This window comes from Paraburkholderia sp. BL10I2N1 (assembly GCF_004361815.1).
Taxonomy (GTDB): Bacteria; Pseudomonadota; Gammaproteobacteria; order Burkholderiales; family Burkholderiaceae; genus Paraburkholderia.
Genome location: NZ_SNWA01000002.1, coordinates 2292148 through 2349818, shown reverse-complemented (window position 1 = coordinate 2349818; position 57671 = coordinate 2292148). Strand labels below are relative to the sequence as shown.

Genomic DNA, 57671 nt, shown 5'->3' with positions numbered 1-57671 from the left:
GCTTCGGCAGTTTCGCCGAACTGAATGCATGGCTGGCGACCCGGTGCCGGTCGTTGTGGGATCAGGTGAAGCACCCGGACTATCGTGACCTGAGCGTCGCCGACGTGTTCGAGCAGGAGCGCGCCCATCTGATGCCGATGCCGACACCGTTTGACGGTTATGTTGAGCGCGCAGCACGGGTGTCGTCGACCTGCCTGGTGGTGATTGGCCGCAATCGCTACTCGGTGCCATGCGAATTTGCAGGCCAGATGCTCAGCACGCGGCTCTATCCGGGCCGTGTTGTGGTGGTGGGCGATGATGCCGTGGTGGCCGCCCATGAGCGACTGGCCGACGAAGGATTGGTGCGATACGACTGGCAGCACTATATCCCGCTAATCCAGCGCAAGCCCGGGGCGCTGCGTAACGGTGCGCCGTTCCAGGACATGCCCGAGCCGCTGCAACGCCTGCGTCGGGCGTTACTACGCGAGCCAGGTGGTGACCGGGTAATGGCGAAGGTTCTGGCGCTGGTCCCCGAACGCGGTCTGGATGCCATAGTGGTTGCAGTCGAGCTTGCATTGGAGCAGGCGCCGCCCTCCGGGCGCGTGAGCGTCGAGCATGTGGTGAACGTGCTGTCGCGCATGCGCAGCGTGCAGATGCCGCCGAAGATCGAAACTGCGCTACAACTGACGACACCGCCGCTGGCTGACACATCGCGCTACGACGGGCTGCGCCCGGCGCTGCAACAGCCGGAGGCCGGTCATGCGTGATCTGATCGTCGAACTCAAACACTTGCGGCTGCACGGCATGGCTGCCGGCTGGGCCGAACTGCTCGAGCAGGTGAATGTCGACGCGGCGTCTTCGCAATGGCTGCTCGAACGGCTGTTGCAGGCCGAGGTCGCGGATCGGGCCGTGCGTTCGGTCAGCCACCAGATGAACGCGGCGAAGTTCCCGGTGCATCGCGACATCGCCGGCTTTGACTTCGATGGCTCGCCGGTCGATCGGCAGCTCGTCACGCAACTGGCCAGCATGACGTTCACCGAGGGCGCGCACAACCTGGTTCTGGTCGGGGGACCGGGCTCGGGCAAAACGCATCTGGCGACCGCCATCGGCGTGTCCGGCATCATGCACCACGGCAAGCGGGTGCGCTTCTACTCGACCGTGGATCTGGCCAACGCACTGGAGCAGGAGAAGGCGCAGGGACGCGCCGGGAGGATCGCGGCGAGCCTGCTGCGCCTCGACCTGGTCATTCTGGACGAACTCGGATATCTGCCCTTCAGCCAGGCCGGCGGGGCGTTGCTATTCCACCTGCTGAGTCGCCTGTACGAGCATACAAGCGTTGCGGTCACAACGAATCTGCACTTCGCCGAATGGTCCAGTGTGTTCGGCGACGCGAAGATGACCACGGCATTGCTGGACCGGCTGACGCATCACTGCCACATCGTGGAAACCGGCAACGAAAGCTACCGTTTCCGCCATAGCAGCGCCAGTGCAAAGAAGCGTATCCGCTCGCGTGAAGCGGTGCGCAGAGCCGACGGTGCGAGCGCGAACGAATCAGCCTGATCGTCGCTTGCCGCGCAGTGGAAGCCGCTACGGGCTACGCCCTTCGCAGCTTCCACTGCGCAATACATCCTCACACGAAGGAGGACAAGCACTCCGCAAACCCATACACTTATCCACAACCGGTCCTGCTTCGGACCGGTCTCCACCCCGGCTCAAAGCTCGGTCGGCGCGGTGGCTCAAAATTCATTCGGCGCGGACACTCATCCCGATCTTTCACCCCCAGGGGCATTGCATCCCCCCCGGGGAGCACATGCCCCTTCACCCGTTCAAGGAGCATGTCATGTCTGTCTACTACTACGATGTCCCTGCTTCAGCTGCGCCGTCATCGGCGCTTCGCCCGGCGTCCCGCGAACAACGTCTGCGTGACGGCCGTCTGGTGGACCTGTCGCGCATCGCCTGCGAGGCCGGTTTCAGGGCGCCTGTCGCGATGTCGAAAGAGGCGTTGCACCTGTGCCTCGCCGGTCTTGCCGACGTCGCTCACGATGCCATTCACTGCCCATGTTCATCCTGTGTTGCGGCCACGCGTCTGTGGTCGATCCTGTGGGCTGCAGCCGCCGAAGTCATGCATCGACACGAAGACAAGGCGGTCTTTTTCAGTGCGCGCCTCGATCCTGACGATGGAAGTGCAGCACCGGCCTCCGAGGTTCATCTGAAACTGGTCATCGATGCGGGAACCACTGACCGTCCGGTCGCAACGATCCTGCTGCCCGACCAGGACTAGCCACATCTGCCTCGTAAGCGGTCAGACCGCTTGCCTTATCGCTTGCCTTATTTACCCGTCGCGGGGACGCTTCCCCGCCAGGGGCATGCTCCGCGAATTTCTTGCTGGAGAACATCATGCAACCTGACTCTGAAGTCCAGACCTCGAACGGCATCGTCAAGGCCGTGTGCGTCCCTGAATCAAAGCGTATAAACACGCTGCCACGCTATTTCGGGCAGCAGTTGATGACGGGTGAGGCAATGGTCTACCAGTCGCTGCAATCCGTCTGTCATGGCTATTCAGGCGGCTTCTGGGACTTCTTCGAACTGTCCAACGGAGGCTTCTACATGGCCCCTCGCCTCGATGAGCCATTGCGCATCCAGTGCGACGGCAATGGCTTCGATGGTGAGATGTCGTGCGACGCCGCCGGCATCGTCGCCTGCCTGACGGCCTTCAATGCCCTTGCCTGGCAAACCCGAGACGCGCACTTCGGTGAGCTCTTCTACCAGCTGCGCGACTTTGCCTCACAACACGTGGAAGCGACATCGATTTTCGCCGCCATCGACTGAGCCGCCGTGCAGTCGTTACCGTCATCAGTTCTTTTGACGAAGCGCGCCCCTGTAGGGGCGCCTTTCCGCACACACAGCGCGGCGCATGAAAGATGTGGCGTGCCTGAACCAGGCCCGGCAGGCGTGACAAAGGGCGTCTGACAGGGATCTGGAGACGGACGAGTAGAGCATTACGTTGACCGACGGGAAAAGGAGGTGGAGCGATGAAACGCCTGATCGAAACCGACCCGGCCTGCGAACGCGGCATGCATCTGAGCGACTGCGGCGCGAACCGGTACCGGCTCTGGCGCGCATGGGACACGTCACGTCCTACGCTCGCGTTCCTCATGCTGAATCCGTCGACAGCAGACCACCTCGTCGATGACCCGACGATCACACGGTGCTTCGCCCGCGCAGTCGCGAACAACTTTGGCCGGCTCGAAGTCGCCAACCTGTACCCACTTCGTGCCACCAACCCCGACGAACTACTGTTGCATCCAGACCCGCTCGGACCACGTAACCGGGCGAACGGTGCAATCCTGGAGGCAATCGACAGCGCTTCGATGGTCATCTGCGCGTGGGGCTTGCACGAGGCTGCCGCGAGGCGTGCGGCCGGCGTCTTGCACCTTCTTCGCATCACCAGTATGTCCGGGAAGCTCTTTCACCTCGGCCTTAACCTTGACGGCAATCCGAAACATCCGCTGTACATCGCGGCTGCTACGCAGCCAGTGCCGCTTGAGTGCGTCGCACGACCAAAGCTGGGCAAGGATTATCTGAAATCGCGCGCGACGCGCGAGGTGTGAGATGAACATTGGAGGAGGAAAGCGCGTGAGCGCAAAGGAAGCCGCCGAGATCCTGGGTGTGCCGCGATACGCAATCAGCCGCATTGACCGCGCCGGCGAGATCATCAAGCGCTACAAACTCGGCCACAAAACGCACGTCTACGAACTCGATTCGCTCTACAGGTTTCTTGCATCATGCCAGTCGACACCGTTATCAAGGCCGGCCGCAAGCGCTACCGTTGGTCGTTCGAGCGCGTCATCGACAATCACCGCATTCGAAAAACCAAGCTTTTCCCTGCGGGAATTTCTGCCCGGGAAGCGGACGAACTAGCGCGGAAATGGGAGGGCGGTTTCAAGAGTGAAGCGCAACAGCGGGTTTAATGTTTAGAGCCTTGAGGTTGACTTGCTGAAGCAAGGGTCGCGGCGAAGACCTCGAATGGCGAATGGAAGGCGTGAGTCGCGCGAGGCCGGCTGTTCAGACTGTCTGCAATGGCGTCGAGTTCGTCCTGACTGTAGACCGAAAGGTCTGTGCCTTTGGGCAGATACTGGCGCAGCAGGCCGTTGGTGTTTTCACAAGTGCCGCGTTGCCATGGACTGTGCGGGTCGCAGAAGTACACCTTCACGCCGGTCGCGGCGGTGAGTTCTTTATGCCGCGACATTTCTTTGCCCTGGTCGTAGGTGAAGCTCTGCCGTAATGGCTCGGCAATCGAATTGAGTTTGGCGGAGAAGGCCGCCAGTGCTGAAGCGGCGGTGGCGTCTTCCATCTTTGCGAGCAGCACCAGGCGGCTGGTCCTTTCGACCAGAACGCCTACTGAAGACTGGTTGCCGGCACCCTTGATGAAGTCGCCTTCCCAGTGTCCAGGCATCAACCGGTCTTCGATTTCGGGCGGCCGCACATGAATGCTGACCATGTCGGGAATCTGTCCACGCCGGTCTGTGCCCCGTGTACGCGGCATACGCGTGCTGTGGCCATGGCGCAGGCAGGCAATGAGCTGACGGCGCAGTTCGCCGCGCGGCTGGGCATAGATGGCCGTGTAGATGGTTTCGTGCGAAACCTGCTGGGTCGGGTCGGTCGGATACATGCGCTTCAGTGTGCCCGATATCTGCTGGGGTGACCATTTCCACTCGAGCAGGGTGAGAACGATGCGCCAGCAGACGCTTTGCAGGCAAAGCTTTGTGGGGCCGCGACCCGCGCTGCGGCGTGCGGCACTGAGCGCTTCGGCCGACACGGACGCGTAGCCAGCAGGCAAGCTGTTTCGCGCCAGTTCACGGCTAACGGTGGCTGGCGAGCGCCCGAGTATCCGGGCCATGGCCCGGATACTCGAACCCTGCAAATGCAGACTTGCAATGGTCAAGCGCTCTTCAGGCTGAAGTTGTTGATACTGAGTTCTTTCGTGCATCGCAACACCTTATACGAAACAGGTGTTGCACTTCAGATTTGAGGCCGCCGAGCATGACCTCTACGCAATCGCGAGTGGCGTAATCAAACCCGTTGTGACTATCGGCGATTGCGTGCGTGCGCACGTTGCCGACAGGAGTGGGTATTGGTAGGATGCCCGAAAAAGAATACAGATCCTTGAAAAGTGGGCACCGGAATTCGCCGACCAGGATGCCACGGACCTGCACGCGTGGTCGAAACAGTTCGTCGGATACCTGCGAGCTGCGCGTGACCACGAAGGCCACCCCAAGCCACAACTGTCAGACGGAACAATCAGGAATGTTCTGGCCTATTTGCGGGCCGCCATCAAGTACGCACACAAGGTCGGTCGGATCGACCTGGATCAGACGGCCCAGTTGCTCATTCCCGCGGTCAAAAATGAGCGACATCACTACCCGCAGCGCAAAGAGATGCTAGAGATCGCGCGAGCGTGCAAGAACCGTCAGGTGCGGGCAGCCATCAGGATCGCGTTTTACTCGGGAATGCGCCGCGGTGAAATCCTTCGCGCAAAGCTGACGCAGCAGGGGTACTCACTGGACGATACCAAAAACGGACGACCGCGCGTGGTCCCGGTGCACCCCAGAACCGCCGTGCTCGCGCGTCGGATACGCTTCACGATCACGTTGAAACAGTTCGAGACCGAATGGATCAAGGCAAGAGAATCAGCTGGTCACCTGGACACGAAATTCCACGACCTGAGACACGCGGCAGCGTCGGAGATGATTAACGCGGGCATCGATCTGTTCACCGTTGGAGGTGTGCTGGGGCACAAGTCAGTCGCGTCGACGAAGCGCTATTCGCACCTTGTCACCGCGCGGTTGGCACACGCTGTCGGGAAGATTGGGCAGAAGAAATAGGTGGCCTGAAATCCGGTTTCGGGCAGAAAAGTCCACACCTTTGACTTGACGCTGGTGTGGACAATTCGCTGAAACCCTTGTCAGGCTTGGTGGGCCGGGTGGGAGTCGAACCCACGATGTCCTTTCGGAGGCGGATTATGAGTCCTTTCGCAAATCCCTTTAAATCATGATGTTAGGCGATTTTCCGCTCCGCAATTGTGGCGGATTTGACGTGAAAAAGGCCTTTTATATCAGTCTCCGCGAGAAAATTGCGGAGCGGATCGTCGATCACAATGCGATACGAAAAGTCCGCTTCCCAAATGAGGCTATTACAGGATGATTGCCCGAAATCCTGCTCCGCAAACCGCCGCGTTGTCATAATTCTGTATTCACTACATGAAAACCCAAACCAGGCCTGATGGGCCCGGGGGATTAGACCACCACAGCGGATCAGGAATCCTTGTAGGCGGTTCGCGACCCATCGTGTCCCGTGCCCGGCGATGACCGTGCTTCCAGGCGAGGCCTAGGGCCGGAGTCGACCCTGAGCCGACAGTCGTCTTCTGCAAGTCAATGGCTGCTTTCGATCGCGAGGCGGTCGCTCATCGTACTGACTCGTCAACAGATCGTTTTCGAGGAAAGCGTCTGCATTCCTCGATTCGCATTTCAGCAACGACTTGGGCTGCCTGCCAATCAGGCATCGAAGGCATTGACCGAACCAATGAAGTCCAGCTTCCCGACGTCGACGCCATTCGTGCGCAAAATTGCGTAAGCCATGGCGACATGGAAGTAGACATTCGGAATCACAATCTGCAGCAGATAGTTTTCGCCAGTTAGCTTACCTGGCACCCAGGATACTTTTACGATCTGATTGGCTGCGTCAGCGTACTGGTCTACCGCCACGCCTTCGGCGAAATCAATCGTCTTGCGGATGCGCGCACGCGCTTCGTCAAGCGTTTGCTCATTGTCTTCATGTCGCGGTGGCTGCTGCCCTGAAAGAAAGGCCGCGCCACCCTTTAAATAGTCGCACGCGCTTTGTATCTGATAGAGCAACCCGCCCATGTCGGGAGCGAGGCGAGTCGATAACAGAACGGCAACATCGAACTTCTTCGCATTCGCGAAGCGCTCCGCCTTGTCGAGATACGTCTCCATTGTTTTTACTGCTTGCACGCATTGCGCGATAGCCTGTGCATACATCGGACTCTCCAGGGACATGTGTTTTCTTGAAGTAACGCTCTGACACGACACCGCGAAGGCGTAGGCCGGAAAAACTTTCATCTCGCTTTCCAGCAGATTGCCCAACGAGACCGCACGTTTCGATTCCACCAGACCGCACTGCGCACGATCCGCAGGCACCTGACGTTCCAGCTTTTGGGTGGCAACTTCCCCTACAATACTGCGACCTATTCCCACGTGAGCGAACGCGTTGGACCGACTAGAAGCCATGGAAATGTTGCTGACCGCTGTGGACAGAGGAAGCCTGTCGGCGGCAGCGCGCGAACTGAAAATACCTGTCAGCACGCTCACTCGCAAAGTAGCCGACCTCGAGGAGTTGCTTGGAACCCGGTTGCTGATACGAACCACGCGAAAACTGACATTGACCGACGCGGGCATGTCATACGTCGCGGCGGCTCGACGCATCCTCGATCTCGTTCGCGAACAGGAGCGCGAAGCCACGGGCGAGTTCGCGACAGCAAAAGGAGAGCTGGTCGTCACTGCGCCCGTGCAGCTCGGTCGCCTGCATATCTTGCCCGTCATCAATCAGTTCCTCGCGCAGTATCCGGACATCACCGTTCGGCTCCTTCTCTCCGATCGAAATCTTGACCTCATCGATTCGCACGCCGATCTCGCGTTGCGGATCGGAGAACTCGCGGACAGCAGCATGATCGCCACGCGCATCGGTTCATTGCGGCCGATCGTCTGCGCGAGTCCGGCCTTCCTTGCCAACCATGCGCCGCCGCGCGAACCCGACGATCTCGTGAAATATTCGTGCGTCGTCTTCAATAGCCCGTATCTGTCGCCGTGGCGCTTCCGCCTTCCCACGACGAATAAAACCTATGTGCTCGGCGTGAAACCCCGGCTCGAGGTCACGTCACCCGACGCTGCAGTCAGCGCCGCCGTGGACAACGCAGGCATCACCTACGTATTCGAGCACGATGCCGACGAAGCGATCCGGAACGGGCAGCTCGAGATCCTCCTGCCACAGTTTGAGATCGAGCCCGTGCCCGTCCATCTGGTTCATGTGTCCAGAAATCTCATGGCCATCAAACTGCGGCATTTCATCGACTTTGCGGCGCCCAAACTCAGGCAATCGCTGTCCAGATTCGGCAAGCAGAAGCGGCACTAGCGCTGTTTCGCTTCCCTCCGCACACTGTCACGCCCCGACCGCGTGCCCTCGGCTGCCCCGTTAAGGCCGGCAGCCTTCAAAGCTCATGACTCCTCGCTCTGGTCACCGAGTACCCGATCATTCCGGTTCTCGATGACATCCCGCGTCGCCTTCGTCGCACCCGGACCGGCAGCAAATCGAACGTCCCGATACGTCAGCGCTTGCCCGTTCGTTGCGCGAACCTCTACGACTTCTACGGGATTCCCACTCGCATGCTCCACCAATGCGATCGGCGGCTTGCCATTGGGCCTTAGCCACTTGTCGCCCCATTGCATCAGCGCGACCAGCACCGGGTATAAGTCCGCCCCCTTCGAGGTCAACCTGTAACCGAACGTATTTGCGCGTTCTGCGATCGGGAAGCGTTCGAGTATGTCCAGCTCGATCAAACGTTCCAGCCGTGCAGTGAGGACATTGCGGGCGATGCCGAGCCCGCTCTGAAATTCGTCGAAGCGCCTGCTGCCTTGCGTGCACTCGCGAACGATCAGTAGCGTCCACCACTCGCCCACCTCATCGAGGGCGCGAGCGATCGAACAGTCCATTCCATCGAAGCGTTTTCTATACATGATGGAACGTATCGTAGCCCAGGTTTCGTCACGCAACTTAACCAGATTGCGGGGAACAGCTTCCCGGTTTCGGCCAGTAGTGTGACGCAGCGGTGTTGCCTATAGTTGCGTCACGAAACTTAGCCGGCAGTCGTTCACGGAGAAGCCTCCCGGGATAGCGGCCTGGTTCTGGACTGACCCGCTTTCTTCATACAAGAAAGCAAAGATTGATCATCTAACGGGCGAGCTGGGACATGACTCTATGTCGTACAGCCTGTCAACATACTTAGGAATGCCATGAATAACCGTATTGATCAGGCCGAGGTGGGAGTCGCTACTCCAGCAAACCCGGCGACGTCCGGCTCCGTTCGATGGGTCGGTAAAGGTGTTGCAGCCGCTGTGATCGTCGCCGTGGCGGCGACGATCACTCACAGGCACTGGTCGAGTGCAGCGCCCGTTGCCGCGCCGCCGCCTCCGTCGGTTGCCATCAGCGCGCCGTTGCAGCGCGATATCGAGGGCCGGCTCGGGTTCCTCGGCCAGTTCTCGGCCGTGAATCGTGTCGAATTGCGTGCTCAGGTCGGCGGCACGCTCACGCAGATCAACTTCAAGGACGGCGACATCGTGCATAAAGGCGACGTGCTCTTCGAGATCGATCCGGAACCCTATCAGATCAAGTTGAGCCAAGCGACGGCTGGACTCGAATCCGCGCATGCCCGGCTGGCTCTCGCCACGCGAGAGCTTGCCCGCGCGCAGGAACTGCAGCGTTCGGAGGCGGGAACGGTCGAGAACGTCGACCAGAAAGTCGCTGAACAACGCGCGGCTCAAGCGGCTGTCGACAATGCCAATGCTCTGGTTCGCGATGCCAGGTTCGACCTGGATCGGTGCAAGATCACAGCACCGTTTACCGGGCGCATCGGAACACACCTCGTGTCGACAGGCAATCTGGTATCCGGCAGCCGCGCCGGCAGCGGCCCCACGACGCTGCTCGCGACCATCGTTTCGCTGGACCCGATCTATCTGGATTTCGACATCAGCGAAAACGACTATGCCGCTTTCCAGCACTCTCGTGAAAACCAGAAAGGACCGTTGGCAGACGCAGTGACTATTTCACCGACAGGCGACAGTAACTATGAGCGCACAGGCACGCTCAACTTTATCGACAACACGCTCGACCGTTCGAGCGGAACCATCCATGCGCGCGCAACGATTCCCAATAGCGACCTGTCGTTGACACCCGGCGGCTTCGCACGCCTGCGGCTGGCAACGACCGCACCGCAACCGGCATTGCTCGTCCCCGATGCCGCCGTACTCCAGGATCAAACCGACCACATGGTGTACGTCGTGGGAGAAGACAACGTGGCCACCCCGAGAAAGGTCGAGGTTGGCGACCTTCGCGGCGGCCTGCGAGTCATTCGATCTGGACTCGCCCTGACCGACCGCATCGTGATCGACGGTATTCCGGCTGTGCGTCCCGGCTCGAAGATTTCTCCGCACGCCGGAACGATCCAGTTCTCGGCAGAGCACGGCGACGAAGGAGCAAAATCATGAAACTGACTCACTTCTTTATCGAGCACCCGCGCTTTGCAGCGGTGCTCAACATATTCGTTGTGCTCATCGGCCTCGCAACCATGATGAAGCTGCCGGTGGCCCAGTATCCGAACATCGTTCCCACGACCATTCAGATCACGACTTCGTATCCGGGTGCGTCGGCGGATACCATTGCGCGCACGGTCGCAACGCCGCTCGAGCAGTCCGTCAATGGCGTCGAGAACATGGATTACATTTCGAGCCAATCGACCAGCAACGGTCAGTTGACGATCACTGTGATCTTCAAGGTCGGGACGGACCCGAACACAGCGCTTCTGCTCACGCGGAGCCGCGTGGAAGACACGCTGTCGCGCCTGCCCGCCGAAGTGCAACTGCAGGGCGTCCAGGTGAAAAAGACCATTCAGGCGCTGCTGCTCGGCGTTCATGTCTATTCGCCCGACGGTTCCCGCAGTCCCGAATACCTGTCGAACTACATGCTGAAGGTGCGCGATCAGATCGCGCGTTTGCCGGGCGTGTCGGACTTTCAGCTGTTCGGCGAGCGGCAATACGCAATGCGCATCTGGATCGATCCCGACAAGGCCGCCTCGTACAACATCAGCGCCAGCGAAATACTCGCCGCGCTTCGTGCGCAGAACGCCGCCGTGTCGGCAGGTGTGCTCAATCAGCCGCCTGTGTCGAACAATGGGACGGGTGCCTACCAGATCAATATCGACGCGCTTGGCCGCCTCACCACGTCCGAACAGTTTGGCGACGTCGTGGTCAAATCCGATACACAGGGACGCGTAACACGCATTCGCGATATCGGTCGTGTCGAGCTCGGTTCGGTGGACTACGGCTCCAAAGCTTATGCCGACCGGTACGCGGCCACGCCGTGGTTCGTCATTGCCACGCCCGATGCGAACGTGGTACAGGTCGAGCATGACGTGTGGGCCAAAATGGCTGAACTGAAGAAGAGCTTCCCGCCCGGCGTCGACTACATCAAGATCTACGACCCGACTACGTTTGTTTCCCAGTCGATTCATGAGGTAGCCGTAACCATCGGCATCGCCATTCTGTTGGTGGTCGGTGTCGTGTATCTGTTCCTGCAGAACTGGCGTGCCACGATCATCCCGGTCGTTGCGATTCCCGTGTCGCTGGTCGGAACCTTCACCGTCCTTTCGCTGTTCGGCGCGTCGATCAATAACCTTTCCCTGTTCGGACTGGTTCTGGCCGTCGGGATTGTCGTGGACGATGCAATCGTGGTTGTCGAGAATGTCGAACGGAACATGGCGCTCGGCATGTCGCCGAAAGAGGCCGCTCATCGAACGATGAACGAAGTTTCGACGGCCATTATTGCCATCGCGCTCACGTTGTGTGCGGTGTTCGGGCCCACTGCGTTGATGTCCGGCATCTCCGGGCTGTTCTTCAAGCAGTTCGCGATCACGATCGCCGCGTCGACCGTCATCTCATGCTTCGTTTCGCTAACGCTGAGCCCGGCTCTGTGCGCGGTGCTTCTCAAGCCGCACGAGATGGAGAAGTCTCACGGCGGAACGACCGCGCTGGGCCGCGTCCATCATGCGATTTTCGGTCGGTTCAACTCGTCGTTTGAATGGTTGTCGTCCCGCTACGGAAAGATGACGGGCCGCGCCGTACGCGCGACGACTGTCATGCTGATCGTCTATGCCGGTCTGATTGGTGCGACTGCCTTGCAGATGTCGAAAATGCCCACCGGTTTTATTCCGGATCAGGACATCGGCTATCAGGCTGTGATCGCGTTCCTTCCTCCGGGATCCAGTCTCGAGCGCACCGACAAGGTGATTCGCGAGATCAACGACATCGTGCTCGATACGCCTGGGCTCAAAGGCGTGACTCACACGTCACCTGTGTCGGGCCTCGACGTTACGACGGGCACGATTGCGCCCAACGTGGGAACACTTTTCTACGGGCTGCCTTCGCTGTACGGCAAACATGTCCCCGGCGTCAATGCGGCGTCGATGCTGGTCGAACTGCGTAAGCGGGTCGCGGGTGTCAAGGACGCGGTGGTCGTCGTGATCAATCCGCCGCCCGTGCAGGGCCTGGGCGCGGCGGGTGGCTTCAAGCTGATGCTGGAAGACCGCGGCGGACTCGGGCCGCAGGCACTCGCCGACGCGGCGCGTGCACTCGTGGCTGCAGCGAACAAGGACAAGGTGTTCGGTGGCGTATTCACGCTTTACAACGCGGGCGCGCCATCTGTCTATGCGGACATCGACCGCCTCAAGGCAGAAAAGATTGGTCTCACGCCAACGGATGTGTTTTCCACGATGGACCTCTACCTTGGCTCGCAGTACGTGAATGACTTCAACTTCATGGGGCGTACGTATCAGGTGCGTGTTCAGGGCGATGAAGCATTCCGGCGGACACCGGAAGACATCGGACGGCTCAGGGTGCGCAATTCGACGGGTGACATGGTGCCGATCAGCAGTGTGGCGACGTTCAGAAACACGACCCAGCCGTATCGCGTGCCGCGCTACAACATGTATCCCGCAGCGGAAATCATGGGTGCAGCGGGCCCTGGATACTCGTCTGGCGATGCCATTCAACACATGGAACAGCTCGCAGCCCAGGTGCTTCCGAATGGCATCACGTACGAATGGACTGATCTCGCTCATCAGCAAAAAGAGCAGACCATGTCTCCGCTCGTGATCTTCGCCGCTTCGGCACTGTTCGTGTTCCTCGTGCTCGCCGCGCAGTATGAAAGCTGGAAGACGCCTCTCGCGATCGTGCTGATCGTGCCGATGTGTCTGCTCGCAGCGGCGATCGGTCTGAACATGCGAGGCATGCCGATCGACATTCTTGCGCAGATTGGCTTTGTGGTGCTCGTTGGACTGGCCGCCAAGAACGCGATTCTCATCGTCGAGTTCGCAAGACAGCGCCAGGAGGAAGACGGCGTCGATGCGGAGGACGCCGCCACCCATGCGGCACACGTGCGGCTGCGGCCCATCCTGATGACGTCATTCGCCTTTATCGCGGGTGTGGCACCCCTCGCCATTGCTAGCGGCGCCGGCTCGGAAATGCGGCAATCACTCGGCACGACGGTGTTCTTCGGGATGCTCGGCGTGACGCTCTTCGGGCTCGCATTCACCCCGGCGTTTTACGCCTTCGTTCGCAAGCTCGGCGTCAAGGGCGCGCTTGCCGTGCGGCAACTCGGTAGTGGAGAAGTGAAATGAACGGCTTCGTATCCAGAACTTCGAAAGCGATCGTAGGTAGTCTGATCGTCAGCGCCTTGCTTGCGGCCTGCGCCGTCGGGCCGGATTATGTTGCGCCCGACACGCAGATGGCGCCGTTTCACAACGCGAAGGTCGTCGCTGACCGGCAAACGACGTTGCCGGCCCCGAAGCTCGAGAGCTGGTGGACAGGATTCAACGACCTCGAACTGGTCAAGGTGGTGCAACGGGCGCTCGATCAGAACCTGAATCTCCAGGCTGCGATTGCACGTGTCGCCCAGTCGCGTGCGGCGGCTCAGGCGGCTGGCGCCCGCCTGCTTCCGACGGTCGATGCCAATGCGTCGTACACGGCAGCACACCAGAGCGTGCAGAGTCCTCTTGGCACGATCGCGAGCGCGTTTCCCAATTACAGCCGCGACCAGAAGGAGTATGTCGCTGGTGCGACGGCAAGCTGGGAAATCGATCTGGCCGGTGGTCTGCGGCGCGCACACGCGGCAGCCACCGATGAAGAGCAGGCCGCCGAGGCCGCTCAACTCGGCACGCGCGTGACGGTCGCTGCCGACGCTGCCGACGCATACCTGCAAATCAGAGGGCTGCAGGCGGAACTGGCCGTCACCCAGGATCAGGTGGATACCGATGCGCGTCTGCTGGAGCTCGTGAAAGCGCGCAAACAGGCCGGTGCATCCGACGAACGCGAGGTGGCGCAGGCTGAAGCCTTGTTGCGTCAGGCACGTGCCACCCTTCCGAGCTTGCGCGTGTCGCTCGAAGCGCAGTTAAACCGGCTCGATGTGCTGATGGGCGCACAGCCGGGGACCTATGCGGCAGAACTCGGCACGAATGCGGGTGTCATTCCGGACGTGCCTGCCGTCGGCAGCGCGGATCAGCCCGTCGATGTCCTGCGGCGCCGCCCTGACATCATTGCTGCCGAACGCCACCTGGCGGCTTCCAACGAAGCGATCGGCGTGGCACTTGCCGATTACTACCCGAAGATTTCGCTCGCTGGCGCACTGGGATTCGACAGCATCTCAGCCAGTCACTTCCTGAGCGCGAAGTCGTTCCAGCCAGCCGGGACAGGTGCGCTGCAGTGGCGTCTGTTCGATTTCGGCAAGGTAGACGCCGAGGTCAAGAATGCGCGCGGGTCGTACGCGGAGGCATTGGCGCAGTATCGGGAGGCTGCTCTCAAAGCGACCGAAGACGTCGAAGACGCCTTGATGACGCTTTCGCAAACGGAGATTCGTGCGCAGGAAATTCAGCAGGAAGTCGACGCATTGACGAAGGCGCGCGACCTTTCAGAGAAAGCGTATCGCGCGGGTTCGATCGCGCTCACTGATGTGCTCGACGCCGACCGGCAACTTCTCGAGTCACGCGACGATCTCGATGCAACGAAGGCAGACGCTGCCCGCGCTGCGGTGAGAACGTTCCGTTCGCTGGGCGGAGGATGGGACGCTCCGCATCAACAGGTCGCACAGACGAACTGACTCCGACGCACGACTTAACCGGTTTATGGGGAACAGCTTCCTGCATTTGGCCCGTAGTGCGATGCAGTCGGCTTCCCTATAGTTTCGTCACGAGACTTAATTCGCAATCTTTCTGGAGAAGCCGACATGGATCGCCGCCTTCTAACACTCTCACTCGGTATGTTCGCGCTGGGCACCGACAGCTTCGTCTTCGCGGGCATCCTTCCTGAAATCGCACACTCGTTTGGCGTGAGCATCGGCGCTGCTGGCCAGTTGATCAGTGTGTATGCACTGAGCTATGCCCTGCTCGGTCCGACCATCGCAGCGCTTGCTGCGAACGTTCCACGAAAGCGTCTGCTGCTCAGCGGCATCGGATTGTTCGTCATCGCCAATCTCGGCACCATCGTGGCGCCGAATCTCGGCATCGCGCTGGCCACGCGAGCTTTCGCAGGTCTTGGCGCAGCCATGTTCTCGCCGACTGCCAGCGGAACAGGTGCGTCACTGGTGCCGGCGGAGCGTCGCGGGTACGCGTTGTCCATCATCGTGGCGGGATTGACGACCGCTACCGCGCTGGGCTCGCCCATCGGTGCCGTGATCGGCGGGCTCGCAAGCTGGCACTGGACGCTGGTTCTCGTTGCTGCACTCGGTGCAGCCGCGTTCGCCGGTATCCTGGCATTCCTGCCTGACGTGCCGTTGCCGCCGGCCATCTCGCTCAAGGAGCGTCTGTCTCCTCTTACCGATTCCCGCGTCGGACTCACGCTCACGACGACGGTGCTTGCACAGATCGGCACATTCATCATCTTCAGCTACTTCTCCGTTGTGTTCGATCGTGCGATCGGCCACAGCGCCCCTGTGCTGGGTGGATTGCTTGTGCTATGGGGACTGGCAGGAACCTTCTCGAATCTGCTGACAGGACGGATCCTCGACAAGATCCGTTCGCACAAAGTCGTTCTGATCAAACTCTCTATCGTTGCAGTCGTCATCCTCACGATGCCGATCACCGGCGCACATCTTTGGAGTGCAGCGATCGCGGTGACGATCTGGGGCGCCTGTGCATGGGGTGTGCTGGTGCCACAACAGTTCCGTCTCGCGAGCCTGAATCCGCCGATGACGGCTGTGCTGGTCGGTCTCAACACTTCAGCGACTTATGTAGGTGTGTCCATTGCTGGGGCTCTCGGTGCTGCTGTGATCCCGGTCATCGGCAGCCATAACCTGGGGTACCTCTCCAGTATTCCCGTGGTCATGGCGATCCTTGTCTCCGGGCTCGCGACGCGCCGCATCGCGTCGTTTGCAAAAACAGCAAAAGGCGCCGTAGCGGCTTGAGTTTCAATCCCTATACAAGGAAAAACGCAATGTCTAATGCAAGCACATTCCGTCAGTTGCACGACAATTCGATCCCGCTCCGCTTACCGAATGTCTGGGATGCCGGTAGTGCACGTCTCGTTGAGGCGTTGGGTGCACCCGCAATCGCCACGACAAGCGCCGGCTTTGCGTGGGCATTGGGATATCCAGACGGCCGCATACTCCCTTTCGATGAGGTTATCGCTTCAGTTCGGCGTATCGTCCGCGTGCTGAACGTGCCCTTGTCGGTTGATATCGAGAATGGCTATTCCGACAATCCGAAGACCGTTGCGGACCATGTCATGCGACTGGCGGATCTCGGCATCGCCGGCATCAATATCGAAGACGGCTCAGACCCGGCATCGCTTCTCGCCTTGAAGATCGAGGCGATCAAGGACGCCCTTGTGAAGTCGGGTTCGGATCTCTTCGTCAACGCACGCTCCGACGTCTTTCTTACAGGCCTCGCTGAAAAATCGAAGCAGCCGGAAGAGTCGATTAGTCGCGGCAATCTGTATGCCTCAGCCGGTGCGGACGGTCTTTTCCTTCCGGCCCTCGTGCAGTCATCCGATATTGAGACGATTGTCGGCGCAACCCGACTGCCTCTTAACGTCATGGCCGTGCCAAGGCTCGCCGACGCAGCGACCCTCGGAAAGCTGGGAGTGCGGCGGTTAAGTGCGGGTAGCGGCATCTCGCAAATCGTGCTCGGCAAAGCGAAGGCCCTCGCACAAGACTTTCTGGAGGATGGTCGTTCTGAAGCGCCCGATAACAATCCCTTGCCGTATTCCGAGATCCAGGATCTTTTCGCCAGAGTGACGAATCCGTGAGCGGCAGACGTATCCCGAAACTTCGATCGCTCCCGTCTATCCGTCTATGTGCTGGTCGATACATGCATTCACGGGTACATGCTGATGTCCGCTCATACTACTTTTCATTACTCAACACACAATGGAGTTTTTGATGATACTTAAAGGCAAACGCGCTCTGGTCACCGGGGCGAGTCGAGGTATCGGGGCTGCAATCGCGAAGGCTTTAGCCGCCGCCGGCGCAGATGTGGCGATCACATATCAAAAGTCGACAGAGCAGGCCGCCAGCGTTGTGAATGCGATCGAAGCGGAAGGCCGGCGCAGTATCGCAATCCAGGCGGATAGCGCAAATGCATCGGCCGTTCAGGCGTCCGTACAGAAGACCGTCGAAGCATTGGGTGGGCTCGATATCCTGGTGAACAACGCCGGCATTCTTCGAATGGGCGATGTAAAGGATATTTCCATCGTAGACATCGACGCGACGCTTAACGTCAATGTGCGTGCACCGATCCTGGCCGCAAAAGCCGCAATCCCCCACCTGAGGACGGGAGGGCGAATTATTTCGATCGGTAGTTACTTTGCCGACCGCGTCCCGGCCTCGATGCTCGGCATCTATGCTGGCTCCAAGTCCGCTCTCGTTGCGTTCACCCAGGGCCTGGCAAGAGAACTCGGCCCACAAGGAATTACGGCAAATCTTGTCCAGCCTGGCTCCATCAATACAGATATGAACCCGGTCGAAGGCCCGTTCGCGTCGACGCTGAAATCACTGACGGCCACAGGCGACTACGGTAAAGGCGAAGACATTGCGCAAGCAGTGGTCTTCCTCGCGAGCGCCAACGCCAGTTACGTCACCGGCACCACGCTCACCGTCGACGGTGGCGCCAACGCTTAAGGGTCAACACAGGCGTCGGCGTGGGCAGCATGCGCGCAAGCAGGGCTTCGTACTCGAAAGCGCATGCCGCGCGGGCGCACGAGGCCCGGCCTGACGGTCGCATACGGTCTTTCGCTACGCATTGTCGCGACCGCTGCATCGCGCTGAGGTTTGCTAAACGCGAAGAAGCCGTCGTTCGCGGGCGAGTCTTGAGCGGCACCTTTTGGCCCGTCGCGGAAGATCATCGCCTATCGTCGACTCGCTCTCCTTCTTGCCGTGTCGAACTTCCGTGAACGACCCACTTCGGCCGTCGGCGTCGACCCTAGCCTACTGGCGGCTTTGAGGGGCGAACGGTCGTCCGCGCCGCGGGCCCGATAACCGGTGCTTGCTCCAAATCTTGATAAGTCTCGCTCTTCCCGTGCGTTGACGTTCGTCGCCTTGTTCGGTAACTTGCTCCATTTGCGGCAAACGTGGGCAGTATTGATGGGCTCAAACTATTAAACAACGACAGAAATTGAAATCGAGCTGAATGGCTCGCCCTATCGAGTGCCGGTACCGCGTCATCGGCGGTACGGTCGTTGTCCATTTCGAAAGCGAAGTCAAGTTTGCCGAGTACGGCATGAGCACGCCTGAAGTCGTCGCAAAGTGGGGTGTTGACAGAAGTTTTGCATGTGGCACAGCCACCCGCCACACAGGAGCTGGTCTTGGATCAACTCGGTCATTTGCTCGTCGTAGGTTTACTTCGCGCGCTCTCAATACTTCCGTACCCATTGGTCGCGAGGCTTGGCAGCGCGCTCGGCGCGGCCCTGTATACGCTTCCCAGCCGCCGCAAACATATCGTCCTTGTCAACCTGCGCCTCTGCTTTCCGGAAAAGTCGGTACGTGAGTACGATGAGCTTGCGAGGGAACACTTCCGGCATGTCATCCGCAGCTATCTCGAACGAGGCGTTCAATGGTTCGGCAGCGCGCAAAGGATAAGAAATCTCGTCCAGATCGAAAGCGCGATTGATCTCGAAGACAGGAATGCTCCGCCTACCATCTTTATGGGGTTTCATTTCGTGGGCATCGAGATCGGGTGCATACTTTACTCGCTGAAGATGCCTGCCGCTTCCTTGTACACGCACATGTCGAACACGCGTCTTTGCACCCTCGCCAAACGGCAGCGCGGCCGATTCGGCGCAGAGATGATCGACCGTTCGACAAGCGCCAGAAAGATCGTGAGACTCCTTCACGAGGGCAAACCGGTCATGCTTGCTGCGGACATGGACCATGGCATCGAAAACTCTGTTTTTGTGCCTTTTTTCAGCGTCCCTGCGTGCACTCTGACTTCTGTTTCGCGACTTGCGAGAATGGGGCGCGCGCGTTGTGCCGTTCGTCACGGAAGTACTGCCGGATTTCAAAGGGTATCGGTTGACCCGTCTTTGCGCCGCTCAGCGATTTCCCTTCGGGAAGCGACACGAATGATGCGCGTTGCATGAATGCGTTTCTCGAGACCCAGATACTGAAATTCCCAGCCCAGTATTACTGGGTGCATCGACGCTTCAAACATCGTCCACCGGGCATGCCTGCGGTATATTGATCGTGCAATGGGCCCAGCTCGTTTTTACGTTGCCGGCAAGCTATCGAAACCCGCAAACGAAACCGACGCGAACGGCCGGCCGGCCCACGACGCAACGGACATGGTCCGCGCACGAAGGTCCGTTGCCTGGGCGGAGCGGCCGCTTAAATGGCCACCTGAGTGCTAAAACGAACGTCAGCAGTTGGCCGATCACTGTCTTATGCAATCAGCATGTGCTTGCACCCCGACCTTCATATGGCAGCGATCGGCAGCACGCGAGCCACTACGGACATAGAAGCCGGCGCCACGTGTACGGCCGCTTCCTGGGTATTTCGGACATCTGGACGCCACTGAAAAGGATAGGACGTTCCTTCATACTAGAGCTTCTCCGTTGAAAGGGAGCTCGCCATGCTTCATTCTGAAACGTACAAATTTCAGTACACCCGTCAGCAGGGTCGGCAGCGAACCTACGACGTGGTGCTCAACATTGTTCAGCGGGATTCTGGCGTTTTTGCTTACGAGTCGTGGGTGCATTTCGCTCACGAGTTCAAAGGCAACGGGCTCGTTTTCCCGCTGAACGCAAAAACTGCAACCGATGCAGCAGCGGAGGCGCGCGGACGTATCGAGGACGAGATCGAGCACCTTGCAGGGGTTGCTGAATAAGCCGCTCATCGCGTCTACCATTGGGTTCGCGGTTTGGGTGTTTGCTCTCGGCGGACCCTTTGTTGGACTGTAGTGGTACACGCCAATCCTAGGTGCGACATTGTTGGCGGTTTATACCTTCGCCGCGCCGATGTTGTTGATGCGAAAACCGAAGAGGTGAAGGATTGCGCGGACGAGTAATCCTATTCACACCGGTATAAATAGACTGTAGGGTGCTTAACTGCCAAGCCCGACTGAAGGTGGCACGTCTCGGAGTGGATCAGCCGTTCGAATGACGGTTTTGTGGGACGGGCGATCGGCAACAAATGGCCGCATGCAGCCCTTCGCCAATACCCGCCTTCGATCCGAAAGAGGCGTCCTTCGCTCCAGTCGAAAGCGAACGCTCGTTGGAGCGTCTTGCTGGCCAGGGCCGGCTTCCGCCAGGGACTGCTTTGGCGAGGTTGAACCCGGAGGTTCAGCCCCCCTCTGCCTTCGATGATGCCGTATACACAGAGATGGCCCGATGCGGTGAGCGGCAACGCTCCGCGCCCTGCTGCATCACCACCTGTTGCGCAACTCGCGAAGCTTGAGAAACACCGTCCTGGGATCGGGTTCTTCCGGGAGATCCGGGAAGCTTTCCCGCAACCTGGCGATCACGCTTGCGCTTGTGAGCCGGAAGAAGGTGTTGAATTGCTCTTCATCCTTGAGCGTGGTGACGATCGAGGTCTTCGGGTCATGACCGGCCACGCGGGGAAGCAGGGCCCGGGCAGCGGCGTTTTCCGGCTCGAGCGACAACGTGAACCTCAGATTGTTCTCGATGTAGTCATGCCCGGGGTAGATCTCCGTGTCGTCCGGCAGTTTGGCGAGCTGGCCCACAAACGTGGCATACAGCTCGCCCGGATCGCCGCCGTTGTGGCAATTGCCGGCGCCCGCATTGAAAAGGGTGTCGCCGGAAAACAGCGCCGGCTGGTCGGTATGTGATCGCAGGCAGATGTGGCACATGGTGTGGCCCGGCGTGTCCATGCATTCAAGTTCGACCCGCTTCCCGACCTTGATGATGTCTCCGGCCTTGACGCCGCGGTCCACCCCCGCGATGCGAGCGCCGGCCCTGAAATGAGCAAGCAGTCTGGCGCCCGTGGCCGCGACCATCGCTTCGTTGCCGCCGGTGTGGTCCCGGTGCTCGTGGGTGTTGAGGATCTGCGTGATCTGCCACCCCTTGGCCTTCGCGGCGGCGAGGCACTTTTCATGATCCAGCGGGTCGATAGCAAGTGCTTCGCCGGTTTCCGGACATGCAACCAGGTAGTTGAAGTTGCGGTAGGCATTGCCAGTCCAGATACGCTCGACGATCATCGTGTGCTCCCGAGGGCTTGCTGCCGACGAACAGGCATAGGTAGCAAGCCATGTTACCGACCCGAAGCCCGGGGAACCGGATCGCCGCGGGGGCAACCCGTAGGCTTCGATCTTCGGCTATGGTAGCAGCGGTCGTCCAACGCCTGTTGGGATTGCTCTAGCCAAGACAGTCGGAGCCTCGTCAGACCACATTTCCGCGGGTCACCGGGCCCCAGACGGCTCATACTGCAGACGAATCCCTGGACCGGGGGCGCAGGTCAAACAGGTTCCAGAGCGGTTCGATGGTACCGACGTGGCGATAATCCTGCCCGGAATCGGTCGGTGCGAAGAGGAGTTCCGCGCCCCAAAAGTGGCGGATCACTCCGACACCTCGCCCAAATACGTTCAGCATGCCTACTGCCGCCTTGCACCGGTTTCAGTTCAGCGGGCCGGCGTAGCAAACTGGAGTCGCCACCGCCGCCGGCCTGGAATCGGGTCCGGTCAACACCGGACGTCGGCAGGCTCCGGCTCCTGACTTGCCGACGTGTCGCCAGCGAGCTCGTGTAGCTGCAGCTGCCAGAGTCACAAGGGCAAGCCGGTTCCAGCGATCCCGCCTGGAACGGCAAGGCGAAATCCACTATCGTGTCAGTTGAGGTGCATTGCACGCGCGCAGGATCCCCCGGGCGAGATGTCTCGCCCGATGCCGCCGGCGACGATCGCAGGACCGAAGGTGTCCTCTGGGACGCTGCGCGGCGCTGCTGGCTTGTTAGCGTCGAAGGACTGCACGCTCAACGCGCTCACGGTCGGTCGATCACGGATGGAGGTGTCTCATGGGCACTAAAGGTCTGCTTGTCAGGTTGGAAGTCAAGGCCGGCTACGACGACGCCAGGGCGGAAGACGTCCTGCGCTCGGCTCTCGCGATGGGTCGGGCGGAAGCCGCAACGACCGCGTGGTTCGCGATCAGATTCGGGCGATCGGAGTACGGCATCTTCGAGGTGTTCCCAGACGATGCCGGCCGCGAGGCGCATCTGGCGGGGCCAGTTATACAAGCGCTGTTGGATGCCGGCGGCAGCGTGTTTGCCGGGGCGCCGCCGATTCAGGAGCTCGAGGTCCTGGCCGACAAGTTGCCTGCAACATCATCGGGCGAGCCGGTCACGAAGGCGCTGCTCCTCACGTTCAAGGCAAAGGCGGGCCATGAGTCGCAGGTCGCGCAGTTCCTTCGCGACGCGCAAGCACTCGTGGAGCAGGAACCCAAGACCGTTGCCTGGTTTGCCATCCGCCTTGACGACAGTCACTTCGGCATCTTTGACGTCTTCCCCGACAACGGCGGTCGGTTTGCGCACTTGACGGGTCATGTTCCTCGGGAGCTTGCCAAGCATTCGCTGTCATTGCTGGGCGGCGTGCCGGATATCGGAATGCTCGACGTGGTCGACGCAAAATGGGCCGACCAGTCTGCGGGGGCGCGGTGAACGGTCAAGCAGACGGCGAACGAGGCCTGATAGGGAACCTTCCCCAAAGGTCGGAATCTGCCTCCGGTCGTATCGTCAGGGTCAGCGCAAACAGTCTTACAGTGAATATCGCGTCGCGCGGCGGTGTACCCGGCCCCGAGAGTTTTCAGGCAAGACCGTCCGTGTTCGACCCTCAACGGACGGTGGACCAGGCGCCACTTAATCGGCAGCTTCCCAGGTACAACGGTCATTCGCTCCTTCGAGTCGGTCGGAAGTGCGCGCCGTAATAATCGTGGGTTTGCAACGCAGCGTATTCCTTCTCGATCTTTCTAGGCGAGACGTCAAGTCTGTCTCATCGAGCGTCTCGCCGGGCTTCCTCAATTCCCCGAAAGCCCTTATCAGCTCTGCTATATCGACATTCTTCCTCGGATTGGTGCGCGGCAAAAAGGTGCTGTCGTTTTATGAAGACCCACCTTGCACGATTGACCAGGGCGACATGCTGAGCGTCATTCAGTCGACGCGTATGCCTGGCCGGTCCGGCGAGTGACGGCGGTAGTTTTCACCGGTAAGCCGGCAGCGCGGCGGACAGCTTGATGAGGCGTACGTAGGACATTCGAACCTTTTGTGACATTGAATTAGCCATCTCAATAGAGTTGCGCCTCAGTTGAGATTATCGGTGCTGGGACCATGGGCAACGGCATTGCTCAGCTCGTTGCGATCGCGGGTTTCAAGGCGGTTCCCAAAAAATGACCTTTACTTCCTCCTTGTCCGGGCTTAGTTTGGGAGATCAGGATGCAGGCATCTCGGGATCTTGTGAGCCTACACCGACGCCGATGCTTCCGGCCCGCCATGGATTTGTGATGCAACCCAGCTTTTCCCGCTGATCGATTCTGAACACATCTATCGGGCTGCTATGACTTTCACCTGCGGAAAGTGGAACCTGAGGTTTGTGCTGACACGCGCATTATCGACTTCAATACCCGTGCTGAGTTTGAGTCTACCGCCCGTCGAAGCATGGGCGCAGGCGACAGTAGCCACTGAAGAAATCTGCATGCCTCAAGGAACGTATCCGATGATCGGCGGTGGCACGACCGCCTTTTCTCACGACAAGACCTGCTTTAGCCGACCCGCAACTGACGCCTATTCGTGGGAGAGGAAGAGCGCACGCGTGAAGAAGGGCGCCCCGGATCCTTTCAACGGAGCCCGGATCGTGCAGTACGATTACCACGATGCGCTCTACCACTGTGCCAGGCGTCATATGCGGCTACCGACGGCCGAAGAACTGAAGGCGCTATTTGCCTACGCAAACGCTGGTAGTGAACCGCCCCGGGAATCGTGGAGGCTGGTTGGTTTAAGTTAATGCGGGCTCAGCGACAGGTGTTTCAAGTTGCCGATAGTAGTTTGCCTCAGCTTCAGCGGGCGGGATATAGCCGAGGGGTTCCATCAATCGATGATGATTGAACCAGGCCACCCATTCCAGCGTTGCCAACTCGACGGACTCTCGTGTTTTCCAGGTGCGACGATGAATCAGTTCGGCCTTGTACAAACCGTTGATTGTCTCGGCCAGTGCGTTGTCGTAGCTGTCGCCACGGCTACCAACCGAGGGCTCGATGCCCGCTTCGGCCAGTCGCTCGCTATAGCGAATGCTAACGTATTGCGAGCCTCTGTCGGAGTGATGTATCAACGTTCCATCGCCGCCTGGGCGTCGCGCATAAAGTGCCTGTTCAAGTGCATCCAGAACGAAGTCTGTAGTCATCGACGAACTGACGCGCCAACCGACAATCCGCCGGGCAAACACGTCGATCACGAAGGCCACATAGAGCCAGCCCTGCCACGTCGAGACGTAGGTGAAATCCGAAACCCAGAGCTGGTTCGGCCGGTCTGCCCTGAACTGCCGGTTGACCCGATCCAACGGGCGCGCGGCTGCCGCATCGGCAATGGTCGTGCGAACACGTTTGCCTCGCATCACACCACGCAAACCCAGTTGCTTCATCAGCCGCTCGACAGTGCAGCGCGCCACCGCGATACCCTCCCGGTTCATCTGCTTCCAGACTTTATCCGCGCCGTAGACCCGCATGTTGGCTTGCCAGACACGCTGAATCTCCGGCCGCAGGCGTTCATCGCGTATCGCGCGAGCGCAGCGGCGCGACGGATCGCGAAGCTGCGCAGCATGGCGCCGGTAGCCCGACGGGGCAATCCGCAAGACCTTGCAGATCGGCTCGACCCCGAAGGTGTCGCGATGCTGATCGATGAAGGCCTTCAGGACTTCAGGCGGCGGTCGAGCTCCGCCTGGGCGAAAAACGCACTCGCCAGCTTCAGAATCTCGTTGGCGCGGCGCAGTTCCTTGACTTCGCGCTCCAGCGCTTTAAGACGTTCGCGTTCCGACGTGCTCACGCCCTCGCGCTCGCCGCTATCGACTTCATCTCGTTTGACCCACCCCAGCAATGTCTGGCTCGTGCAGCCGATCTTGGGAGCGATGGATTCGATCGCTGCCCACTGCGACGGATACTCGCCCCGATGCTCTTGCACCATGCGCACTGCACGTTCCCGGACTTCAGCAGAAAATTTGTTCGACTTGTTCATGGCTCCATTCTCTCAAGAGTTGGAGCCTCCACCAAATCCGGGGCGGTTCAGTAGCAGTACAACTGAGGGAAGCAAATATGCGATCGTCGCGCCAAAAGACGATTCACGTTATCCAGGCGGTGTCTACGGTTGGGGCGGCGGCAGCACGTATTGGTCAAACACCTTCGCCGGGAAGGGGTTCCGCAAGGTTGTCAACCTCGGCGACGGTCGAGCAAGCATTCACCACAGTTCGCAGAGTGGCTACGTGTCGTGTGTACGCTGAAGGGTGCGCTACACTGCCGGTTGGCGGTCTTTACCGTGTCGGCTGAGTGATCAGTTCAGCCACTGCGTTTCTGCGCGAGTTCGCGCGCTTCACTTAGTCACCAAGCTGCTCGCACGCTCCCGCTTCGGGGGCGGCGTGCGAGAAGTCTGTCTTTACCCGTAAATCGGCAGCAGCAGGAACAACTTGATGACGATCGCATTGGCGATGTCGATAAAAAACGCGCCCACCATCGGCACCACCAGAAAGGCCAGATGCGAGGGGCCGAAGCGCTCCGTAATGGCTTGCATGTTGGCGATCGCCGTCGGCGTGGCCCCGAGACCGAAACCACAGTGTCCCGCGGCCAGCACCGCCGCGTCATAGTTGCGGCCCATCACGCGGAAGGTGACGAAAATCGCGTAGACGGCCATCGCGATCGCCTGCACGGCCAGGATCGCGAAAAGCGGTAGCGCAAGCGACGCGAGGTCCCATAAACGCAGGCTCATCAGTGCGATTGCAAGAAAGAGCCCGAGGCTGACATTGCCAATCAGCGACACTGCGAGTTCGAAGATCTGATACCAGCCGCGCATCGCGAGACCATTGCGCAGAACGACGCCGACGAACAACACACCGACGAACGCCGGGAGCTCGAACGCTGTACCGGTCAACCGGCCTGCGAGCGCTGAACCCACAGCGAGACAAACGGCGATCAGCGCAACTGTTTCGATCACGGCTTCCGCAGTGATCGGGCGCACGGCTTTGGGTTCTTCGAATCCAATCGTGCCTGCGACGTCGGTTTGCGGGGCGGGGGCGAGCCCATGGTGCGTGATGAGAAAGCGACCAACCGGGCCGCCGATCAAGCCCCCGAGAATCAAACCAAACGTGGCGCAGGCAATCGCAATCTCGGTCGCCGATGCGAGCCCGTGGCGCTCAGCGAACACCTTGGCCCACGCGGCCCCGGTGCCGTGTCCGCCGGACAGGGTTACCGACGCGCCGAGCAGGCCAAGCAGGGGATCCTGTCCCAACGCCCAGGCGAGGACGATACCGAGCGCATCCTGCATCACGAGCAGGCCAACCACGACGCCGAGAAAGACAAGCAGCGCCCTTCCGCCGGCTCTCAGCCCTCCTATATCCGCACTGAGACCGATGGTGGCAAAAAAGGTGAGCATGAGAGGGACCTGAAGCGCTGCGTCAAAACGTACTTCTACCTTCAAGGCGCTGCGCAACACAAACACGAGCAACGCGACGAGCAGGCCGCCGACGACCGGTTCGGGGATGCTGTAAGTTTGCAGCATGGGTGTCCGCGCGCGGATCTTCCGCCCAAGCAGAAGGACGAGAGCAGCGGCCATGAGCGTTTCGGGTGTGTCGAGGCTCAACATGTTCTTCTCCCAACGGAGATCAGTTATTCGGTCTCGTTCGGCGTCGTTGTACTGGAACGACTCGCCGCGAACCTGAGCAACAGGTAGCCGGTCACACCCGATAGCGTCGAGCCGACAATCACGCCCAACCGAAGTGGCGTGAAATATTCAGCTCCTTCGAAAGCGAGGGAGCCGATGAACAGACTCATGGTGAAGCCGACGCCGCAGAGCGCGGCGACGCCAACCAGCTGGAGCCAGCTTGCGCCGGGAGGGAGCTTCGCCAAACCAAGCCAGACCAGCGCGGCGCTCGCGCCGAAGACGCCGGCGAGCTTGCCGACGAAAAGACCTGCCGCGATACCCAGTGTCAGCGGCTCGGCCAGCGCCGAAAACGTGACGCCGGCGAACGAGACGCCGGCGTTGGCGAACGCAAAAATTGGCAGAATGGCGAAGGCTACCCAGGGGTGGAGGCTGTGTTCAAGCTGGTGCAGGGGAGCGTGCCCCTCGGCGTCCTTCGTCTTCAACGGCACGGCGAAGGCGACGGCAACCCCCGCGAGCGTGGCGTGAATTCCGGACTTCAGGACGAATACCCACAAGACCACGCCGACAATCACGTAGGGTGCGATGCGCGTGACTTTCAGCAGGTTCAAGGCAATCAGCGCCGCGATCGCCACGACTGCAGAAAGTAGCATCTGGGTAGAAAGCTCGGCCGTATAGAACAGCGCAATGATGATGATTGCGCCCAGGTCGTCAGCAATCGCCACGGCGGTCAGGAATATTTTCAACGACACCGGCACACGCTTACCCAGCAGCGACAGGATTCCGAGCGCAAACGCTATGTCGGTGGCCGTGGGGATGGCCCAGCCATTCAAGACCGCACCCGTTTCCCGGCAAGCGAGGAAATAGATGAGGGCTGGCGCTGCCATTCCGCCGGCGCCAGCCACGACGGGTAACACGATCTGTGCGGGTGTCGACAGCTCGCCTTCGACAACTTCGCGCTTGACCTCCAGTCCGATCAGGAGGAAGAAGACGGCCATCAAGCCGTCGTTGATCCAGAGCAGGAGCGGCTTCGCAATGGCGAACGATCCGAAGCGCATCTCCACAGGGATCTTCAGAAGATCGTCGTACGCCTGCCGAAGCGGTGAGTTGCTGCAGATCAACGCGAGTACTGCTGCGGCGGCAAGCAGCAAACCGCCGGCCGATTCCAGTCTAAGGAACTCGGTCAGGCGATCGGTCATCTTTCGAATCGCGTTGTCGATCACGATGCCGGATCCGTTGTTTGCTTGTCTGCATCCGGCGTCGGGCGACGCTGGATGGCGTTGTTGGCTTCGTCAACGTGGGCGTTCTACAAAAGATGATAGTCCGCGCGGGGAGTCATTGAAACCCTTTTTGAACTCCGGTCGAGCTGGGCCGCTAAAGGTCGCCTGAAGGCAAAACGAAGGGTTTTGGCAACTTATTACTCACAGAAGCCCTTGTGACCCCGGAGCTCACGCGAAACGCGGAAAGACCCCAGCCGGCCTCGTGGTGGCCAGCGAAAGCTTCACTGACCCGACAGTGGTCGTCATGTTGGTGGTCGTGGCGATCGTGGGCCTGCTGATCCTCATGCCGCTATCGAGGACGCTTGCTAGGGATGGGCGGAGTTCAGGTTGACCGTCCGATCACCTTGAGAGAGGACATTGCCTGACTTCTGCGCGCGGCGCAGAAGTCTCAGTAAAAGCCCCTTGTCAACGATCTGGCATCCGGTACCGAACGTCTATAGTGGCCGGCTTCTGCCTGACGGCGATCGGCGGCACGCGACCCGTTAAAGACGCCCGGGATCGCCGCGAGAATGTCCGTTTGAGTTCGAACAAGCGACGTAGCCTCCCGCCAGGAGTCTCACTTGCGGCAGATCGGGCTTATGAACTTTGCGGTGACGAACGGCGTCCGCCATTCCGTCCTGCTAACGAGGTAAGCGCCGCTCGAGGTAATTCTTCAACTGAAAGCGCCCACAGCGAATACGCGACGCTGCGCTGGAACAACGTACCGACAGCAGCGCGAAGCTCGCCCCTGCCCAGCGCGTACACCGAGTCGGTCACGGCAATGGCGCCGTGCATCAGGACGCTGGCATGCCGGTAGCACCCCATCATGCAGTCATTGCAGGGCTCCCGTTGATCGGGCAGGCGGTCGAGGTCGAAGACGGAGCCCATTGGCTCAGGCCACGCCTCGCAACGCCAGACATCGAGGTTCCAGTCGATATAAAAATACTTGCTGCCGCCGATACATGGAATCAGTTGCTGTTCGCCGCGCACGAACCGCGCGACCTCGGCCAGCGCAGCGCTCGGGTCCATTACACGAAAGCGCTTTTTGAGGCGGGCGATTGCGCTCAACGCTTCGAGTAGCTCGTCACGGCTTATGTCGACGAGCGTCGATGTTTCGTCGTAAACGAGCGACGTGGAACCGAACGCCTCGCGCCTTGGATAGGAAAACGTGACGGCATCGAAGCCAAGCCGGTTGAGCGTCTCTGGAAGCGACGCGTAACGGACCAGACGACTGACCGTAACCGATGCATAGACCGGGATGCTGAAGGCGTGCGCCTGAGCGATTCCCTCACGGATGCGGGCCTCCAGACCGCGCAGGCCGCGATTGCGCTCGTGCTCGCTCATGTCCGCGCTATCGATCGATATCAGGAGACGCTTGAGGCCGGCCGCCGCCAGTTGCTTGATGTGGCGGGGGAGGAACCAGCCGTTCGTGATCAGACCGCAATCGATGCCGGCTTTCGTGGCCGAGGCCACGAGCGATTCGATCTTCGGGTGAACCAGCGGCTCGCCCCCCTGGAGCGTCATGTAGCGAATCCGGCGTCTGCGCAGGATCGGCAGCGCACGCGCGAACTCATCGTATTGACGACCAAGTGTGAGCTTGCCATATGTGTCACTGGTCACGCCAACGTATGCCTGTCGCCCGAACATCAAGCCGCCTTGCGCGAGTTTTCCGTTATTGACATCGAAGCCGCTCTCGAGCTGGAAAACAGCCTTCAGACCGCCGCCGAGATCCTCGGCGCCTTTCAGGCCCCATCGGCTGCCTTGAACGTAGCCGCTCTGCAGCTCGTAGACCTTGCTGCCGCCCACGTTATTGGTGAAGTCGAATCCTTCGTCGATCACGCCGTAGAGCGTCACCGAGCTTTGCGCCATTGCGGGAACGACACATGCCGACAATACGGATGCTGCGATTACGTTGCATCCTTTCATCGTATCCTCCAAACCTGGTTACCAACTGATAACAACTTTTGTCGATTTTGCTTTTTCTTTCTCTGGAATATTACGACATCCTAAATGTACTTTTTGTCAGACGTCTCCTTTTTGTAATCGATCTATCGCCCCATGCAAACCATACTTAGAACAAGAAGAGACTCCGTACATCATGGTGCACTGGCACTTGCCAGGCATCCCGTAAAACGGCAGCAGATCCTGTGTATCAGATTGACATCGAGAAGCTAACCGGTTACGAAAACATCTTCGTCGTCGACTTGAGGAGGACTACGAGAAACCCACCGCAAGGGATAGCAACGACAAACTCGAAGTTGCCAGGACACCGTACAGTGCCGCACCGTTTAGCATGCCTTGCTCCCTCGGCAATCCCCTCGTGAAAGAGGTGGGTTCACTTGTGTTCGCCGCGAAAGGAAACGCGGTAGTCGCGGACTTTGCGGGCGATGTCTCCTCTGGCCATGGCATGGCAGTCGACATCACCAAACGTAATCATTATAATGATTATACTGTTTGTCAAAATTAAATTTGAGCGCGCGTGGTGGGCGCTAGTCCTTTGCGCTCACAGGAGGATGGTATGACACGTGATATGGCCACCCGGCAATCCAGCGAAGGAACCGTCGAATGGTTACAGCGCCTGCAGGCGCGCCGTGGGTGGGTGTCCCCGATTTACGAGACGCTGAAGATCTCGGTCGTTCAGGCGCGCGCTGGATCCGTTCAGTTGTCGATGCCCGCATCATCGTTTGCAGGCAATCCCACTGGAAAGCTGCATGGCGGCGCACTCGCCACGATACTCGATTGCGCCATGGCGCTGGCTGTGGACTCGGCTCTCGGCGCCACGCAAGTATCTGCGACCGCCGAGATGTCGGTTCGCTTCCTGGGTGCCCAGGAGGCTAACGGCTCGACCGTTTTGGCCAGCGGCTCGGTGACCCAGTTGGGACGACGCCTCGCTTTCACCGCCGCCGAGGTGGTCGACGAGTCCGGAAGGCTGCTTGCGAGCGCGGCCGGCACTTTCGTCGTGAACGAGGCAAGGCTCACACCGACGGCAAACTGATCAGGTTGGTCGCACCACTCGCATCGCCAGGGCGGACGATTTCTCTCCGCCCGCCGACGATTGCCCATCGCAGCGGCAAGCGTTCTGTTGAGCGGCACGTTCGTCTTATTGCATAGATTACAATTGGTGTCATTTGCAGCGTTTCCTTCTCGCGCCCGACGTGGCGGCGACGACTATCGCCCGCGCCCTGACGGCCGGTTGGGATACGTTGTTCCTCTGTCAAGGCGGCACAAGCTGCGGCCAGACCTTTCGGGTGCGAGTGTCCCCACATGTCAAAGATGATTAGACGAACTACAACACGCTCCTCGGCGAGCCTGGCTCAGTCGACCTCACGCTCGGCAACCACGGAGCCGTCCCGCGTCGTCCTGCCCAAAAGTATTGCTGCAAGATCCGGGCGGACCGCGATGAGACAGGCGCGTTACATCGCAGAGGACATCAGGGCAATGATTATCCGCGACAGCCTAAGTCCAGGCGATCGGCTGCCGGGCGAGAAAGACCTGATGGCAACTTACGGCTCGGCAAGAGCCACGGTACGCGAAGCGCTTGCGATTCTGGAAAGTCACGGCCTCGTCGAAGTTACGCCCGGGAAAAACGGCGGGGTCAGCCTTGCGGATATACCTACGGACACAGTGTTACAGGGACTGCAGACTTATCTCTATTTCCGCAATCTGACATGGCAACACATTTACGATGCCCGGGAAAGTATCGAACCAGAGATCGCGCGTTCGTCGTGCGAATCCCTGACACCGGACGTCCTGCAGTCCCTCGAGCATACGGTCGAACTCTGTCGCGCAGGACTCAGGGGTGAACTGGACCGACGCGCGCATAAGAACGCCGAAATAGATTTCCACGAAATCATAGCCAGACATTGCCCCAATCCATTGCTCCGATTCGTCGGCTTGTTCCTCTGCAGGGCGGAAAGGGAGATGATTGAAGATCTGCTCACGTTCGACGACGAGGACTCGTCGCTGAAGGTGATCAGGGAGCACGAGGAATTGATCGAAATGTTCCGCCGTGGGGATGTTGAGCATGTGCACTCGTTGATGCATCGCCATCTTCTTGGAATGGCGGAATCCATCGAAAGCAGGCGTGAAAAACGCAACGGCGGAGCACATCATGAACCGCCCGTTAAGCGGCAGAAAGCCAAGGCAACCCGTTGAAAAGCCGGCAACCCCTGTTGCACTGGCGCGAGCGGGCCTTACGGCGTGTGAGCGGTCGGCGAGCGCCGTCGCTCACGGAGCTTGTTGACCTTATGGCGGTTTCGGTCCAGCTAAGCTAGGGGAAGATTCACGCATGGCCTCGGCCGGCCGGGCCGAGGACATGTCGTTACGCACCTTGCGATGGAATACGCTCAAAAACCTACCTGCCCTCTGCCCTTGAGCTCCAGTCGCGCTCGAACCTGGTCCGGGGTAGCGACCTCCTTACCGAGTTCTTCAATGATGCGTCGAATCTTGGACACTTGCTCCGCACTACTTTGCGCAAGCTTGCCGCGACCTATTGTCAGGCTGTCCTCTAACCCTACACGAACATTGCCCCCAAGCAGCACGCCCATTGTTCCAAGCGGTATCTGATGCCGGCCGCCGGCAAGTACCGAGAATTCGTAGTCTCGCCCGAGGAGGCGATCCGCAGTATGCTTCATATGGAGGAGTTGTTCCGGTGCAGCATCAATTCCGCCGAGAATGCCGAGCACAAACTGCAGGAAGATCGGACCGGTTAGCAGCCCGCGCGACCGGTAATGCGCCACAGTTTGAATATGCCCGACGTCGTAACATTCAAGCTCAAAACGAGCTCCTCGCTGAGTGCCAATACCGGACAGGATCTCCTCAATGTCAGCGAACGTGTTTTTGAATATTGTCTGTCGTGACGCTTCAAGGAACGGCTTTTCCCAATCGAATTGCCACTCGTTGCGGCGCTCGGCCAGCGGGAACATGCCAAAATTCATCGATCCCATGTTCAACGAGCACATCTCCGGATTAAGTCGGAGCGGTGCGGCAAGGCGTTCATCGAGCGACATGGACGAACTGCCTCCAGTCGTCACGTTGATGACAGCGTCCGTGGCTGACGCTATTCGCTCCACGACATTGCGAAAGAGATCGGGGCTTGATGACGGCTGACCATTCAAGGGATCCCTGACATGAAGATGGATGATGGCCGCACCAGCTTCCGCAGCCTGAATAGCATGCGCAGCAATGTCCTCGACCTTGTATGGCAGATAAGGTGAGAGTGACGGTGTATGGATGGATCCCGTGACTGCGGCGGTGATGATGGTAGGTCCCGAATGCATTGGTTTGTCTGACATGCTTGCCTCTATTTGCGAAAAGACGATTAGTCGAGCGACCGTTTCGCAGCAACGCCGCGGATCCTTTGTGGCCGATGCCGCGAATTGGAAACCGGGCGTCAGCAGCAGCTACCGGCGTTTCAGCCGGAAGCCACTGTGCTGGAAGAACCTGGTGCGGCCATCCCCGGATGGATACGGTCGCCCGCTGAAACTTCCGGGTTAGAAAAACTAGGCATCGCGCCGCGTCATGCGCATCGCGTAGTTCTTCATGATTTTTGCAACGTCATTGCAGTACTTGTTGTGTGAAAGGCTGCCGCACCAGGTTATCGATCCCACCGAGAAGACTGATCCCCCCCAACCCGTCTCGTACCAGATCATCTCGGCCTTGATCAAAGATGCAAGTGGGCCGTGATCAAGCGACTCGTCATGCGCCGTGAGTGCGTCGAGCGCGGCGCCGAAGGCCGCTGAATGCCCTTCAGACGTCGCGAGGAGAGTGTATTGTTCCGGCGAACCCGCTATGGTTGACATAGAGTCGAGTTCGAACCCTGCTGCACCGCCCCCCGAGAGCCCGTAATCCCCGATGATTCCCGAGGGGACGCCATCAAGCAGCCAGCCTCCAGGCTGTTCACGCGCGTCATCGTGAACGCGATAGTACGAGCCTTCGAAAGGCCCCTGCGCCGAAAATCCAATGCCAACCAGCCGCTGTGGAGGCCGGCCACTGTCCCGCCAGAGGCCGCCCAGTCGGCCATCGAATGCGTTATGGAGTTCGCCCGGGAGACTGGTCCAGTTCCTGATCCCGTTGTTGCCGCGGCGTAACTCAAGCGCGCCGGGAAACAGGTCGGATACGGCGATCTTCCAGTAGAATCCGTTACCCCCAAGATAGGCAAGATTGCCACCTTGCTTAAGATATCCCTCGATCGCGTCGAGTGTGCGTTCGGTGTGGTACTCCGGATGGGTGCTGGTGAGGACCGCGCGGTAAGGCTCGAGGATGGCCGCACCGTGACGCTCAAGGTCGTCGTCCGTGACGATGTCAAACCCGATACCCTCGCGTTCGAGCCAGTCGAGCAGATAGTGATCTGCAATGTAGTGGCGACAGCCCGATCCGCGTGGCTCATTGAATGTCATGAAACCAGGGCGCATCGTCAGCATGGGCCGTAGACGGGTAGAAAAGGCGACGCCGCTGCCATCAGCGTGCAGATTGTAGGTTGATAAGCCAACCTCCGGATGATCGTCCGGATTATGTGGATACGCCTGCCAGGCATTAACCTTGGCGCGGAATTCTTCATCGAAGTTGCCGCGCGCAAAGTTTGCGTAGGCCTGGTAGGTGTACGTCGGTATGACGATCGCGAGTGCGTGGCCCGGTCGTCCGGGACGCGCGCTTACCCAGAACGGCACCCAGTCACGATCAACTCCTCTGTCGTCCGCAAGTGCCATCGCGTAAGAGCCGGAAGGCAGATCGTCGGGCACAGTGAAGGTAAAGGACGTTTCCCAATTGACGTCGTCAATGTCTTCCTGATGGAAATGAATCGCCGCATACTCATCCGGGGCAGCACGCCAGCAGAACTCGCGACCGGCCCAATTCGAGGAGCGGACTGCGCGCGTAGGAAGATTAACGATTCGACCGTGACGCGCACTCGGACCGCGGTCAAAAATGTCTGCTGTATCAATTCCAACCGAGAAATCCCATGCTGCGATCACGATTGCACCGGCGTAGATTCTCGGCGCTTCGATGCGCCCATTGAAATGAAGCTTTGGCGCATCGGCGGACAGAGTCGCGATTGCAACGGCGGGCGCGGGACCGCGCCAACCATCGGCAGACACGACTGCTTGTGCTTCCGCGCCGACATAACGCGAATCAATCGGCGTAAAAGACAGCTTCAGCGTTCGCGTCCTGGCGTCGAAGCAGAGAGAAACATCAGACCATCGCGCTCCAACGGGGCAATTCGCGCGCAGATTCACGGTTGAACCACTGTCATCGGACCAGGTTGCAGTCGCCCCGTCACCACCGATACCGATCTGCCATCCTTTTGTCTTGTCCGAGTCCCACTGCGACATAATGCATTGTGAGCCGCTCTTTGCTAACGTCGGTAGCACCCGGACTGAAACCGACCAGTTATCGACAGGGTTAGGCCACGGTACGCCAGGCACATGAATCCAGGATCCTCGATGAATCAACTGCTCGACTGACGGTGCGCTGGTCGAGTAGATGTGGCCCAGGTCCACCATACGCAAGCCAGGCCCCGCAGGATTCACATCTGCATGGATCACTCGAACAAGTCGCGCCGCGAAAGGGGATTCCAGGCGACTGGATACCTTGAAGGCGATGGATTCGCCTGATACGGCCGAGAGTCGATCGCTGTAGCCGACCAGGTCCATGGTAGTTTTCAACATTGCGGCAACTCCTTTGATTCAAGCGCGCAAGGCAGACTGCCTATAAACGCACCGGAAATCTCCGTCATCCATTGATTAAGGATTCGCTTGACGATTATCGCTTTACGCACACACTAAACCCACATTTTCTATAAGTATTTCTTTCCTAGTCAGAACCGCGACGGAGGCGCTTTGGCGGCCACTTTATCGAAAGCAACGTCAGAAAATATCCTGTAAAGCGCTTAACGCGGCGGCCGAATTGCCAATGAAATACACGACCTGCACCGGTTGACCTGGGCGCCAGGAACGCCAGCCATTTTTTCTCGGCTTTCTTGAATGCGCCAATCAGTAAAAATGATATCGCGAGGTATATCAGCGCAGCGATTGTAAAGCTCGAGAACGTCATGTATGTCGCCGCGTTCATGTCTCGCACGACCTTCATGATCTCCGGCACCGTCGCGGTGAAAGCAAGCGTCGTGGCATGCAACATAAGGATGATTTCGTTGCTGTACATCGGCAACGCGCGGCGAAGCATAGCCGGGATCATTACGACACGGTAGACCGCACCTGAGGACATTCCGAAGGCTCTCGCGGCCTCTATCTCCCCACGAGGAATGGCCCGCATTGCTCCTGCGAATATTTCCGTAGTGTACGCTGAGGTACTCAGTGAAAATGCCAAAACTGTGCAGTTCATGCCGCTTCTGAAGAAAGTACTCAGAATGTCGCTCGCTCTCACAAATTCGAGGCCATAAATTCCGGTGTAGATCAACAGCAACTGCACATAGAGTGGCGTGCCGCGGATCGCGAACGTGTATGCCTTTACTGCCCCAGAAACATATCGATCAGGCGAATTTCGCGCAACGGAAAGAGGCACCGCGAGTACGAAACCAAATGCGACTGAAAGAACAAGCAACCATAGCGTAACTATGAGTCCGCTGAAGTGATCACCGTCGAAGACAAGGAGTGGTTGCCAATACTGTCTAAGTAAGCCAATCATCGTGAAATGCCCCGAGCATGTCTGGAGTAGTGGCGCTCCAGCCGGTCAAGCGCGACTGTAGAAATCGCAGCCAGAACCAGGTAGACACAGGCTGCAACCAGCATGAAGAAGAAACTGTTGAAGGTACTACGTCCAGCATTCTGTGCGGCCTTAACTAGGTCTGATAAACCGATGATCGATACCAGCGCCGTTGCCTTCACGATAACCTGCCAGTTGTTACTGATTCCTGGTAAAGCGTGCAACATAAGTTGCGGGAAGATGATCCGTTTAAATGCGGTCCAATACGTCATCCCATACGCCATCGCTGCCTCAATCTGCCCCCGGCTGATTGACAGATAAGCCCCGCGAAACGTCTCGACGAAATATGCTCCGTACACGAGACCAATTGTCGCGGAGCCAGCCCAGAACGGACTGATGTCGACCTGCGTTGCCCCGACGCGGTCGGTCACCACATTCAACGCGATTTGAATGCTGTAAAACGTCAGCAGCATCAGTACGAGATCTGGGACCCCCCGGATGAGTGTGGTGTAGCAGGTGGACAGGAAGAAGCTTAGCCGGTTTCCCGATAGCTTGGCCGTCGCCCCGAGGAGCCCTACGAGAAACGCCACGACAAGCGATAGCAGTGACAGTCTCAGCGTCTCCAGGGCGCCATAGAATATTTCCGTGCCATAACCGCTTAGCATGCCCCGCTCCTTCTGATCCAGGAATCGCCTTGTGATCGACGTAGGTTCATTTGAGACTACCTGAGAGGAAACGCTGGAGTCGCGGACTTTGGGGGCGAGCGAAAATCTCTTCTGGAGCCCCCTCCTCTTCTACTTGCCCCTGATCAAGGAACATGACACGGCTTGACACTGACCTGGCAAATTCCATTTCATGTGTCACCAGCACCATCGTTCTCCCCTCTTCCGCTAGTCCTTGCATGACCCTGAGAACCCCGCCAACGAGTTCGGGATCGAGCGCCGACGTCGGTTCATCAAAGAGGAGGACGTCTGGTTCCATGGCAAGGGCGCGCGCGATTGCAACCCGTTGTTGCTGCCCCCCGGACAAGTGCGATGGATACGCGTCGCAATGGGTCCTCGGCATGCCGACCTTCTCGAGATAATGGAGCGCGCGGTCACGCGCTTCCGACCGACAGACCTTTGCAACACGATGTGGAGCCTCCGTTACATTTTCCAGCACCGTCATATGCGCCCAAAGGTTAAAATGCTGAAAGACCATTCCGAGTCGCGCTCTCAGTCGTTGCAGCTGCTTTTTGTCTCTAACGATGAGATCACCGTGGGCGTTCGGGAACGTCTGAATCTCCTCGTCGTGCAACTTGATGGTGCCCCCGTTGGGGCTCTCCAAGAAATTGATGCACCGGAGAAAAGTGCTCTTGCCCGACCCGGAAGAGCCGATCAGGCTGATCACGTCCCCCGCGCGCGCCTCCATAGACACACCTTTGAGTACGGAATGCCCGCCAAAATTTTTTGTGATGTCTCGTATGCTTAGTGTGTTCATAAAAAATACTCATCCTGGTGTCTCGGCAGGCAGTCTGTGTCTCAGCAGGCGGTACTCCGCCTCAGCACCCTCGCTCGTTGAGCGACGGATACTGACGCGGCCTGCATCGCGCAGAACTTAGGTTGGCACTATGGCCTATCTCCTGCTGCAGCGGCGCGTGCGGAGCGTGCCAGTATCGCCCGCGACTATGCGTCATCTACTCCCGCCGCTTCGATGATGATCTGGAGCAAGACGTTAGCCCCCGCCTCCAGGTCCTTTGGAGATGCGTTCTCGACTTCGTTATGACTGATCCCACCTTCGCACGGGACGAAGATCATCGCCGCAGGTGCGATGCTGGCCAGGTAAACCGCATCGTGTCCGGCACCACTAAGCAGATCCATCGAGGAATAGCCAAGATCTGCGCTCGTCCGTCTGACCGAACCCACCAGGAAGCTGTCGAAGGGCTGAGGCGCAAAGTGAACGACCTGTTCGACTTCGACGGGCAATTCACATTCCGAGCAAAGTCTTCGGAACTGCGCATCCAGTATGTCAAGGAGCTCGGCCGAATCGGCACGAAGGTCGACAGTCATCGTCACCTGGCCTGGAATGACGTTCCGGGAGTTCGGGAACACGGACATACAGCCAACGGTTCCCCGCGCGTTCGGGGAAGATTCGGTTGCGATTCGATTGATCCCTTTGACAAGGTCAGCCGCCGCAAGCAAGGCATCCCGACGCAGATTCATGGGAGTTGGACCGGCGTGTGCTTCCTGTCCTTGAACTTTGACGTTGTACCACCGCTGACCCAGCGCTCCGGTGACGACACCGACGGTGCAGGCCGCCGTTTCGAGAGCCGGGCCCTGCTCGATATGCGCCTCGAAATATGCTTTGGGTGAGTACGATGGCTCAACGCAACCTTGATAGCCAATAGACTTCAGCGCATCCTCGACCGATATCTGGTCCGCGTCTTCGCGCGAAAGCGCGTACTCGAGTGAAAAGGCCCCGCTTGCCACACCGGATCCCATCATGACTGGAACAAATCGGGATCCCTCTTCATTCGTCCATACGACGACTTCCACTGGCGCAATGGTCCTTAGTCCCTGGTCGTTCAGTGTTCGCAGCACTTCAAGACCTGCAAGAACGCCATAATTTCCGTCGAACTTCCCGCCAGTCGGTTGCGTGTCGATGTGACTTCCCGTCATTACCGAAGGCAAATCAGGGTTCGTCCCAGGACGGCGAGCTACGATGTTTCCAATCTTGTCGATTCGCACGGCACAACCGAGTTCGGTTGCCCAACGGACAATCAGATCTCGAGCCTCCTTGTCCAATTGTGTCAGTGCGAGTCGACAAACTCCGCCCTTCTCCGTTGCACCGATCTTCGCAAGGTCCATCAGACTGCGCCAAAGCCGGTGACCGTCAATTCTCAGATCAGACAGCGCCAGGATTCTGTCGCTCACGTTGCACCTCTATCACTATACATTTTCGATGTCTTCCATTGTTTCTAGCTCTATTCAGTAGGCAGGAGCCTGTCTCAGTACAGATCGTTAATTCGAGATGTCGAAGTCAACGTACTTGTGAGTGATGGTCGTGTAAGTTCCGTCGGATCGGATCTTTTGCAGCGCGTCGTTGATGGACTGCCTGAGACTGGGGTCGTCCTTGCGAAGGCCCATGGCGGTATAGTCAGCGATGCCGTTCACCACGATAGGTCCTCCAGCAAACTTGAACCCACGACCCCGCTCGGTCTTGAGAAAGCCCACACCAGCCTGGATCTGCTCCACCAGAACGCCATCCAAACGGCCATTTACAAGATCTGCGAGCGCCTGGTCCTGGTTGGCGTACGGGACGACCTGCACGCCCGATTTAGCCCACTGCGCTTTTGCAATGGTCTCCTCTACCGAGCCCTGGAGAACACCGACGCTCTTGCCCCGCAAGCTCTCAGCGGTGGGTTGCAACGCGCTTGCCTTGGACACCAGCAGCCGGCTATGCGCGCTGTACAGCTTGTCGCTAAAGTCGATTTCCTTCTTTCGCTGCTCGGTCGCCATCATCCCCGAGAGAATCACGTCGATTTTTCTCGCTTTCAGGCTGGGAATCAGACCGTCGAAATCTCCTTCGACCCATTCACATTTCGCGTGCAACTGGGCACAAACCGCGTTCCCCAGATCAATATCGATACCGACGAGCTTACCGTCAGGCGACTTGGACTCGAAGGGGGGATAATCGGGGGATGTGCCGAACCGGATCGTCGAGATGTTTTTGGAGAACGAGAGCGTCGGCAGGACGATGAAAGCAATGACGACAGCCAGCAAAACGTGAAGCTTTTTCATGATGTTCACCGATTCTGTTGATTACAGTCAGGACTGGTACGCGTGATTGCCAGTTTCGCGGGACCTGTACGGACCCTCACCTTCCGAGCTCTGAAAGAGCCTCACGGGACGACCTCGCAAACTTCTCGACGATCTCAGCAAGTTCGTTATCCGTAGCAATGTAGGGCGGCGCTAGGATGACGGTGTCACCCGATACTCCGTCGACATTGCCGCCAGACGGGTAGCAGATGAGGCCATTCGCCAGCGTCCTCTGTCTAATCTTGAGATAGAGCTGCTTTTCGGCGGCGAACGGTGTCTTGCGCTCCAGGTCTTCCACAAATTCAACGCCCCAGAAAAAGCCGCGGCCGCGGATATCGCCGACGGCTTCGATATCCGCCAACTCTGCTTTAAGCATGTCGCCGAACCGCTGCCCGGCGGTCTGGACCCGTTCGATTAGATGATCCCGCCTGATAATCTTCTGAACAGCGACGCCAGCAGCGCACGCGGCCGTATGGCCGGTGAAGGTGTGCCCTGTCATCGGGCCGCCGTACGCGCCGTTGATGACTTCTGCGACCTTCTGTGTATAGACGGTCGCCCCCAGTGGAATATAGCCGCCACCCAGTCCTTTCGCGATCGGCATGATGTCGGGGACCACGTCATCAAACTCCAGCGCTCGCCACGTTCCGCATCGGCCGGAGCCACACATCACCTCGTCCGCGATCATCAGCACCCCGTGGCGGTTGCAGACTTCCCTAACGGCTTTGGCGTAGCCCTTCGGCGCAGGAACAACGCCGCCTGCAGCGCCGACGACGGGCTCGAATACAAACGCGGCGACATTGTCGGCGCCCATGCGCAGGATTTCCTGTTCCAGTTCGTCGGCGCAAGCCCTGCCCAGTTCATCCGCAGGCACGCCTTTGAGGGGCCGATACTCATTCGCAGGACTGATCAACGATGCTGGAATGAGAGCGCCCTCGAAGGGTGCCTTGCGCTCAAGAAAGCCGGATATGGAAAGGGCTCCAAGAGTGTTCCCGTGCCATGAGCGCTGACGCGAGATAAAGCGTCGACGGCTAGAGTTGCCAAGCGCGCTGTGATACTGCAAAGCGAGCTTCAACGCCGACTCGACTGCCTCCGACCCCCCGGATACAAAGACCATCGACGTAAAGTCCGGTCCACACGCCTCCCGGATAAGATCGGACAGCTCTTCCAGAGGGTCACTGGTGAACAGATACCGATAGCCATGGGCGATTTGTCTGAGCTGTGCAGCAATGGCCTCGTTGACCTCTTCATTCCCGTGTCCAAGACTGTAGACGGCCGGTCCAGCCGAGCCGTCGATGTATTGCTTCCCGGTGGTGTCGAAGACATATACGCCTCGACCATACTGCACCTTCGGCAACTTCGGAGCGGCGATCGTGGTGCCGCCCTTAAACTCGACCTTGGTCATTTCGCACCCCAAACAAGCTTCCGACGAAGTGGCATGGTCAAACAATGCGCAGCGCCGCCCTCAATCACGAATTGTTCGAGGTCAGGATCGAACACATGGAAACCTTGTGCACGCAATGCAGCGTTGATGCGAGGATTCTGTTTTGAGGAAAGTACCCGATCGTCGCCAAGGGCGACGGCATTGGCACCCATGCTCATCACCTCGCGGTAACCGACATCAATCAGTTCATACCGTTCTCGCAGCCACGCAACGTCGTCCGGGTCGAGAATGTCTGTGGCGCACAGCGCTACCTTGTCGTTGACAACACTGAACAGAACGTCGAGGTGGAGAAAGTACGCAGGAACCTTGATAAAACGAGTTTGCCAGCCAGCCTCCGCAAACCACGCTGCAACCTGCTCGGCAGCCGCATACGTCGTCCGTACTTCGTTCACACCAATGACGACCTGGCCCGGCGACAGGATCTGGACATCTCCACCTTCCAGGCTTCCAGCAGTCACCCTTTTCCAGACCGGGATATCAGACGACGCGCAGAAATCGACGATCGGCCCCCACTCTGCCTGTCGCTCGGGTCTGGCCATCTGGCACAGCAGTAAGCCAAAGGGCGTCATGACACTGCTGTCTCGCGTGTATGTCTGATAAAACAGGTGCGGGTCCTGCTCAAGAAGACGGCAGGTGACCCCTGCTTCGGTCAGCGCGGATCGCAGCTCTCGATGCTGGCTCATCGCTGCGGCAACATCGGCGGTCTTCCCCGCGTCCAGCGCGCCAGTGACCATGGTGTTTGAGCGCGCCCAATCGTAGTACATCGCATCGCATACGAGCACCTCCGTGAGGCGTCCATATTCGCTATCGACGAATGCGTGCGTGTCGACGCCTTCTTCCAGTTTTCCCGACGAGACTTGGTTCATAAAAAAATTTTGTCCATTGTTTCGTTAAGCCAACATTTGCCCCGACCGCGGATGCACGGCTTCGCCTTGACGGCACCGGGGCCTACAACCTCATCCATACGAATCATTATAATGATTATGCTTCGAAGAGCTCGGTAGTATTTTCCCTACCCGTCACCCACATGAACGACACCTTCGTTGTTAAGCGGGAGTCCGGAGATCTGGGGCCGCTTCAGAGTTAGACGCCAGGCGGGCTCGAGGGTGGCGCGGTGATTGCCCAATTCAAACAAGAATCATCAAGCGGTGACTCACGATTGCCGTCAATCCGGCCATTGCTGCCAACGGGTGTCGCCCGTGAATCCGAAGCCTCCAGGTGGTCTAGCCGGACACGGGCACGCCTCGGCATCAACCTCAAACCGGTGTATTTCGTTGCCCAATCCGATACAGAAGGGCTCTACGGCGCGGAAAACTGGCCGGGACTACGGCGGACAAGCTGATGGATGAGGAGGCCTACCTGGTTTTGCGCCGACGACTGCTCGGGTAAGCAGCAGCACTTCAAGAAGCTTGGGGACGATCGCCATAGGCGACTACGCACCTTCACGGTGTCGGGCATAGTCGCCAAAGATCGTCGTGCTTGCGCGACAAAGCGGCGTATTTTTTATAGGCAGCAGCAAGCGAGTACGTCAATGAGTACAGCCACGACATTAGTTACGCAATATCCCAATAAAATCAATTACCTGCGATTTAAATGATAGTCCTCTCCTGGCACCAACGAAGCGCAGTAAGGCTTCCAGCGGTTTCGCAACACGCGAAAAGCACCCCTTCTTTGTCTTTGCTCCGCAAAACGTGTGAAGGCCTGTCGCTTCTGGACGGGCCTTTGTGCTTTGTGGCCACCACCCTATATCCTGAGACACGACGAAGCCGCCGGCGAGTGGGAGATGAATGTTTGACTGCCGCTAGCGGCGTTTTCGGGGTGGTTCGTGCGGTCAATAGAACATTCTTCCCATTCCCCTTGATTCGCGACTGAGCGTCACGACGCACCGGACGGCGGTCCCACGTTAGCCGCCGCTGGTCGCCTCCGGCGCGGCGGTGCAAGAGATGCCGGTGTCATCGCCTCGGGCCTGCCGGCACGGCCGGTGCGGCGCTACTTGCCGCGCTGGCTTGGCTCCTTGCGCGCGAGCGTGCCGCCTCGCACAGCGCGGCCACGGAGTCGCGCAGCCAGTCCAGGGTGAACGAAGCCCGGATGATGGGCATCATCCGCTCGGCAATGGAAGCCATCATTACGATCGATGAGACTCAGCGCATTCCTGTTCAATCCCATGGCGGAGCGATTGTTCGGATGTTCGGCGATGGCGGCCATCGGCGAGCCCATCTCGCGCTTCATTCCCGAGCGCTTTCGCGCGGCGCATGCAAGGCACGTCGACAGATTTGGCGAAACCGGCGTGTCGGACCGGCAGATGGGGCATCAGCGAGTGTTGTTCGGCCTGCGCGCAAACGGTGAGGAGTTTCCGATCGAAGCGTCGATCTCGCAGATCAACGACAGCACCGGCAAGCTCTATACAGTCATGTTGCGTGACGTGACCGAGCGCGTGCGGGCCGACAATGATCTTAAGCAGTCGCGCGAAGAACTCCGGGATCTGTCCGCGAAACTCTAGAACGTACGTGAGGAGGAAAAAACGCGCATTGCACGCGAGCTGCACGACGACCTCGGCCAGCCGCTCAACGCGCAGAAGATGGACCTGGCGGCGTTCGAGCTGGCGCTGCGCAGGCAGCGCCCCTCCAGTCCAGACGTGCTCGACCCGTTGCGCCGAATGCGCGGCCTGATCGATACGACGATCGCATCGGTTCGGCGCATCGCCGCCGACCTGCGACCGGTGATGCTCGACCACCTCGGGCTGCTGCCGGCCATCGACTGGCTCGTCCGCGATTTCATGGAACGCTACGGCATTAACGTCGAGCGCCGCATCGATCCCGGCGACACCAACTTCACGTCCAACGGCTCGTCGACGTTGTTCCGCATCGTTCAGGAGGCGCTGACCAACGTCGCGAAGCATGCTGAAGCCATGCTTGTCGTGCTCACACTCCAGATCGAAGGCAGCTACTGCGGGTGGCGGACAATGGGCACGGCATCGTGGATGCCGACGGCGGCAGCGGCGCTCACGCCCGTACGGGCAGGTCGTTCGGCTTGATTGGCATTCGCGAGCACGCGCACATGCTGGGGCGGCTCACTCACGATCGATACCGCGAGCCGCCAGGGTTTTGCGATCACGGTGACATTTCCGCTCACGGGCGGAGTCGGCGAAGATGATGCGGCCGCGCTGAGGGCAATCGCGTCCACTTACAGCGTGCGGGCGACGTTCGCCTCCAGCTCGGGCGTACCTCTCAGGCGTAGGCATGCAAGTGCGCAAGGTCTATGGAACCGTTGTATTTGCCGCTACCTCAGACGGCCCGTTCCTTTTTGCGCGGATTCCTCCGGGCCACTATCGTCTGACCGCGACTTCCGACGGCGTAATGCGGACGCGCACCTTGGATGTCCCTGCGCGCGGCGGAGTGAGCTTCACGTTGATATGGCCGCAGATACGCCCGGCTTCGTCAAACTGAGCAGGGCGATCCCCCAGGGTATCGCGTACCCGCCCACCTTCACGCCTATGCCGGGCAGGAGGGCCCCTTGGGGGATGCTTGTCGGATATACGCCGCATCGCTGCGGAGCGCACCGTGAAAGTCACCCCGCTTTTGAGCTGCAATGCCACAGATTTGAGAATTCGCCCGTCTGTTTTCGAGGCGTTTCCCTTTAATATCAATGCACACACTATACAACTTGCCCTGACCGAAACCGCCACGCCCCAGAAAATCCTTTGAAATCAACGAAGGTACTATACAACTAATGGGATGGTCCGCCCCGCCTTAGCGGTTACGTTACGCTGGCAGTGTTCATACTGAACTGGAGAGACCATCATGGACGACGCAACGCTCGTTGGCATCGATCTCGGCAAGCATAGCTTTCATGTACATGGGCAGAACGGACAAGGCAAAGCCGTGTTTCGCAAAAAGGTAAGCCGCAAGCAACTGATCGAATTCTTCGCGACGTTTCATGCCTGTACAGTCGCCATGGAGGCCTGCGCCGGTTCGCATCATATGGCGCGAAAGCTGGCTGCATTGGGACACACGGTTAAACTGATCTCGCCGCAATTCGTCAGGCCATTCGTCAAATCAAACAAGAATGACTTTGTCGATGCGGAAGCGATCTGCGAAGCAGCCTCGCGGCCAACGATGAGATTCGTGACGCCGAAGACGGAATCGCAGCAAACCCTTTCGGTCTTACACCGCGTGCGCGAGTCGATAGTGCGCGACCGCACCAGGACCGTCAATCAGATGCACGGCTTCCTGCTCGAGTTCGGCGTCAGCTTGCCGGTGGGCAAGAGCGTCGTTAAGCGTTTGCCTGCTGTGCTCGCCGGACATGAACTACCGCCCCGGCTGATTGCGATTCTCGAACGCCTTCACGAACACTTCAAGTACCTCGACGAACAAATCGGTGAGCTTGACCAGGAGCTGGCGCGTCAACTCGCTGACGACGATGTCGGACAGCGTCTCATGAGCATACCGGGAGTCGGCCCGATTACTGCAAGCGCGCTCGCCGCGGAAATGGGTGATGGCAAGCAATACGGATGCAGTCGCGACTTCGCAGCATCGGTTGGGCTCGTTCCCCGACAGTACAGTACGGGCGGGAAGATCAATCTTCTCGGGATCAGCCGACGCGGCGACAAGAACGTCAGGCGCCTGCTGGTCTTGTGCGCACGAGCTTACATGCGATGCCTGGAGAAACGAACCGGTCGTCTGGCAGAGTGGGTTCGCGCGATGCTGACGCGCCGACATTCAAATGTAGTTGCGTGCGCGCTGGCCAATAAGCTGGCGCGAACCGCATGGGCGATCGTTGCACGCCACACGACCTTTGACGCCAAGGTCGCAAGTCCTGCGGCCTGAACGAGCGTAGTTTTACCTTCCTTACGAACCACCTCCATGGTTTTGCGACGCTGAAAATTGATGACGTGAACGGCACACCGGCCTGACGAACAACCTGGCAAATAAAGAGGCTTTCAAAGCCGCACAACTTTAAAGGATCGTCAGGCGCGAATCTCATCGTGGCGCGGGGAGCAGTCCCCACAACGACGCCGAATAGATTTAGGCAAGCCAACAACGACATCGAAACTCAGGGTTGCAAAAATGGGGCGGACCATAGATTTATTTTTGCTCAACAAGGTGGCGCTGATTGACGTATTCAATCTGCACGCCGGCCGCAGCACAGACTTCCTGCGCCCGCTCGCGAATGCGATTGCGCAACGGCTCGGCAAACCGTGGATAGTCGAAAATCCGGATGCCGTGCGCGTACAGGAAGCTCGTCATGCCGCCCGCGTAGCACGCCCCCGGCAGTGTGCCCGTGATGATGATCCGATCAAGGCACGACAGCACCCATTGCTCCAGGTGCCGTGAATGAGCCGTAGTCAGCACGCCTCGCGTGAAGTAGATATCTTTGTGACCAATAGGTATACCATCGAGCTTACCTTTCAGCTCGCCTCTCATCATCCGCCCTTCGGCTGCTTTCGCCGCTTCCCGATCTCGTTCGGCCGTTACCGTAATGAAGCTATGCAGTGAAGCGTCGATTGAGTCGATACGTTCGAGGCAGTCTGATACGAGTTCTACCGGTGATAGCTTCCGCGCTGCTATCAATGCCGACGCTTCAGCGATTGTTGGGATGTGCATAAAACATTACTCGTCGGCGAACTGCGTGAACGAATCCGCTATAAAAATGTGGGCAGCGGCATCTGTAGTGACACTGTCACAAGCGCGCAATCGGTCAAGAATCGGCCCTAAGAGCGATGGCGCTTCTCTCAAATGAGGCATGTCGGAACACTCAACCTCGATGCCGCCTCGACTCAACGCGGCGGCCATGAATACATCGTCGCTGTCTTCGACAGGTTGACCGGCTTGTATCTGCATAGACGTTTGGATTGGTAAGTGCTGTTATCTGCTAGACATCATGTATGGACCTGCCGCACCTCAAGGTACGCGGATTAAGCTTGAGGTGGGCTACACCGCGGCTCAGTGCCGCATTGAGGGGGCAGCTCATGAACAAGTTTAGCAAGTACGTGGGTCTGGATGTGCATCAGGAAACGATTGCCGTGGCGGTCGCCGACACGGCCGGCGAGCTGCGGTATATGGGCGAGATCGTGAACACCCCCGAGGCCATCGCGAAACTGGTGGCGCAACTCAGGCGCGGCACGGGACGCACGGGACGGTTGGCGTTCTGCTACGAAGCCGGCCCCTGCGGCTACACCATCCCCCTGCGTCACACTAGATGTCGCCTCTGAATTTTCTTAATTTGAAGAACTCAGAGGTGCAGGTTGAATGCCAAACGGACGTATTCTGTCGAATTCAGGGAGCAGGCGCTGGCAAAGGTCCTGCAACGAGGCAACCGGTCCGTAGGAACGGTTGCCTCGGAACTGAACATGAACGTATTAACCTTGAGGAAGTGGATCCGCGTGTCTAACGCCGCAAACCGCAACCCGGGGCCAGTCGATGCACGGCGCCCGGAAGACTGGTCTTTGGAAGAGCGCCTGCTGGCCTTGCAGCAGAGCCATGGACTGAGCGACGAGGCACTGAACGCGTGGTGCCGTGAACGGGGTCTGTTTGCCCATCACCTGGACCAGTGGCGCGCCCAGTTCTGCTCGGCCGGCACCTCAGGCAGCGCACGTGCAAACGCTCCAGAGCTGCGCGAGCTGAAACAGGCCAATGCGCAACTGCAGCGCGAACTGAAACGCAAGGAAAAGGCTTTAGCGGAGGCGGCCGCGTTGCTGGTACTTTCAAAAAAGTATCAGGCGCTGTTCGGGGACGAGGACGAATGAGCTCCCCCGAAGAGCGCGCGACATTGCGGGAGCTGATCGGTGAGGCGACCACAGCCGGGGCTCGTCAGGCACGCGCATGTGCCGTGCTCGGGCTAAGCGCGCGCACCGTGCAACGCTGGCAAGGCGGCGGTCCTGAAGCAGTGGATGGGCGCACCTTACGCCATCATGATGCTGTTCACAAGCTGTCGACCGATGAGCGCGCTGAACTACTGGCGGTGGCCAACTCTGTCGAATTCGGCCATCTGCCACCGAGCCAAATCGTGCCTCGCCTGGCCGACCAGGGCCGCTACATCGCCTCTGAATCGACGTTCTACCGGGTGCTGCGTGAAGAGAAACAGCTTGCTCATCGGCGCAGTGAACGACCAGCCCGCGCCCGCAGCAAGCCTCGCGCAGTATGTGCCGACGGGCCCAATCAGTTGTTCAGCTGGGATATTACTTACCTGCCGACGACAGTTCGCGGGCAGTATTTCTATCTCTATCTGTTCATGGACGTGTTCAGCAGGATGGTCGTCGGCTGGCAGGTCTACGCCGAAGAGAGCAGCGCCCAGGCCAGCGAGCTCCTGAAGGATCTATGTGCGCGGGAAGCAATCAAACCGGGCCAGGTGATTCTGCATTCGGATAACGGCGGCCCAATGAAGGGTGCCACGATGCTCGCCACCCTGCAGGCTCTGGGCGTCATGCCGTCATTGAGTCGACCGGGCGTGAGCAACGACAACCCGTTCTCGGAATCGTTGTTCAAAACACTGAAGTACCGGCCGGCCTATCCTCTGCAGGCGTTCGACACGCTGTTTGCCGCGCGCGCCTGGGTCACGGGGCTGGTGCGCTGGTATAACCACGAACATCGTCACAGCGCGATCCGTTTCGTCACGCCTGCCCAACGGCACGCCAACCTCGACCAGCAGGTCCTCGATCGCCGCGCGACGCTCTACGAGGCGGCAAAGCAGCGCAATCCGCTACGATGGAAAGGCCCCACGCGAAACTGGAAGCGCGTACACACAGTCCACCTGAATCCCGATCAGACAGACAACTTCGAACCCATCAAACGCGACCACCGACAGGAGCAAAAAGCCGCCTAAATTTAATCGTTGAGGCGACATCTAGCTTGAAATTTACCGCCATTTGCCGACAGTTGCTTGAGCTCAAGCAGGACTGTCAGGTCGTGGCGCCGTCGCTGATTCCGAAGAAGCCGGGCGAACGTGTGAAGACCGACCGGCGCGATGCCCTAAGCCTGGCGCGCCTCCATCGCGCCGGTGAGTTGAGCCCCGTGTGGATTCCGGATGAGGCACAGGAGGCGCTGCGCGATCTGACCCGTGCGCGTGAGGACATGAAGCATCTGCAACGCCAGGCCAAGCAACGGCTGTTGTCGTTCCTGTCGCGCCATGGCCATCGCTACACCGGCCGCTCCAGGTGGACACAGTCGCACTGGCGCTGGCTGGAAGGCATCAGGTTCGCCCGGCCGGAGCAACAGATCGTCCTGCAGGAATATATCGACACGGCGCAGGCTTGTGGCAGCCGCGTGGCCAGTCTTGACCGCGAAGTCGAGACGGCGGCGCACGCCAGCCCGGTTTGGCCAGTGATCGAGGCGTTGATGGCGCTGCGCGGCATCTGTCTGCTCGCGGCCGTGACGGTGGTCGCGGAACTAGGCGATCTCGCACGCTTCGCTGGCGCGCCCCAACTGATGGCCTATCTGGGTCTGGTGCCAAGCGAACATTCCAGCGGCAAGCGCGAACGCCGTGGCGCAATCACCAAGACGGGCAACAGCCATGTGCGACGCGTGCTGGTCGAAGCGGCCTGGACCTACCGTCATCCCGCACGAAAGACCGCGATCCTGCAGCGGCGCGCAGAACGTACACCGCCGGAGGTTCAGGAGATCGCATGGTCGGCGCAAAAGCGGCTGTGTCAGCGCTTTCGAAACCTGATGGCACGCGGCAAGCTCAAGAACCAGGTCTGTACCGCCATTGCGCGCGAACTCGTCGGCTTTATCTGGGCTATCGGGCAACACGTCGTTCCTCTCAGCCGGGCTTAGCCGGCATGAGAGGTTAGTTGAGCACGCAACAGGATGTTTGGGCCAGGACCAGGCAACGGTGGGAGAATCCTCGCGGCGACACTAGGAGGCAACTGGAGACAGCACAACCCTCGAGCCTAGATTGAGGCAGCTCCCCGACGTTTCGTTTGTCATGCGGTAACCAACCCGCGCATATCAGAATGATCAACCGTCGGATAACCGCCTCGTCCTGGCCCAGGCATCCTGTGATGACGACCGTCAGAAAGACGGTCTCGCATGGTCGTGAGCGCGCAAGCGCCGCCCCTCACGACCAATGCATAGCATGGAAAACCGACGTCGCGTCAAGGGTCCGCTACGCCGGGCTGACGCCCCGCCCTTGACCCGTCAAACTTCGGGGAACCCTTGCACTTTGGTACTTGACACGGTCCATACATATCAGTGTCGTGAGTTAAAAATTCGCTAAACAATCAGCGAGCCGCAATCCCGCTGCAAATGATGAACGCTCATCGCAGGACGTTTGACCGCAGGTGGAAACACGCACCACACACCGTCATCGTGGAGGAAGAAATAAATTGCCAATGTGCCTGCTGGCCTCAATGCCTCCACACATACATAGCGCCGCTGATTTGAGCTCATGCGGCCGAACCGGGTCACACGGGCCGACATGGCCGGGGTCGGCCCAAGCCATTTTTCGACCAGCAGACGTAAAGAGCTCTTTATCGCACTCATCGATCTCTCCTTCAACTTCGCATCTCGTTGATGCAGCTAGCTCCCCGTTTTGTTATGGGCTACGAATGGCTGGCCAAAGTTTCGTATGCGAATTTCTAACTCATGATGTCTAGCGCAGTTCGCGGATAAACTCATTCGCTGGCCTGTCCAAGTCAAAAGCTAGCGCGACGCATGCGTGGATCACGCGCTCGGTTTGCGCTCGCGTCGATGAGGATGCCCGAGATGTCAAGTCTCGGTACTTTTCTTCTGTCTGCTGCCAAGACATCGCATTACCAACATCGCCGACAGGACTCGTTATCTCGTGCTCGTACCAGCGATCTGCTTGTCTGACCCGCACGCGCGACGGGGTAGATCTAGGGAATGCAGACATATAGTCCGCGCACCGACGCATTTTCACTTTCCGAGCAAGCTTCAATACGACTGCGTCTTTCAGCAATGCTGCTTCTAATGGGTGGAAGCCCGTTGCCTGCAGGCCATCGACGAGCCAGTACCAGTTGAAGGTCGACTCGACCACGACGCCGGCAAGCCCCTCTTTCCACGGCGCAAGGAAATCCAGGATCTTCGTCAGGTCATTGGGCAGGCGCCTTTCCGCCACGATCCGGTCCGTTTCATCGATCACGGTAACCATGCTGTTGTTCGAATGCAGGTCAATGCCACAATAGTTCATGGTGAGCCTCCTTCCGGTCAAAGTGCTTGGCCAACTCACTTTAACCCCGCTGCCCCGAAGGGCGGCGGAAGACCCGCTAGATGATTTTCAAGTTCCGCCGTCTGCTGCTGCGCTTTGAGCGCATCAGTGACGTTCACTACGCATTCAAGACGCTTGCCTATACGATGATCAACCTGCGCCACTACTGCTGAACCAGCGCGGGGCTCGCACTTCACTGACGGCGCCATGCACCATGATTGCTCACGCCTGTTGCGTTCGCATTCCTGATCATAATGTACACTTCGATATCGAGATACCTGTCGCTTTTCACAACGATGTGCCTGGCTTCGCACGATCACCAACGGCCATCGTAGTTCTTCCGTTCGCAATGGACGGAAACCCGCAACCAGTTGATCGACATCTTCACCTTCCCAACATCGACGCCCGTGCCGTTCGACTTCACGCGGGCTTTCACGTTGTAATCAATCACGCGCTTGACTGCTACGAGAACTCTCAGAGTTGCTCTCCGATCTAGCCATAGATGAGTCGCGAACACAGTGCGCGAACTCAAGTCTTCCCACGCAACGCCAGAGCCATTATCGATAACCGTGGGCAAACAAGGTTCATGGTGACTGCAGTCTTGCGGTCTGCCGCCGGACGCCGAAGCAGATCTGGATAACAGCATGTATCGGCAGGCGCAGCAACGATTCCCGGGAGATTTCAATCCTCTCCTTAGTCGTCGAACGTACGGGCAACGAACCTGCTCCTGTCAAAAAACATGGCGCTAGAACTTATGGCGCAGACCTACGCGCGCAGCAACCTGAGTCGACGTACTCGACACCGACCCATAGCCTGCTTGAACCTGAGCACCGTATCCGTAATCGTGGCCAAGCGCGCCAACAAGATAGACGTCCGTCCGTTTGGAAAGAAAATAATCCGCAGTTAGCGTCAGTTGATTCGCGCTTCCCACGTCGTTATTTCGCTTCTGGAACTGATAGCCAGCAGCCAGTGAGAGATCGGGTCGCAAAGCATAGGCCGCACCGCCTTCGAACGTCGTCGCTCGTTGCTTTGTTCCGCTGGAGAGTTGGACATCCGTGACAAGTCCGAATATCCGCACTTTGCCAATCATATACGCAGCACCCCCGGCGTATTCGACGGAATTGGCCGAGCTGGTGACGTTGTGGATGGCCATGTATGCTAGCGACGCGCTAAATGGCCCATGATCGTAGCTAACAGAAAAATTCGTGCTGCTGTCGGTCCCTAACGAGCCGGGGACATTGCCAAAGCCGTACATGGCGCCAAATGAAAATCCACCGAAGTTCGGCGACATGTATTTGACAGAGTTGTCGACTTCGTCACCCCACACCCGGTTGTCGAGCGTGTATCCGCCTGCCGCATAGGTCGGCAAGCTCCATGCGAGCAATCCGGCAGGCGTGTTCGACGCCACAGCGTAGGCCGGAAAAATCCAACCGATCAGATCGTATTGGCGTCCCATGGTCACCGCGCCCCACGGTCCGGACAACCCAACGTAGGACTGAAGCCCGAACATGCGGCCACCTTGCCCGAGCTTGCCGTTCGCGAGCTGAAACCCGTTTTCGAGCACAAAATCCACCCTGGTTCCACCGCCGAGATCCTCGACCCCTTTCAACCCCCAACGGTCTCCTTGCGATGAACCGGAGATAAACTGCAACGCGCCACCGTTGCCTGTCGAGCCGGTCAGGTTATTGGTGTAGGTGATTCCTGCATCCATCAAACCGTAGAGCGTCACGGACGATTGCGCGTGAGCCACCCCACAGAAGCAAAGAGCGCACGCCAAAGCGACTTTCATATTCATTAGCAATCCATATTATAAATTAAAGACCAAATGGCTTTTTATACGACCAAGAACTGCATCTCCTCTTTGGTCCTTATCGATCTTGTCTTTGCGGAATCACCCGGCTTGACAGGGCAGATTCGAATCGATCTCGGACCCCGAAATCGACTTGAACCGGTCCTCCATCAAGCGGACATTGTTCGCTGGCTGTTACTCGTCGCGTTGCCCTACCCGTCCCACGGTCGGATACGACATCCGCCCAGCCCGCAAACGAATTAGAGTTAGCCAAAACAAATGCAGCAAACGAAAAAATCGAATGCCTTGCATCAGTTTTTGCATGCGACGCCCCGATGGGGAGCCAGTCGTTTTATATGACGAAAGCGTCCGAGCCACAGGTCTGCGGCTTCAGGCGGCGCGCTTTCGCGACTTGCCCGCGGGTTCCCGCGCAGTTGCACGTCCAGATTTTGCAGGCGTGCCAGCCTGAACAATCATCCAGCTCAGCATTTCCAGTTGACCATCGATTTCTTCGGGTGACACCGCGAATACGTTCAGCACACCCATTCCGCGCAAGCTCGCGAATACCAGGCCGGCACAATGGCGCGGATTCGGATAGGAGGCCGCGACCTCGGGGAAATGCTCGACAAAACGGTCGAAAAATATCGGGTCGTTGCGTGCACGGCCGGCCCCGATGCGGGCGAACAGTTCCGGCGAAGCTTTGCAGCCAAAGAACAAACTCCACGCGGCGACATAGCTCGGCGCGCCGTACATGGAATTCCACGCCGCCTGCACGAACGCCTTTGCCCGCTCCTCCAGAGGAAGCGCCGGCGACGGCCACACGCTGCTGTCGTCGGAAAGCGGCGCCATTACCTCATCGATAAGACGCTCCATCAGTGCGTGCCGGCTGCCGAAGTGATGCTGCAACGCCCCGAGTGTCACTCGGGCTCCGCGAGCAATATCCTGCAGATTGGCGCCCTGGATTCCCTTCTTTTCCAACAACCGGAGTGCGGACCGGATGATCCGGCTTTGCGTGGCATGACTACGCTCTTCCTGCGTTCTACGCGAAGACGCCGATCGGGATGCAAGTGTTGGCATGCTGTGTTTGTTTGACTCAGATTGTGAATCCACCCATTCTACCTTGTCGTCAAGCACATACGATGACTGCAACAAACCCCAAGCCAGGTCTCGTTCCGAGCCGACCCACGAACAAGTAACAATAAATTTTTATTGTTTTCTTGGATGCGTGCCGCCTATACTGCGAGGAATACGCAGAGTCAGGGACACCGTGGGTGGCTGCCAGAAACCGACCGAGGTCGCCTATAGCAAGACGGCGTCAGCCGCTGCCGCTCGCCAACAAACAATAAATTCTTATTGTTTGTTGATGTCGGTCTTACAGCGCTCCGGCCGTCCGGCATACCCCTTTCACTGCGAGGCGGCGCCGCTCCATCAGGTTCAATACGGCGGCTCATTTAATCATCGCAGCCCATGCGCATGGGGATCAAGCAGGACCGCAAACATGACCAATGCAAACAACTCGTCGGCCGTTCAGTACCTGTTTACTTTCCGATGCCCGGACAAGCTTGGCATCCTCTCGAAGGTTTCCGGCCTACTTTTCGAGCAAGGCGCCTTCGTCACTGAGTCATTCCATTACGGCGACCCGCAAACCGGGACTTTCTTCGCCCGAATGGTGTTCAACGACCAGTTGCTGAAATCCTCGATCGTTCATTTGAATGACGCGTTGACCGAACTCGCGTCGGACCTGGACATGAGCTTCGCGATCCGGCGCGCGGATTACCGGCCGAAAGTGCTCATCGCCGTGTCACGATACGATCATTGCCTGAACCTGCTACTCACAAAGTGGCGCGCGGGTGCACTCAAGGTTGACATTGTCGGGGTGGTCTCGAACCACGAGGATTGTCGTGGCCTTGTGCAATGGTATGGCATCCCCTTCCATCATCTTCCGGTCACGCCGGCGACCAAGGCGGAGCAGGAAGCGAAAATTCTCGAGCTCTTCGACGAAAAGCACGCGGAATTGTTGGTACTCGCCCGCTACATGCAGATCCTGTCCGACGGCATGAGCCGCCGCCTCGCCGGCCGCGCAATCAATATCCATCACTCGTTCCTGCCAGGCTTCAAGGGGGCGCGGCCGTATCACCAGGCGCACGAACGCGGCGTCAAGGTAATCGGCGCCACAGCACACTATGTGACTGAAGACCTTGACGAAGGCCCCATTATCGCGCAGGAAGTCAAGCCGATCGACCACGCCTATACGGCAGAAGACATGGTGCTCGTTGGCCATGACACGGAGGCGGTGGCGCTCGCCAGCGCGGTGCGCCTGTTCAGCGAAGGCCGCATCTTTCTGAACGGCAATCGCACTGTGATTCTGTAAGCGACGCCGTCCGGCGTCACGCTCCTGAGGTATTGCGTGGAAAAATATTCATTCTGGGCCATCGCCAAACATGCGCTGTCAGGGCATCGCAAATGGGCACCGGCGTGGCATTCCCGGCCGCCCAAGGCGCACTACGATGTGGTGATCATCGGTGGCGGCGGTCAAGGTCTTGCCACGGCCTACTACCTTGCCAAAAAGCACGGCATTACGAATGTCGCCATCCTCGAAAAGGGCTGGCTCGGCGGCGGCAATACGGGGCGCAACACCACGGCGATCCGCTCGAATTACTTTTACCCCGAAAGCACCAATTTTTTCGAGCATTCACTGCGCCTCTACGAAGGCCTGAGCCGTGAACTGAACTACAACGTGATGCTAAGCCAGCGTGGCGCGCTGACGCTTGCTCACAGTCCTCATCAGATGGACATGCTGGAGCGCTGGTCGAATTCGATCCAGTTGCAGGGCATCGACGCGCAGATGATGGACATCGAACAGGTCAAGGACTTCATGCCGTTGCTCGACACCAGCACCGGCGCCCGCTTCCCGATTCTCGGCGGATTCATTCAGCGCCGAGCCGGTGTAGCGCGCCATGATGCTGTCGCGTGGGGTTATGCGCGTGCGGCCGACGCGCTCGGCGTGGACATCGTGCAGAACTGCGAGGTGACGGGGATCGTTCGTTCCGGCAACCGGGTGCGCGGCGTCGAAACGAAAAGCGGTGTGATCACGGCGGACAAAGTGGCCATCGCGGTAGCCGGTCATTCTTCGCTGCTCGCAAGAATGGCCGGCATTACGCTGCCGATCACCAGCGGTGTGCTGCAGGCCATGGTCAGTGAGCCGGTCAAGCCAGCACTGGCCGGACTGGTGGTGTCGCCCGTCGTTCACACGTATGTGAGCCAGTCGGATCGCGGCGAAATCCTGATCGGTGGGCGCGCTGACAGCTACCCCTCGTATGGCCAGCGCGGCAATCTCCCCGCCTTGGAGGATACGCTGAGCGCAGTGCTGAACCTCTTTCCCTCATTCAGCCGCCTCAAGC

At 58.9% G+C, this 57671-nt stretch carries 45 protein-coding genes, 7 pseudogenes and 1 other annotated feature (2 of these 53 only partly in view); of the genes and pseudogenes, 29 read left to right on the top strand and 23 right to left on the bottom strand.

All coding sequences use genetic code 11. The features are described 5' to 3' along the window. The 6 genes and pseudogenes from istA to B0G77_RS32695 form a co-directional block, all read left to right on the top strand. A pseudogene (gene istA / locus B0G77_RS32720) lies at positions 1 to 746 on the top strand (IS21 family transposase); its annotated part reaches 403 nt to the left of the window's first position; the annotation flags it as partial. After that, positions 739 to 1539: an IS21-like element helper ATPase IstB gene (istB, locus tag B0G77_RS32715; RefSeq protein WP_133665988.1), complete on the top strand. Its 801-nt coding sequence runs from the start codon at positions 739 to 741 to the stop codon at positions 1537 to 1539. The pseudogene istA and the gene istB, both read left to right, overlap by 8 nt. 280 nt (positions 1540 to 1819) lie before the next feature. Continuing rightward, positions 1820 to 2260 carry a DUF6573 family protein gene (locus B0G77_RS32710; protein WP_133665987.1) on the top strand — a complete coding sequence of 147 codons (441 nt, stop codon included), beginning with the start codon at positions 1820 to 1822 and terminating at the stop codon, positions 2258 to 2260. A 116-nt stretch (positions 2261 to 2376) separates the two neighbouring features. Further along, a complete protein-coding gene (locus tag B0G77_RS32705) occupies positions 2377 to 2808 on the top strand; it encodes an antirestriction protein (protein WP_133665986.1) in 432 nt (143 codons plus the stop codon). A gap of 203 nt (positions 2809 to 3011) precedes the next feature. Next, positions 3012 to 3590 (top strand): DUF1643 domain-containing protein, encoded by a 579-nt coding sequence (locus B0G77_RS32700; protein WP_133665985.1) that lies wholly within the window; start codon positions 3012 to 3014, stop codon positions 3588 to 3590. A gap of 174 nt (positions 3591 to 3764) precedes the next feature. Beyond that, positions 3765 to 3950: a hypothetical protein gene (locus tag B0G77_RS32695; protein ID WP_133665984.1), complete on the top strand. Its 186-nt coding sequence runs from the start codon at positions 3765 to 3767 to the stop codon at positions 3948 to 3950. On the opposite strand, the gene B0G77_RS32690 is transcribed toward B0G77_RS32695, so the two are convergent. Then, the gene (locus B0G77_RS32690; protein WP_133664922.1) at positions 3947 to 4969 is read right to left on the bottom strand and encodes an IS30 family transposase; all 1023 of its coding nucleotides are present in this window, start codon (positions 4967 to 4969) and stop codon (positions 3947 to 3949) included. The two genes, B0G77_RS32695 and B0G77_RS32690, sit on opposite strands and share 4 nt — an antisense overlap. Positions 4970 to 5300: 331 nt before the next feature. Here B0G77_RS32690 and B0G77_RS44795 point away from each other — a divergent pair, with 331 nt between their 5' ends. Continuing rightward, on the top strand, positions 5301 to 5864 hold the full coding sequence (locus B0G77_RS44795) for a site-specific integrase (protein WP_243751311.1): 564 nt from the start codon (positions 5301 to 5303) through the stop codon (positions 5862 to 5864). Positions 5865 to 6533: 669 nt separating this feature from the next. Here B0G77_RS44795 and B0G77_RS32680 read toward each other — a convergent pair. Next, positions 6534 to 7286, bottom strand: a complete 753-nt coding sequence (locus B0G77_RS32680) for a DUF1993 domain-containing protein (protein WP_243751310.1) — start codon at positions 7284 to 7286, stop codon at positions 6534 to 6536. A 4-nt stretch (positions 7287 to 7290) separates the two neighbouring features. Here B0G77_RS32680 and B0G77_RS32675 point away from each other — a divergent pair, with 4 nt between their 5' ends. Then, a complete protein-coding gene (locus B0G77_RS32675; protein WP_243751309.1) occupies positions 7291 to 8187 on the top strand; it encodes a LysR family transcriptional regulator in 897 nt (298 codons plus the stop codon). Positions 8188 to 8270: 83 nt separating this feature from the next. On the opposite strand, the gene B0G77_RS32670 is transcribed toward B0G77_RS32675, so the two are convergent. Further along, on the bottom strand, positions 8271 to 8789 hold the full coding sequence (locus tag B0G77_RS32670; RefSeq protein WP_042316051.1) for a helix-turn-helix domain-containing protein: 519 nt from the start codon (positions 8787 to 8789) through the stop codon (positions 8271 to 8273). A 276-nt stretch (positions 8790 to 9065) separates the two neighbouring features. Between B0G77_RS32670 and B0G77_RS32665 the strand changes: the two genes are divergently transcribed. The 8 genes and pseudogenes from B0G77_RS32665 (at position 9066) to B0G77_RS32630 (ending at position 20191) form a co-directional block, all read left to right on the top strand. After that, positions 9066 to 10316 (top strand): efflux RND transporter periplasmic adaptor subunit, encoded by a 1251-nt coding sequence (locus tag B0G77_RS32665; RefSeq protein WP_133665982.1) that lies wholly within the window; start codon positions 9066 to 9068, stop codon positions 10314 to 10316. Then, complete coding sequence (locus B0G77_RS32660) at positions 10313 to 13501, top strand: efflux RND transporter permease subunit (RefSeq protein WP_133665981.1); 3189 nt, start codon at positions 10313 to 10315, stop codon at positions 13499 to 13501. Before B0G77_RS32665 ends, B0G77_RS32660 begins: the two co-directional genes overlap by 4 nt. Then, positions 13498 to 14976, top strand: a complete 1479-nt coding sequence (locus B0G77_RS32655) for an efflux transporter outer membrane subunit (RefSeq protein ID WP_133665980.1) — start codon at positions 13498 to 13500, stop codon at positions 14974 to 14976. Before B0G77_RS32660 ends, B0G77_RS32655 begins: the two co-directional genes overlap by 4 nt. Before the next feature lie 126 nt (positions 14977 to 15102). Continuing rightward, entirely contained in the window at positions 15103 to 16278 is a 1176-nt protein-coding gene (locus tag B0G77_RS32650) for an MFS transporter (protein WP_133665979.1), read from the top strand. Then, the gene (locus B0G77_RS32645) at positions 16275 to 17120 is read left to right on the top strand and encodes an isocitrate lyase/phosphoenolpyruvate mutase family protein (protein ID WP_243751308.1); all 846 of its coding nucleotides are present in this window, start codon (positions 16275 to 16277) and stop codon (positions 17118 to 17120) included. The genes B0G77_RS32650 and B0G77_RS32645 overlap by 4 nt, the downstream gene beginning before the upstream one ends. A 130-nt stretch (positions 17121 to 17250) precedes the next feature. Next, a complete protein-coding gene (locus B0G77_RS32640; protein ID WP_133666972.1) occupies positions 17251 to 17991 on the top strand; it encodes an SDR family oxidoreductase in 741 nt (246 codons plus the stop codon). 683 nt (positions 17992 to 18674) lie between these two features. Beyond that, positions 18675 to 19549, top strand: a pseudogene (locus B0G77_RS32635) (lipid A biosynthesis lauroyl acyltransferase). Positions 19550 to 19936: 387 nt separating this feature from the next. Next, positions 19937 to 20191, top strand: a complete 255-nt coding sequence (locus B0G77_RS32630) for a hypothetical protein (RefSeq protein WP_133665978.1) — start codon at positions 19937 to 19939, stop codon at positions 20189 to 20191. Between the two features lie 537 nt (positions 20192 to 20728). Here the strand turns inward: B0G77_RS32630 and B0G77_RS32625 are convergent. Beyond that, a complete protein-coding gene (locus B0G77_RS32625; RefSeq protein ID WP_133665977.1) occupies positions 20729 to 21520 on the bottom strand; it encodes a hydroxyacylglutathione hydrolase in 792 nt (263 codons plus the stop codon). A gap of 836 nt (positions 21521 to 22356) precedes the next feature. Here B0G77_RS32625 and B0G77_RS32620 point away from each other — a divergent pair. The 3 genes and pseudogenes from B0G77_RS32620 to B0G77_RS32610 all read left to right on the top strand — a co-directional run bounded on the left by B0G77_RS32620 (position 22357) and on the right by B0G77_RS32610 (position 24307). Continuing rightward, positions 22357 to 22968, top strand: coding sequence for a hypothetical protein (locus tag B0G77_RS32620; RefSeq protein ID WP_243751307.1), 612 nt, complete (start codon positions 22357 to 22359; stop codon positions 22966 to 22968). A gap of 403 nt (positions 22969 to 23371) precedes the next feature. Next, a pseudogene (locus B0G77_RS44790) lies at positions 23372 to 23494 on the top strand (potassium transporter TrkA); the annotation flags it as partial. Positions 23495 to 23998: 504 nt separating this feature from the next. Further along, positions 23999 to 24307 (top strand): hypothetical protein, encoded by a 309-nt coding sequence (locus B0G77_RS32610; protein WP_133665975.1) that lies wholly within the window; start codon positions 23999 to 24001, stop codon positions 24305 to 24307. Here B0G77_RS32610 and B0G77_RS32605 read toward each other — a convergent pair. The 4 genes from B0G77_RS32605 to B0G77_RS32590 all read right to left on the bottom strand — a co-directional run bounded on the left by B0G77_RS32605 (position 24299) and on the right by B0G77_RS32590 (position 30347). Further along, positions 24299 to 25530 (bottom strand): IS3 family transposase gene (locus tag B0G77_RS32605; protein WP_133665974.1). Its coding sequence is split into 2 segments (ribosomal slippage): positions 24299 to 25242 and positions 25242 to 25530, totalling 1233 coding nucleotides; the frame shifts between segments, so codons are not numbered across the junction. The genes B0G77_RS32610 and B0G77_RS32605 overlap by 9 nt on opposite strands. After that, positions 25136 to 25252: a sequence feature (AL1L pseudoknot), on the bottom strand. It overlaps the preceding gene by 117 nt. A 414-nt stretch (positions 25531 to 25944) precedes the next feature. Further along, positions 25945 to 27147, bottom strand: a complete 1203-nt coding sequence (gene gltS / locus B0G77_RS32600) for a sodium/glutamate symporter (RefSeq protein ID WP_133665973.1) — start codon at positions 27145 to 27147, stop codon at positions 25945 to 25947. Positions 27148 to 27170: 23 nt separating this feature from the next. Continuing rightward, positions 27171 to 28361, bottom strand: coding sequence for a Na+/H+ antiporter NhaA (gene nhaA, locus B0G77_RS32595; RefSeq protein WP_133665972.1), 1191 nt, complete (start codon positions 28359 to 28361; stop codon positions 27171 to 27173). A gap of 657 nt (positions 28362 to 29018) precedes the next feature. After that, positions 29019 to 30347, bottom strand: a complete 1329-nt coding sequence (locus B0G77_RS32590; protein ID WP_133665971.1) for a porin — start codon at positions 30345 to 30347, stop codon at positions 29019 to 29021. A 592-nt stretch (positions 30348 to 30939) separates the two neighbouring features. On the opposite strand from B0G77_RS32590, the gene B0G77_RS32585 reads away from it, so the two are divergent. Further along, positions 30940 to 31416, top strand: a complete 477-nt coding sequence (locus B0G77_RS32585) for a PaaI family thioesterase (protein ID WP_133665970.1) — start codon at positions 30940 to 30942, stop codon at positions 31414 to 31416. A 269-nt stretch (positions 31417 to 31685) separates the two neighbouring features. Continuing rightward, positions 31686 to 32576, top strand: a complete 891-nt coding sequence (locus tag B0G77_RS32580; protein WP_133665969.1) for a FadR/GntR family transcriptional regulator — start codon at positions 31686 to 31688, stop codon at positions 32574 to 32576. Positions 32577 to 32767: 191 nt separating this feature from the next. Here B0G77_RS32580 and B0G77_RS32575 read toward each other — a convergent pair whose 3' ends face one another. From B0G77_RS32575 to B0G77_RS32535, 9 genes and pseudogenes are all read right to left on the bottom strand, one after another. After that, positions 32768 to 33715, bottom strand: a complete 948-nt coding sequence (locus B0G77_RS32575) for a 3-keto-5-aminohexanoate cleavage protein (protein ID WP_243751306.1) — start codon at positions 33713 to 33715, stop codon at positions 32768 to 32770. A gap of 207 nt (positions 33716 to 33922) precedes the next feature. Then, positions 33923 to 36085: a N,N-dimethylformamidase beta subunit family domain-containing protein gene (locus B0G77_RS32570; RefSeq protein ID WP_133665968.1), complete on the bottom strand. Its 2163-nt coding sequence runs from the start codon at positions 36083 to 36085 to the stop codon at positions 33923 to 33925. Positions 36086 to 36356: 271 nt separating this feature from the next. Then, a pseudogene (gene hisM, locus B0G77_RS32565) lies at positions 36357 to 37061 on the bottom strand (histidine ABC transporter permease HisM); the annotation flags it as partial. After that, complete coding sequence (locus B0G77_RS32560) at positions 37058 to 37744, bottom strand: ABC transporter permease subunit (RefSeq protein ID WP_133665966.1); 687 nt, start codon at positions 37742 to 37744, stop codon at positions 37058 to 37060. The gene B0G77_RS32560 and the pseudogene hisM, both read right to left, overlap by 4 nt. A gap of 46 nt (positions 37745 to 37790) precedes the next feature. Beyond that, the gene (locus B0G77_RS32555) at positions 37791 to 38558 is read right to left on the bottom strand and encodes an ATP-binding cassette domain-containing protein (RefSeq protein ID WP_133665965.1); all 768 of its coding nucleotides are present in this window, start codon (positions 38556 to 38558) and stop codon (positions 37791 to 37793) included. 185 nt (positions 38559 to 38743) lie between these two features. Further along, on the bottom strand, positions 38744 to 39991 hold the full coding sequence (locus B0G77_RS32550) for a Zn-dependent hydrolase (protein ID WP_243751305.1): 1248 nt from the start codon (positions 39989 to 39991) through the stop codon (positions 38744 to 38746). 87 nt (positions 39992 to 40078) lie between these two features. Beyond that, complete coding sequence (locus tag B0G77_RS32545) at positions 40079 to 40858, bottom strand: transporter substrate-binding domain-containing protein (protein ID WP_133665964.1); 780 nt, start codon at positions 40856 to 40858, stop codon at positions 40079 to 40081. 76 nt (positions 40859 to 40934) lie between these two features. Continuing rightward, a complete protein-coding gene (locus B0G77_RS32540) occupies positions 40935 to 42278 on the bottom strand; it encodes an aspartate aminotransferase family protein (RefSeq protein WP_133665963.1) in 1344 nt (447 codons plus the stop codon). Beyond that, positions 42275 to 43183, bottom strand: coding sequence for an arginine deiminase family protein (locus B0G77_RS32535; RefSeq protein ID WP_133665962.1), 909 nt, complete (start codon positions 43181 to 43183; stop codon positions 42275 to 42277). Before B0G77_RS32535 ends, B0G77_RS32540 begins: the two co-directional genes overlap by 4 nt. A gap of 1007 nt (positions 43184 to 44190) precedes the next feature. Here B0G77_RS32535 and B0G77_RS32530 point away from each other — a divergent pair. The 3 genes and pseudogenes from B0G77_RS32530 to B0G77_RS32525 all read left to right on the top strand — a co-directional run. Beyond that, positions 44191 to 45447: pseudogene (locus tag B0G77_RS32530) on the top strand (PAS domain-containing sensor histidine kinase); the annotation flags it as partial. Between the two features lie 430 nt (positions 45448 to 45877). Further along, a complete protein-coding gene (locus B0G77_RS44785) occupies positions 45878 to 46021 on the top strand; it encodes a hypothetical protein (protein WP_243751441.1) in 144 nt (47 codons plus the stop codon). Between the two features lie 96 nt (positions 46022 to 46117). Next, entirely contained in the window at positions 46118 to 47143 is a 1026-nt protein-coding gene (locus B0G77_RS32525; protein ID WP_133665961.1) for an IS110 family transposase, read from the top strand. Between the two features lie 258 nt (positions 47144 to 47401). Here the strand turns inward: B0G77_RS32525 and B0G77_RS32520 are convergent, their stop codons facing one another. Further along, a complete protein-coding gene (locus B0G77_RS32520) occupies positions 47402 to 47920 on the bottom strand; it encodes an amidase family protein (protein ID WP_133665960.1) in 519 nt (172 codons plus the stop codon). Positions 47921 to 48285: 365 nt separating this feature from the next. On the opposite strand from B0G77_RS32520, the pseudogene B0G77_RS32515 reads away from it, so the two are divergent. The 3 genes and pseudogenes from B0G77_RS32515 to B0G77_RS32505 all read left to right on the top strand — a co-directional run. Next, positions 48286 to 48498, top strand: a pseudogene (locus tag B0G77_RS32515) (IS110 family transposase); the annotation flags it as partial. A gap of 63 nt (positions 48499 to 48561) precedes the next feature. Then, positions 48562 to 50138 (top strand): IS3 family transposase gene (locus B0G77_RS32510; RefSeq protein WP_243751304.1). Its coding sequence is split into 2 segments (ribosomal slippage): positions 48562 to 49021 and positions 49021 to 50138, totalling 1578 coding nucleotides; the frame shifts between segments, so codons are not numbered across the junction. Positions 50139 to 50164: 26 nt separating this feature from the next. Next, the gene (locus tag B0G77_RS32505; protein ID WP_243751303.1) at positions 50165 to 51088 is read left to right on the top strand and encodes an IS110 family transposase; all 924 of its coding nucleotides are present in this window, start codon (positions 50165 to 50167) and stop codon (positions 51086 to 51088) included. Positions 51089 to 51526: 438 nt separating this feature from the next. Here B0G77_RS32505 and B0G77_RS32500 read toward each other — a convergent pair whose 3' ends face one another. The 5 genes and pseudogenes from B0G77_RS32500 to B0G77_RS32480 form a co-directional block, all read right to left on the bottom strand. Further along, on the bottom strand, positions 51527 to 51796 hold the full coding sequence (locus tag B0G77_RS32500; RefSeq protein ID WP_133665959.1) for a hypothetical protein: 270 nt from the start codon (positions 51794 to 51796) through the stop codon (positions 51527 to 51529). A gap of 109 nt (positions 51797 to 51905) precedes the next feature. Then, a complete protein-coding gene (locus B0G77_RS43550) occupies positions 51906 to 52463 on the bottom strand; it encodes an MmgE/PrpD family protein (protein ID WP_166656315.1) in 558 nt (185 codons plus the stop codon). 388 nt (positions 52464 to 52851) lie between these two features. After that, positions 52852 to 52959, bottom strand: a pseudogene (locus B0G77_RS32490) (electron transfer flavoprotein subunit beta/FixA family protein); the annotation flags it as partial. 267 nt (positions 52960 to 53226) lie between these two features. Continuing rightward, complete coding sequence (locus B0G77_RS32485) at positions 53227 to 54276, bottom strand: porin (RefSeq protein WP_133665958.1); 1050 nt, start codon at positions 54274 to 54276, stop codon at positions 53227 to 53229. Between the two features lie 384 nt (positions 54277 to 54660). Continuing rightward, entirely contained in the window at positions 54661 to 55404 is a 744-nt protein-coding gene (locus B0G77_RS32480; protein ID WP_243751302.1) for a TetR/AcrR family transcriptional regulator, read from the bottom strand. 364 nt (positions 55405 to 55768) lie between these two features. On the opposite strand from B0G77_RS32480, the gene purU reads away from it, so the two are divergent. Both purU and B0G77_RS32470 read left to right on the top strand, forming a co-directional pair. Continuing rightward, positions 55769 to 56641, top strand: a complete 873-nt coding sequence (gene purU / locus B0G77_RS32475) for a formyltetrahydrofolate deformylase (RefSeq protein WP_133666967.1) — start codon at positions 55769 to 55771, stop codon at positions 56639 to 56641. Positions 56642 to 56677: 36 nt separating this feature from the next. Then, positions 56678 to 57671, top strand: the 5' portion of a protein-coding gene (locus tag B0G77_RS32470) for a sarcosine oxidase subunit beta family protein (protein WP_133665957.1). It continues 257 nt past the right edge of the window; only the first 994 of its 1251 coding nucleotides appear in the window; its start codon is at positions 56678 to 56680; the stop codon falls past the right edge of the window.

Coding starts and splice junctions, on each gene's coding strand:
- istB (WP_133665988.1), top strand. CDS start 739: ATGCGTGATCTGATCGTCGAACTCAAACACTTGCGGCTGCACGGCATG.
- B0G77_RS32710 (WP_133665987.1), top strand. CDS start 1,820: ATGTCTGTCTACTACTACGATGTCCCTGCTTCAGCTGCGCCGTCATCG.
- B0G77_RS32705 (WP_133665986.1), top strand. CDS start 2,377: ATGCAACCTGACTCTGAAGTCCAGACCTCGAACGGCATCGTCAAGGCC.
- B0G77_RS32700 (WP_133665985.1), top strand. CDS start 3,012: ATGAAACGCCTGATCGAAACCGACCCGGCCTGCGAACGCGGCATGCAT.
- B0G77_RS32695 (WP_133665984.1), top strand. CDS start 3,765: ATGCCAGTCGACACCGTTATCAAGGCCGGCCGCAAGCGCTACCGTTGG.
- B0G77_RS32690 (WP_133664922.1), bottom strand. CDS start 4,969: ATGCACGAAAGAACTCAGTATCAACAACTTCAGCCTGAAGAGCGCTTG.
- B0G77_RS32680 (WP_243751310.1), bottom strand. CDS start 7,286: ATGGCTTCTAGTCGGTCCAACGCGTTCGCTCACGTGGGAATAGGTCGC.
- B0G77_RS32675 (WP_243751309.1), top strand. CDS start 7,291: ATGTTGCTGACCGCTGTGGACAGAGGAAGCCTGTCGGCGGCAGCGCGC.
- B0G77_RS32670 (WP_042316051.1), bottom strand. CDS start 8,789: ATGTATAGAAAACGCTTCGATGGAATGGACTGTTCGATCGCTCGCGCC.
- B0G77_RS32665 (WP_133665982.1), top strand. CDS start 9,066: ATGAATAACCGTATTGATCAGGCCGAGGTGGGAGTCGCTACTCCAGCA.
- B0G77_RS32660 (WP_133665981.1), top strand. CDS start 10,313: ATGAAACTGACTCACTTCTTTATCGAGCACCCGCGCTTTGCAGCGGTG.
- B0G77_RS32655 (WP_133665980.1), top strand. CDS start 13,498: ATGAACGGCTTCGTATCCAGAACTTCGAAAGCGATCGTAGGTAGTCTG.
- B0G77_RS32650 (WP_133665979.1), top strand. CDS start 15,103: ATGGATCGCCGCCTTCTAACACTCTCACTCGGTATGTTCGCGCTGGGC.
- B0G77_RS32630 (WP_133665978.1), top strand. CDS start 19,937: ATGCTTCATTCTGAAACGTACAAATTTCAGTACACCCGTCAGCAGGGT.
- B0G77_RS32625 (WP_133665977.1), bottom strand. CDS start 21,520: ATGATCGTCGAGCGTATCTGGACTGGCAATGCCTACCGCAACTTCAAC.
- B0G77_RS32610 (WP_133665975.1), top strand. CDS start 23,999: ATGCCTCAAGGAACGTATCCGATGATCGGCGGTGGCACGACCGCCTTT.
- gltS (WP_133665973.1), bottom strand. CDS start 27,147: ATGTTGAGCCTCGACACACCCGAAACGCTCATGGCCGCTGCTCTCGTC.
- nhaA (WP_133665972.1), bottom strand. CDS start 28,361: ATGACCGATCGCCTGACCGAGTTCCTTAGACTGGAATCGGCCGGCGGT.
- B0G77_RS32590 (WP_133665971.1), bottom strand. CDS start 30,347: ATGAAAGGATGCAACGTAATCGCAGCATCCGTATTGTCGGCATGTGTC.
- B0G77_RS32585 (WP_133665970.1), top strand. CDS start 30,940: ATGACACGTGATATGGCCACCCGGCAATCCAGCGAAGGAACCGTCGAA.
- B0G77_RS32580 (WP_133665969.1), top strand. CDS start 31,686: ATGTCAAAGATGATTAGACGAACTACAACACGCTCCTCGGCGAGCCTG.
- B0G77_RS32575 (WP_243751306.1), bottom strand. CDS start 33,715: ATGTCAGACAAACCAATGCATTCGGGACCTACCATCATCACCGCCGCA.
- B0G77_RS32570 (WP_133665968.1), bottom strand. CDS start 36,085: ATGTTGAAAACTACCATGGACCTGGTCGGCTACAGCGATCGACTCTCG.
- B0G77_RS32560 (WP_133665966.1), bottom strand. CDS start 37,744: ATGCTAAGCGGTTATGGCACGGAAATATTCTATGGCGCCCTGGAGACG.
- B0G77_RS32555 (WP_133665965.1), bottom strand. CDS start 38,558: ATGAACACACTAAGCATACGAGACATCACAAAAAATTTTGGCGGGCAT.
- B0G77_RS32545 (WP_133665964.1), bottom strand. CDS start 40,858: ATGAAAAAGCTTCACGTTTTGCTGGCTGTCGTCATTGCTTTCATCGTC.
- B0G77_RS32540 (WP_133665963.1), bottom strand. CDS start 42,278: ATGACCAAGGTCGAGTTTAAGGGCGGCACCACGATCGCCGCTCCGAAG.
- B0G77_RS32535 (WP_133665962.1), bottom strand. CDS start 43,183: ATGAACCAAGTCTCGTCGGGAAAACTGGAAGAAGGCGTCGACACGCAC.
- B0G77_RS32525 (WP_133665961.1), top strand. CDS start 46,118: ATGGACGACGCAACGCTCGTTGGCATCGATCTCGGCAAGCATAGCTTT.
- B0G77_RS32520 (WP_133665960.1), bottom strand. CDS start 47,920: ATGCACATCCCAACAATCGCTGAAGCGTCGGCATTGATAGCAGCGCGG.
- B0G77_RS32500 (WP_133665959.1), bottom strand. CDS start 51,796: ATGAGTGCGATAAAGAGCTCTTTACGTCTGCTGGTCGAAAAATGGCTT.
- B0G77_RS43550 (WP_166656315.1), bottom strand. CDS start 52,463: ATGAACTATTGTGGCATTGACCTGCATTCGAACAACAGCATGGTTACC.
- B0G77_RS32485 (WP_133665958.1), bottom strand. CDS start 54,276: ATGAATATGAAAGTCGCTTTGGCGTGCGCTCTTTGCTTCTGTGGGGTG.
- purU (WP_133666967.1), top strand. CDS start 55,769: ATGACCAATGCAAACAACTCGTCGGCCGTTCAGTACCTGTTTACTTTC.